This window comes from Embleya sp. NPDC127516 (assembly GCF_044765325.1).
Classification (GTDB): Bacteria; Actinomycetota; Actinomycetes; order Streptomycetales; family Streptomycetaceae; genus Embleya.
Map to the genome: position 1 here is coordinate 57672 of NZ_JBIWJT010000012.1, position 55636 is coordinate 113307.

A 55636-nucleotide genomic window follows, 5' to 3' on the forward strand; every position below is an offset into this window, starting at 1 on the left:
TCACCGGGTGGCCGTTCGCCCGAGGCGCAGATCGGTCGCCGCCTCGACCCGCTCGACGACCCGACGGCAGTGGTCGATCCCGTCGGTGACCGCGGCGGCCAGGGCGGTGTCCTCGGGGCGGGTCGATCCGCCCGCGTTGAGGCGGTGGGCGACCTGGTTGAACAAGGTGCCCGCCCGGACCAGGGCGGTCCGGGTCCGGACGAGTTCGTCGAGGAGGGCGTCGTCTGCGCCGTCGACCCGGAAGCCGGTGGCCCGGGCACGCGCGAGGGCGGCGTCGGCGATGTATCGGGCGAGGGTGTGGTGCTCGGTAGTGGCGGCCTCTTGGAGTTCGGCGCGCTCGGATGGGGACAGGCGCACGCTCACGGGCTTGCGCTGGATCTTCTTGCGCTTGCGGATGCGCGGCTTGGCGGGCGCGGCGGCGGAGGCGTCGACGGGCGCGTGCGGCGGCGTGTCGGCGACGGCGTACGGCAGTTCCCCCTCCCGTCGCGCCCCCCGGTGCTGCGGGCCGTGTGCGCCGTCCCCGCCCTCGGGGATCGGCGTGCTCGCGTGGGACCGGCCGACGGACGGTCCCACGCCTTGCTTGCTCGCCCCGCCGAGGAGGTTCTGCGTTGTCGCGAAGGGGAGTTCGTCGCTCAAGGTTCCGGCTCCTGACTGGGGAAGAGGTCACCCGCCCGGAACGTCCGGGCGGGTGTGGGGCGGTGACGGGCGATCAGGTGCGGGCGGGTGTCTTCGAGGCGGCGTCGGCCTCGTCGCGCAGGGTCCGCATCAGGTCGGTGAGGCGCTCGTTGGAGACACGGTGGCCCTGGTCGCGCAGGGCGTTGGCCACGATCGCCCGGGTGATCCGGCCGCCGTCCGCGACGGCCCGGCGGGCGGCCGGCAGAAGGTCGTCCTCGGCCGTGACGGGGTCCGGCTCGGCGGAGAACACGGTCGCCTCCGGTCCGGTGAGGGCGAGTTCGGGCTGCTCGATATCCCCGGTGACCGTCGCTGTGGGCAGTCGGTCGGTCACCGGGTCGCCGGTCCGGGGCGGGTGTCCGGGCGCGATCCGCCGGTCGGTCGCGGCGGTGGCCGGTTGGCGGGCGATGAGGATGTACAGGTGGACCGCCCCGGCGAGGGCGAGCGGCGCGAGCGTCGACAGGACGCCGACGGTGGTGTTGCCCAACCGCAGCCCGGGGTCGTTGCCCGGGTGGGTCTGCTGGTTGATGCGGACCGCGTGCAGGGCGTTGGCCCAGATGCTCGCGCCGGTCGCCGATCCGAACAGCAGCCACACGTACACCCGGGCGGCCGGCGGCGCGGTCCGCAGGACCAGGAGGGCGCGGATGCCGTAGGCGATGAACCCGTCGATCAGCAGCGGGAACAGGAAACTCAGCGCGCCGCGCACGTGAACGGCCACGGCCATCTGCCGCAGCGCGTCGTACGAGAGGGCGAACCCGGAGAGGCCGAGCAGGGCGATCGCCGCGCGGTCCCAGGGTGTTGCTCGTGCGGAACCGGGGGCGTGGAAGGTGGTGGGCAGAGTCGCCTCCTGCCGAGTGTCGATGGGGTGGGCAAGGGTTTGGGCAAGGCCCGGGCGCGGCGGCGTTGCACTCGTCCGCCTCGATACCGAGGGACGGCGTCTGCGGGCGTCTCCGTGCCGTGACGTTCCGGGCGCCGGGGCAGCCCCCGACGGTGGGTCAGTCCGTCGGTTCGCGTCGTCGGTCGGGTCCGGTGAGGATGACGCGGTCGGTCATCTCGGCGAGGCGGGAGGCGACCCGGTCACCGAGGACGTCGCGGATGCGGGGGATCGGCAGGTTGGTGGTCAACAGGGTCGGCAGCATGTGCTCGTAGCGGTGGTCGACGAGGCGGTAGGTCAGTTCCTCGGTCCACTCCGAGGTCTTGGCGGCACCGAGGTCGTCGAGGATGAGCAGTGGGCAGCGGCTCAGTTCGCGCATCTCGCCTTCCGCGTCGTGGCCCTGACGGGGTCTCATGGCGGCGTACAGCGCGGCGGTGGTGATCTTGTTCCAGCGCAGCCGTACCCCGGCCTGGAGGAGGCCGCGGACGGCTCCGTACGCCTGGTGGGTCTTGCCGGTGCCGGTCGTCCCGGCGATCAGCAGCGAGGGTCCGGTGGCGATGCCGAACGTCCCGCCCGGTCCGTGGCGGGCCTCGTTGACGATCTGCCGCATCCACCCGGTGATGCCGGGGTGGTCGGCGACGGCGGAGCGGTAGCGCGGTGGGATGCGCTGTTCCGCCATGGCCAGGGCGTCGGCGATGCGGTCGCTCTCGTCGTCGGTGTCGAGCGGGCGTGCGGGGTTGAGGCCGCGTTGGGCGAGGATGCGCAGGACGCGCTGCTCGGAACCGGTGCTCACCCGTTGCGGGTCGGCGGGTCGGCGGAGGCCGGTGGTCACAGGTCACCGCCGTAGGCCGCCTCGGGGTCCTCGGGATTGGTCCACGGCCGGTACGTCGCCGGGGCGCCGGGTCGGTCGGCGTTCATGACCTCGTTGACCAGCCCCGGCAGCGCGCTCGGGCTGAGGCCCTTGGCCCGCAGCCGCTCCAGGCCGGCCCGGATGTGCTCGGTGGACATGCCCTCGTTCAGGAGGATCTTGGTCTCCCGGCCGATCCGGCTCAGGACGCTCTCCGGCGGCCGGGTGCGGCAGGCGTTCACGTACTCGGCGACGAGCGCGGGAGTGATGTCGGGCGCGTGGGCGCCCGCGCCCCCCGGAGGGAAGATCCTAGGTCCAGGATCCAAGATCCTAGATCCGGGCGTTGAGCCCTCACCGACATCTTCGTGAGGGTTCACTGAACCCTCACGGAATGCCGTCCGACCTGCGGATTCGCGATTCACGGAGTTATCCGTGAGGGTGCGGTGCACCTTTACCGAGCCCTCACTGAGCCCTCCGTGAGGGCTCGGCGAGTCGTCCCCGAAGGCTCTTCCGGCCGTCTTGCGCGAGGCGTCGTGATCCGGGCAGGCGGGCAGCCGGGAAGCGCTCGGCCGGTTGATCTTCTGGTGCTGGTGCCAGGTCACGATGTGCAGGTACCGCTTGCCGTCCGCGGTCGTGTAGCGGCAGAGGAGTCCGGCCTCGGCGAGCTGCTGGAGGTCGTTCTCGACGTCGAGCGGCGTGTGCTCGGGACGCAGCGGCCACAGCACCCCGGCGATGATCGCCGCGTGGTCCCGGTGGCGTCCGTGGTCGTCCGCCTGGGTGAAGAGGCCGACGAAGGTGCGCTCGGCGGTCACGCTGACCGAGGCCAGACTCTCGGAGCTGAACAGCTCCGGCTTGATCGTGCGGATACGCGCCACGGCTATCGCGCCTCCGTCCGGGTGGGACGGCGCGTGGCGGATGCGCCCCGGAGGGCTGTCGTCGTACGCTTGGTCAAGGCATTTCCTCACTCGGCGGTCCGGGGGGCAACCCGGTTTCGCTGTGGTCGAGCGTTCAGGGATGGGCGGTCGCGAGGTGTGTTGTGGGGCTCCCGGCGTTCGTAGCGCCGGGAGCCTTTTGCGTGCCCCGGTGCTACCCGGGCCGATCCTCCGTTAATCCCTGGAGGATCGTTTGCATTCTATTCTGCATCAGGCTACTCTCCAACGGCGGTCGATGCAACAGGGCTTGGTCGCATTGCAAGGAGGATCGGATGAGCGGATCGGTGCCCGGCCCGCCGGGCGGCCCGCAGTCGATGTGGAGCGAGGACAACGTCGCCGAGCGGGTGCGCCTGGAGCGCGAGGCGCGCAAGTGGAGCACAGCGACGCTGGCCGAGCGCATGTCGGACGCGGGCTTTCCCATCAACCAGTCCGCGATCTGGCGGATCGAGAGCGCCGAGCCCCGGCGGCGGATCAACCTCGACGAGGCCATCGGCTTCGCCCAGGTCTTCGGCATCGACCTCGACAACCTCCTCGGACCGCCGCAACTCGCGATGCACGAGCGGGCCGTCCGGCTGATCGACGACGTCCGCACGTCCTACCGCGCCATCCGCGCGGCCAACGACCAGCTCGCCGCCGCCCAACAGGCCCTTGAGACCTACATCGACGCCCACCCCGAGATCGAGGACGAGGTCGGCGAAGCCGTGAGCCAGGTCATCGCGGAGGAACTGGTCACCCCGGGCCCCTTCTCCGGCCCACCCCTCGTCCACTTCGGCCATCCACCGAACGCGGACGAGGAGGACGGCCCCACCGACCCACCGGGCGAGTAACCGCCCACCCGAAACCCCGCCGCCCCGGTGCTACGAACACCGAGGCAGCGGCCATCACCATGAACCGCCCATCCCTGAACGGAACGACCCGGCGGCCCTTTGCCCAAGGCGCCGCCGAGTAAGGACCTGCCTTGTCCCAGATCCGCCCGAACACCGCCGTGTCCGCCGACCCGACCGGCGACCCCACCCTCGTCGCCCTCACCGTCGAGGAAGCCGCCCGCCGTCTCGGCATCGGCCGCACGACGATGTACGCCCTGATCGCTTCCGGCGACATCCCCTCGGTCACCATCGGCCGCCTGCGCCGCGTCCCGGCCGAAGCCCTGGGCGCCTACGTCGCCGGCCTGCTCGTCGCCGACCTGCCGCTCGCGGCCTGAACGGGGGCGATCGAATGCCCGACAACACCCGGCAGCCCAACGGGGCTTCGTCCATCTTCCAGGGCAACGACGGCCGTTGGCACGGCTATGTCACCGTCGGCGTCAAGGACAACGGCCGACCCGACCGCCGCCACGTCTCTGCCAAGACGCGCACCGAGACCACCAAGAAGGTCCGCGCGCTGGAGCGCGCCCGCGACGCGGGTACCGTCCGGAAGGCCGGCCAGGCGTGGACGCTCACGGCGTGGCTCCGGCACTGGATCGACAACATCGCCCCGCTCGCCGTCACCGAGAACTCCCTCGCCGGTTACGAGGTCGATGTCCGCGTGCATCTCACTCCTGGCCTCGGCGCGCACCGCCTGACCAAGCTGGAGCCCGAGCACCTGGAGCGCTTCTACGCCAAGATGCAGGCTGGCGGCAGCAAGCCCGCCACCGCCCACCACGCGCACCGCACCCTGAGCGTCGCCCTCGGCGAGGCGGTCCGTCGCGGGCACCTCACGGTCAACGTCGCCAAGATCGCCAAGGCCCCGCGCTTGGACGAGGAAGAGGTCGAGCCCTACTCGGTCGAGGAGGTCCAGCGGATCCTCCTCGCCGCCGTGCAACGGCGGAACCAGGCCCGCTGGGTCGTCGCCCTCGCCCTCGGCCTACGACAGGGCGAGGTCCTCGGCCTGAAGTGGTCGGACGTCGACCTCGACTCGGGCTTCATGTGCGTTCGGCGCGGCCGACTGCGTCCCAAGTACGCGCACGGCTGCGGCGACACCTGCGGTCGCAAGGCCGGCTACTGCCCCTCCCGCGAGCAGATCCGCCGCGAGACCAAGGACACCAAGTCCCGAGCGGGCCGCCGCACCATCGGCCTGCCCGACGAGCTGACCAAGATCCTCCGCCGCCACCGCGAACTCCAGGACGCCGAGCGCGCCCAGGCCCGACAGCTCTGGACCGAGACCGGCTACGTGTTCACCTCGGCCACCGGCGCGATCCTCAACCCGAACACCGACTACCACCACTGGAAGGAACTCCTCCAAGAGGCTGGCGTCCGCGACGCCCGCCTCCACGACGCCCGCCACACCGCCGCGACCGTCCTCCTGCTGCTCGGCGTCCCCGAGCGCATCGTCATGGCCATCATGGGCTGGTCCTCGACCACGATGGCCAAGCGCTATCAACACGTCACCGACCCGCTGCTGCGCGACACGGCAGAGAGGGTCAACAACCTTTTGTGGAAGACCGGTACCAGCGAAACCCCGGAGTCCGAGGGGTAAAACCGGCCGTGACGTGACTGTCTGGTCTGGGGGTTCGACCTCGAACGGGCCGAGCCCCCAGACCAGCGGGCGCAGGGGACGCCCCTCGGCACGGACACACGGATCCGGGGCGTGTCCTGGTGCGCCCCACCCGCTCTCGGAGGGCGCGAACGGCGGTTGGTGGGGGCGGTGTCCAGCATCAACCGTCCCAGGGCGCGGTGTACGCGTTCGTGATCTTGATGCCGATGAGGGTTGGCAGGCCCCAGTAGTGCAGGGCGATGGCCTTGAGATGCCTCGGGTCCTGGTCCAGGAGCGTGCCGGACCGCGCGGCGTCTTCGAGCATCCCCAGCAGCACGCGGTCGAAGCCGCAGATGTGGCCAAGTTCGTCGGGAGCTCCGCAGGTTACGAGCAGAATCTCGTTCTCGGGGCGGTCCTTGTCACGTACGAGGTCGCGAAGTGCTTCGACCGCTTCATGGGGGTAGATCGCCCGCGAGGCGGTCGCGATCACCTGGACGCTTCCCGGTTGCCCACCGCGCTCGACCCGCGTGGCCAAGGCGCCGATTAGTGGGTAGTAGCCGGCATGGCCGAGGCTGTTCGGGAAGCCGTTGCTCATGTCGACGCCGTCGAGCCAGCAGCCCCGGTCGGCGGTGAGCGCGTCTGCGATGTCGGTGAGCAGGGTTCGGTCGTCGCGAGGGAGGCTCGCCTCGCCGATGAGGGTCAGCATGACCGTGTTGCCCACAAGGTGGGGATAGCGGGAGAGGTTGTCGGTGAGGAGTGTCTCCAGGCGCCGCCCGAAGGCGCGGATTCGGGCGAGATCGATCCGCACGCGGGGGAGGGTCAGTTCGGCGAGTTCGATGCCCCAAGCGCGCCCCGATGCGCCGGTGAGTCGTCGGTCGGGTGGATCGCTGCCGGGACTGACCGTGAAGGGCGCATCGACCGGCGTGTGGACGGTGAGCGCCATGAGAAAGGAATAGAGCTGGGAATCCTCGCGGCTGGCCTTGCTCAGGTGGCCCAGCGCGGAGATCCGCACATCACGAGCGGCCCCACCGACGGAGTAGGTATTTTGGGCGCCCCTGGCAGAGTTCGTCGCGTTCATGCCTGACGAGGCTCCTCCGTCGCACACCGGGGTCGCAACCACATATCGCTACGAGGCGATCGGATTCGGGCCGCCAACCTGGGACGGTCCTTCCGAAGTAACGACGAGCGACGTGCGCGATGCGGTAGCCGTTAGTCGTGGAGCGGTTGGCGTGATCGACCGGACCATGTCGAGTCGCTCTGAACCGCGCCGAACGGTGATGGACGATTGCCTGCGAGATTGCTTCTGACCTGGGGACTCTTCGGCCCAACTGCAACCAGAACTGCAACCACAACGACGTCAGCCCGGACCATCGGAATGGTCCGGGCTGACGTTTTGCCTGTTCAGGCTGGCGGAGGATACGAGATTCGAACTCGTGAGGGGGTGAACCCAACACGCTTTCCAAGTCTGTTTGCCTGCTGTGGCCTGTCGTTCACGACGGTTCAGCACCGTCCGGGCCTGCCTGTGAGGCGCCCGCGCGGCGGTCTGCGGGACACCGGTGAACTGAGCCGAACGCCGGTGAATGAGACGGAAACTGAGACGGAACCGGTGGCCAGTCCGTCAGGGGAGTCTGCTCATGGCGTGCCCTGGGCTTGGCTCATCTCGCTTCGTTGGGCGTCGGTTGACTGTCCTTTCCGTCCTGGGCCTTCAGGTAGTGGAATTCGGGCTTGGGATGCATCAGGAAGTCGTGATGCGAGATATTCCAGGCGTAGGCACCGGCCATCGAGAAAGCCACGATGTCGCCTACGCGGATCCGTTCGACCGGTACCCGGCTCGCGAATACGTCCTTCGGCGTGCACAGCTGGCCAACCAACGTGACCAGCTCATTGCGTACTTCAGGGCGATTGTCGGCTTGCGTTTCGGTTTCCAGCACGGTGAACGGTTGATTGTGTTGTCGCGTGACTGGTGTGCGGATGTGCATGGTTCCGCCGCGCAAGATCGCGTACCACTCCCCGTGTCCGCGCTTCACGTCGATTACGTCAGTGACATACCAGCCGGAGTAGACGCTCACGGATCGGCCCGGTTCGATCCGGAGGATTTCTCCGGGAGTGCTGAACTCTGAGACTCCTCGGCCGTATGCAGCCCAGTCGTATTGGGCAGCTGGATCTTCGTAGTCGACAGCCATCCCGCCACCGAGGTTGATCTCTGGCCGCACTACACCGGCCTTGGCGAGCCAAGGGCGGGCCCACTCAAGAATCTCGGACGCTTGGCGCAGCATGTCCGGGGCGTTTAGACCTGAAGCGAGATGCGCGTGGATGCCGCGCAGTCGTACCCACGGGGACGTCCCCAAGATGTCACGACAGGCTTCGATGAGATCGGGATCCATGCCGAACGGACCGCTCATCGACAACGCAGCACCATCGCGCTGCCCAGCGAGGTTCAGGCGTAGAAGTACATCGACTTCCTTCCCGATATCCCGGGACAGCGCTGCCAGATTCGCCATTTCATGCGGACTTTCCACGTGAATTCGCTCGACGTTCAGTTCCAGAGCGCGAGTCAGTTCATGGCTCGTCTTCCCCGGCCCACCGAAGGCGATTCGGGCAGTAGGAAGAATCTTCCGCACGTGTTCCAGCTCTCCGCCGGATGCCACTTCGATACCATCCACATACGGATCCAGAGTGCGCAGAATGGCGGCTTCGGGATTCGCTTTGGCGGCATAGAAGATCTCCAGACCAGAGGCTGAGAGAGCTTCCCGTATGGACGCGGCATGCGATGCCAGAGCATCCAGATCGTAGATGTAGGCGGGCAGCCGTCCAGCGAGGTGGGACGACTTCTCTTTGGCTGCTTCGCTGATCATGGGTCTCCTGCTTCTCAGGCGAGCGGGAAAACATGCTCGATAACCAGGTACTGAGCGGGCGCGAGTGTGGTGGTAACTTCGACCACGCGGCCCTCGGCGGTTTCCCCGACATGAAAGATTTCGGTGACGGTGCGTTCTGGACTGATCTTGAGAAGGTGGGCTTCTTCCTCGGTCGGCAGTCGGCTGGGGGTGATGCGTTCCCGCGCCACAGTCTGGGGATATCCAAGCTCAGCCAAGGCGCTCTTGACGCCCCCGCGAATAACCGGCGCGGGCTCCGTCAGAACGGTGTTTTCGGCGATGTCCAGAGGGAACCAGGACGCATTCATGCGAACGGGAATCTCACCGGCGAAGAGCCTGCGTCGCCTGACCAAGCAGTTCACCTCCCCGGTTGCCAATCCGAGTGCTTCCGCAATCTCCACTGGCGGCTGAGCGCGTTCCACGCTGATTTCATGCCGGGGTTCCAGCCCAAGGGCCTTTACCTCGCCGTCGAACGCGCCTCGCGCACCGTTCCGTTCGCGTGCCTCTCGTGAGTAGCGCGCGGCCGAGTGCACCATCGGCGGAAGCCAAGTCACGACAGTGCCGCGTCCCTGCTGCGGGCGAACCGCTCCCTCGGCCGACAGAAGGGTCATCGCCCGGTTGACCAGGCTGCGGGACGCGCCGTACCGCTCGGCCAACTCAGGCTCCGGTGGCAGCAGCGATCCCGTCGGGTACCGGCCGTTCACGATGTCTTCTCGGATGGCTGCGGCGATCTCGCGGAAGCCCAACTTCGGTGAAGCCATGGCATCACTCCCATGTCGTGGCGCCCCCGGATGAGCGCTCACCGATGCTATCAAACGCCAAACGTCTGTCATCTCTTGACAGTCGGCCTCGATGCCGTGCAGGCTGACAACACGTCAAACGTTTGGCGTCTAGCTTCTTCGAGGGCTTAGACCGCCATTCCGCATGACTGCGCTACGTCAGTTCTGCGCGACCTGCCAGGGAAGGCGGCTTCGGCCGTACGCCCGTAAGCGCCGGGACAGCTTGGTCCTTGAGAACTCAACAGTGTGACGAACGAGATCGAAACGAGTGATTTTGGTCCTCGGCGCGCGGCATCACGCGTGCGCTGGGGGTCACGGCCACTCGTCTCTTGAGACGGGGCACACCGTTGTGTGCCGGAGCGACCACCTGTCCTTGGCGGGGTGGTGGCCGCTCCGTGGGTCGTTTCTCCAGTAGAGGGAGTACGACCGTGAGAAGCATTGTCGCTGGTCGCCACGCGGCCACGATCGCCGAGTTCGCCGAGTTGGCGCTCGGTATCGACTGGGCTTTGTTCGACGGGGAGCCCGGGGAGAGCGAGCAGGAGCGCGCGGCGCGGTTGGACGCGGCGCGGGACATCCTCGCCGACCTGTGGGCGACCGATCGCGAACTGGCCCGGCACGTCGAGGACATGTTCGCGTCGTTGTGGGCGGTGGATTCGGGCACTGCGGTGTGCGCCGCGTTGCTGCTCGACTCGGCCGCCGCGCAGGCCTGGGAGACGTTCGACGGGTTCGAGGAGGTGCGGGCGGCATGACGTGCAAGGCGTTGATGTCGTTCCGCGACGGACGTTGGCGGGTGATCGTGGCGATGCCGGGGCGGGTGTCCTTGTGGCCGGAGCACCGTTTCCCCCGGGGCGCGGTGGTGCCGACCGTCGCGCAGCGTTCACGAGTGGTGAACGCGCTCGGTTTCGTGTTCACGGACGGGGCCGAGTGGGAGTGGTCCGAGGACGCCGAGGTGCCCGGCGACGACACGTCGCGGGTGCTGCTGCTCGCCGCGATCCGGGTCCGTCGGGCGGGCGGGGGCGGTCGATGAACACCGCTCAGGTGCGTTCGGCGGAGCAGGCGTTGAGCGTGGGGACGTGGGCGATCGTCGCCGGGGCGATGCTGTATTCGGTGCTGACGGTCACCCCGTTGGCCGCCGCGCACACTCCGCCCGAGTGGGCGTGGACCGCGCCGATCCTGCCGTTGGTGGTCGATGCCGCCGTGGTGATCGTGGTGCGCCTGGACGCCACCTTGGCCCGGCTCGGCGAGGGTGGCGGGGCGTGGCCGATCGTGCTCCGGTGGATGACGGGCGCGATGACCCTCGCCCTGAACGTCGCCGAGAGTGCGTTGCGCAAGGACATGGTGGGGGCTGCGGTTCACGCGGTCGCGCCGCTGCTGCTGATCGTCACCGCCGAGACGGGACTCGCCTACCGGCGCGCGATCACGGCGGCGCAGGTCGCGCTGAACGAGCGTGAACGCGCCGAGTTCGAGCGGCGGGAGCGGGTCGAGGTCGAGCGTCGTGAGACGGCCGAGCGGGCCCGCCGTGAGGAGCGTGAGCATCAGGCTCGGATGGCTCGTGAACAGCGTGAGCACGACGCAGCTGTGGAGCGTGAACGCGCCGAGATCGCCGAGCGCGCGCGTCGTGAGGAACGCGACGCGGAGCGGGCCCGGGAACGGACTGAGGCGGCCGAGCGTGAGCGGCGTGAACGCGAGGATGAACAGCGGCGCGCCGAGCTTGAGCACCGTGAACGGCAGGCCGCCGAGCGGGAGCGGCGGGAGCGGCTGGAGTTGTTGTCCGCCGATCCGGCCGAGGGCAAGTTGCCCGAGGACCGCGCCCGGTTGATCGTGCGGGCCGCGTTCGAGGAAGGCCACCCGGTGCGCTCCGCTGCCGAGTTGTGCGGCTGGTCGGTCGGTTGGGTCTCCACCCGCTATCAGGAGTTTCGTGAGGAGCCTCCCGCCGGGCGGTTGAGTCTGGTGGAGGGTGCGCGGTGACCCGGCCCCCGATCGTCGGCGGCCCCGTGTGGTCGGCGGTGACGGCCCGGGAGGGCGGCACCTGCGGGTGCCGCGGCGAGTGCGGACGGCGCCACAAGGACACCGGCGGCCGATGCACCCGACATGACGGCCTGATCGTGGGACCGCGTGACCTGTCGGTGTCGCTGGCGGTCGCGGTCGCCCTGGACCCGGCCGGGTTGACGACGTGGTGCGAGCGCTGCCACGGCCCGGCGAGAAGCGCGGCGAAGGCAGCCGCGGGGAGTGCCCGCGCGGCCGAGTCCGCGACGGAAGCCCTGTTCTGAATCCTGACCGGTTCCCCTCACGCCCGGCCCGCACGCTGCGGCCGGACGCGAGGGAAGCGGGGTCAGCCCTGCTCGAACCCATTCACACCGCATACGAGGGAGGGGCCAGATGGCCCAGCAGCGGCGCAGGAGGAGCACGGCCCAGGACGTCCTGGGCGACCCGGAGTTCATGACGAACAAGAGCATTCGCGACTACTGCAACGGCGGGCGGCTGTTCTGCCGTGACGGGTCGCTCGAACTGGCCATGGCCGCCGAGGAGTTGTACGCGGTCCTGTCGCAGATCAACCCGGTGGACGCCCGCCTCGCCGGGCGTGCCGGGCGCAAGCGGGCGAAGGACACGTCCAAGCACCTGATCATCGCGGCCGAGGCGCTGAAGTACGCGGCCGGGTCGATGGCCAAGGCATACGCGAGCTTCCAGAAGAACTACGCGGCCGAGTTGCAGGCCGCCGGGGTCAAGTCCAAGCCCGTCAAGCCCACGTTCAAGTTCGAGGCGTGAGGAGACGCATCGTGGCAAGGAAATCCAGGCGTTCGCGGGCGACGGCGGTGGCCACCGCCCCGCTCGACCAGGCCGCCAAGCACCTGACCAGCCGCGCGGCACCCCTGCTGCCGCCGTGGATGGTCGCGGCGGGCCTGACCATCCCGGCGGCGCTGGCGCACGACACCATCGGTACGAACCCGGCCGCGACCGCGCTGATCGGCGCGGCCGGTGCGGGGATCACGGTCGCGGCGTGGTCGGAGGCGTCGAAGCGCTCCCCGCGACTTCGGGCGATGGCCACGGTATCCACCGGCGCGGCCAGTGCCTACCTGACGGCCGCGACCGTGGCCGGGCCGACGTCGCCGAACGTGGCCCTGCTCCAGGCACTCGGCGGTGGGACGCTGGCGCTGTGGTGGAATCTTCGCCACGCCCTGCGCAACAGCGGCGCCGAGAGCGTGAGCGACGGATTGTTCGAGATGGTGGGGCTCGCCCGGACGCAGGTGGTCAAGGGTGAGGTGGTCGGCGGGGAGGTCCGCGCGGACCTTCAACTCCCTCCCGGGGAGCTGACGCCGAAGGACGTGCAGGATCGCATCCCGGTGTTGGCGGGTGCGCTGCGCACGAGCCCGGCGGCGATCCGGGTCACGCCGGACCGCGACGACCATTCGAAGGTGTCGTTGTCGGTGACCCCGGTCGATCAGCTCCGCAAGGCGATTCCGTACCCGGGGCCGCAATTGCCGGGGCAGTCGATCGCGCGGCCGATCCGGTTCGGCGTCTACCAGGACGGCCGCCCCATGCAGGTGTGGCTGCCCGGCAGCGACGACCGCGACGAACCGCGCCCGCTGTCGCACATGGCCGAGACCGGCATGACCGGCGCGGGCAAGTCCGAGTCCATGGTCATCGTGCTGACCGAGGTCATGACGCGTTCCGATGTCGTGGTGTGGGTGGGCGACCCGTCCAAGGGCCGTCAGACGCTCGGCGACATCCGCCACGGCCTGGACTGGTGCGAGACCACCACGACCGGAGTCGGCGCGATGCTCGACGTGCTGGTACCGGTGGTCAAGACCCGCGCCGACCTGCTCGGGCGTCTCGGGTACAAGCAATGGGTCCCCGAGTGCTGGACCAAGCACAAGATTCCACTCCTGCTCGCGCACTTCGAGGAGTCCAGCGACTCCGCGGTCGCCGACCACCCCAACCTCGTCACAGCCGCCAAGCAGGCGCGGTCGGCGGGTGTGGTCCTGTCGGTGTCGTTGCAGCGCGCGTCGTACGCGGGCATCTCCACCGAGGTCCGCTCCCAGTTCGGCACCGCGTTCATCTTCGGCGCGAAGAACGACGAGGACGCGTCGTTCATGATGGACGACCGCGCCAAGGACGCCGGGGCCTCCCCCGAGGTGTGGGCCAACACCCAACCCGGATGCCTCTACCTCCAAGCCCCCGGCGTGCCCGTGGAACGCTGGGCCGTCCCGGGCCGGGTTTTCCGACTGCCCGAGCCGGAAGACCTGCGGCGCCTGGTGACGATGTACGCGCCGGTGCGTCCCCAGGGTGTGGACAAGGCGACGGCCGCCGTCGCCGGACCCCGATACGCGGCCTACAAGGCATCGGCCGCCAAGCGCGCGGCGGGCGAGGAACCGCGCGAGCCGGGCCCGCTGCGGACCGCACTCGCCGAGCAGCCGCAGGCACCCGCGAACCTCCCGGAGGCAGACGGCATGGACGCCGAACCGCTCGATGCCGCAGACGCGTTCGACGGCGCCCCGGGCGCCGAGGAGCGGCCGTACGTGGTCGATCACGAGAGCGACCTCGACGCGGCGGCAAACCCCGACGCGGAACTTGAGGAACCCTCCCGGGTGATGCAGGTGTCCGAGCCGGAGTTCGCAAGCGGTCGCTCCACCGAGGACGCCCTCGCCGAGATGGCGACCATCCTGGACGAGTTGCGGGCCAGGGGCGAGGCGGTGTGCGCACCCAAGGACTTCCCGCAGGCCCGCGTCGGGCGCCACCGAAGCTGGGTTTCCCGGCGCCTGGCCGAACTCGCCGACAGCGGCCGGGAGGTCGCCGAGAACCCCGGCGGACAGCTCGGATCCTGGCTGATCATCCCCCGCGACGACGCGTTCGAGGACTACGCCGCGTAGCCGTGCGGCGGGGTGTGCGCACGCGTGCGGAAGCCGTGCGCACAACTGTTGCCCTCGCGCGCACGCGCGCGCGTTGACCAGCACTTTCGCCCGTGCGCACGCCAGCACGCGTGCGCACATCCACACCCACACACCACTACACACAGTGACCAGAAAGGCAAGGCTGCCATGGCAGACGAGAAGACGACCAAGCACACCTGCAACGGCGGACGCGGCCCCACCTTCGGCCGCAAGACGGCGGGCTGCCCCCGCTGCGACGAACTGATCGCCGGGGCGAAGCCGGTGGTCTGGCGCGAGAGCAACAAGCAGCGCGACGCCCGGATCGCCGCCGACATGCGCACGCGCAGGCACGACTGCCGCGCCTCGGGGTGCTCGATCGTCTGCACCTCCGGCGACTGGTGACCCCACCCCGGGACGACCGCCGGACTTGGCGGAAAGACGGTCGTCCCGGGCCCAACCCGCTCCTTCAGGACCCGGAAGGGACCACCAGCATGACAAACAATCACGGGCGGATCATCCGTGTGCTCGACCTGTACTGCTGCGGCGGGGGCGCCGCCCGCGGCTACCAGCTCGCGGGCTGCCACGTCACCGGCGTGGACATCGCCCCGCAACCGCGTTACCGCGGCGACGTGTTCGTGCGGGCGGACGCGATCGAGTACGTCCTCGAACACGGCCACCGCTTCGACTTCGTGCACGCCTCGCCGCCGTGCCAGAAGCACACGACGCTGAACGCGTACAACCACATCACCACCTATCCGGACCTGATCGCCCCCACCCGCGACGCGCTCACCGCGGTGGGACGTCCGTGGGTGATCGAGAACGTCCCCCAGGCCCCGCTGCTCGACCCGACGATCCTGTGCGGGGCCATGTTCGGACTGCGGCTCTACCGCCACCGCGCGTTCGAGACCGGCCCCGACTGGGCACTCCGCGCGCCCGAACACCCGGCGCACGTCGCCCGGTGCGTGCGCAACGGCTACCTGCCCACCCCGGAACGCCCGTTCATGTCCATCCACGGCGGACGCCACTCCCGGGCGTGGCAGCACGCGGCCTGCGACGCCATGCGCACGCCGTGGCTCAAGGCCACCGGCGACATCCCCCGCGCCATCCGCGAGGTCTCCGAGGCCATCCCACCCGCCTACACCCACTGGATCGCCACACGATTCCTCGCCGCCCACACCCGAGAGGTGATCGCCGCGTGAACCCGCTCGCGACCGACAACGAAGACCTCAACGACGAGATCAACCGTCTGATCGCAGAAGCCCGCGTACACGAGTTCACGGATCGCGACCTGATGTTCGTGCGGCCCGACGACACGGACAAGGCTCTCGCCATCATCCACAGCGACTTCGGCCCGTTCCCGCCCGGCACGGCCTTGACGGAGCGGATCGAACGCGCCGCGCGCAAGTGGGGCGTCTCGTGAGCGAGCGAATGCGCACCGCGCTCGAACTGGCCCACGCCGGACTCCCGGTGCTGCCGCTGCGGGCCGGGAAGGTCCCCTTCGGGAACTGCCCGGCCTGCGCGGGCTCGGCCTGCGGCGGCCGACCCAACATGCTCGCCGCCGGACCCTGCCACTGCCCGCGCCCGTGCCACGCCTGGGCCGCCGCGACCACCGACCCGACCGTCATCACCTCCCCGCCCTGGGCGTGGGCCTGGCGACAGGCCGTCGCGGTCGCCTACCACCCGGCCGGAGCTGGGCTCACCGTCGTGGACCTGGACGACCGCGACGCGATCGAGTGGGCCCGCGCGACCCTGCCGCCCACGCGGGTGGTGGCGACCACGCGCGGCGAGCACTGGATCTACCGGGGAGCCACCCGCTCCGCGAACCACGTCCGCCCCGGCGTCGACATCAAATCCCGCATGGCCTACGCCCGTTGGCTCGGACCCGGCACCGGGCGCACGGTTCCGCTGCCCTCGGCCGTCCACGCGCTGCTCGACCGGGAAAGGCAAGAGACCACCCGCCCCGGTGGAGGGGTGGACTCTTCCTCCCGACCGCAGAACACATGGACGCGCGCGGTCGCCACCGGATGCCGCCACACCGAGGGCTACGTCCAAACCGGCATCAAACGCGGACTCGCCATCGTCCGCAGCCACACCGAGACCGGCGCCGGATCCAGCGCGTACAGCGTCGCACGCTTCCTCGCCAAGCAGCATCGCGCATGTCCCGGCCCGTGCGGGCTCGACGCCCTCGCCGAAGACATCGTCACGGCCGCCGTCGCGGTCGGCGTGCCCGAGCCCTACGCACGCCGCGCCGTCCGCAACGGACTGCACGCAAGCACCTGAACCACCTCACCTGCACACCAGCCACCCGAGGAGGGTCGCTCCGCCATGGCCGAGTTCCACATCGAGTTCAAGGACGCCGCGGGCAACAAGCGCGGCAGCCGCTTCTTCAGCGAACCGACCGACACCCACGCCCTGACCACCGGACGCAACCTGCTCACGTCCGCCCACCGCACCGACAAGCGCATCGTGCTCGGCACCGTGTCCCGCCGCGTGCTGTTCCCCAACCGCGCCAAGGAGATCGCCGACCTGAAGGTCTGACACCACTCCGGGGCGGCCGACGAGCCACCGAACCCGCCGACCGCCCCGGCCGCGTGGCAACGTCTCACGAGCGACAGGAGAACGACCGCATGACCGACACACCGCCCACGATCGACGGCGCCGAACTGCTCAACGACGTGGAACGGTTCCACCGCAGGTTCAACGCCTTCCCCACCCCGGGCGCGTACGTTGCCGTCGCGCTGTGGGACGCGCACGCGCACCTGCTCGACGCGTTCGAGTCCACGCCCCGGCTCGCGTTCCTGTCCCCCGAGCCCGGCAGTGGCAAGAGTCGCGCGCTGGAAATCGTGGAAACGCTGGTTCCCGAGCCGATGGTGGCGGTGAACGCGTCCCCGGCGGCGCTGTTCCGCGCCGTGTCCGCCGGAGAGCGACCGCCCACCGTGTTGTTCGACGAGATCGACACGATTTTCGGGCCCAAGGCGGGCGACAACGAGGAGCTTCGCGGCTGGATGAACGCGGGCCACCGACGCAGCGGGGTGACGTACCGGTGCGTGGGCGACGGCGGCAATCAGACCGTCGTGGAGTTCCCCTCGTACTGCGGTGTGGCCGTGGCCGGGCTCGGCTCTCTGCCCGACACGATCCTGACCCGCTCCGTCATCATCCGCATGCGCCGCCGCGCACCCAACGAACGCGTCGAAGCGTTCCGTCAACGCCTGCACACTGCCGAGGGCAATGCTCTGCGAGAGCGGCTCGCCGCGTGGGCCGACACTGTTCGCGAGCAGATCTCAGGAGCGTGGCCCGAACTTCCCGAGGGCGTCACCGATCGCCCGGCGGACGTGTGGGAACCGCTGCTCGCCATTGCCGACGCGGCCGGGGGCGATTGGCCCGCGCGGGCCCGCGCCGCGTGTGTCGAGCTGGTCGAGGACGCCAAGCGCAACGACAAGGGATCGGTCGGCATCCGGCTCCTGACCGACCTGCGGGACGTCTTCAACGGTGCCGAGCGCGTTCCCACCGGTGCCCTACTGGCCGGGCTGATCGCCCGAGAGGACGCACCGTGGGGAGACATGGGCGGCAAGCCTCTCGACGCACGCGCACTCGCCAAGTGGCTGCGCGAATACGTCACCGCCGACAACAGGCCCATCGTCGCGCGCAACATCCGCACCGCAGCAGGAGTCGTCGTCAAGGGCTACAGCGCCGCCGACCTTGCCGACGCGTGGACCCGGTATTGCCCTCCCCCCTCTCCCACATCCGCTACATCCGCTACACCCGGCGAAAACACCCCCTGACCAGCACAAACCTGTAGCGGATAACCCTCGATCCGCCGCAACGCATCCGCTACATCCGCTACACCACACCCCGCTTGTAGCGGATCCATCCGCTACAAGCGGGCCGATCCGCTACGCACAAAGGCCCTCTGACCTGCGCTGTAGCGGATGTAGCGGATGTAGCGGACCTGGAAGGAGGGGCGCCGCAGCACTGCGACGACTTCGTCATCCCAACGCACCCGCTAGGAGTCGACGTGACCGACCCCGAGGTCATTCCGGTACCCGACCCGACCGTCTTGCTCCTCACGGTCGAGGAGGGCGCCCGCCGTCTTCGCATCGGCCGAACGACCATGTACGCCCTCATCGGATCCGGCGCCATCGAGACCGTGCCCGTGGGCCGTCTCCGCCGGATCCCCGTCGAGGCCATCGCCGAGTACGTCCACCGACTCCGGCAGGCCCACCGTTCCGCAACCGCAGCGTGAGGAGAAGCCGCGTGGCAGAACAGCCCAAGAAGCGCACCCGACAGCCCAACGGCGCATCAACGATCTACCAGGGCAGCGACGGCAAATGGCATGGCCGAGTGACGGTCGGAGTCAAGGACGACGGCAGGCCCGACCGGCGTCACGTGGAACGGAAGACGCACCCGGAAGTCGTCACTGCGGTGCGCGCCCTGGAGAAACAGCGCGACGCCGGAACGGTGCGCAAGCCCGGCAAGCCGTGGACCGTCAAAGCCTGGCTGAACCACTGGGTTGAGAACATCGCCAAGCCGTACGTGAGTGAGAACAGCTACGACGGCTACGAAGTCGCCGTCCGGGTCCACCTCATCCCCGGACTCGGCGCCCACCGACTCGAACGGCTGGAGCCGGAGCACTTGGAGCGCTTCTACCGGAAGATGCAGGACCGGGGGAGCAAGCCCGCGACCGCCCACCAAGCGCACCGCACGATCCGGACCGCGCTCGGCGAAGCGGTCCGCCGTGGCCACCTCGTCAAGAACCCGGCGGAAGTCGCCAAGGCGCCGCGGCTCGAAGACGAGGAGATCGAACCGTACACCGTGGACGAAGTCCAACGGATCCTCCTCACGGCCGCCGAGAGCCGCAACAGCACCCGATGGGTCGTCGCGCTCGCGCTCGGACTTCGGCAGGGGGAAGCGCTCGGCCTTCAATGGACGGACGTAGACCTCGAAGCCGGGTATATCCGAACCCGCTCGAACCGGCTGCGGCCGAAGTACGAGCACGGCTGCGGCGACAAGTGCGGCCGGAAGCCGGGCTACTGCCCCGACCGCAAGCAGACTCGCCGAGAGACAAAGGGCACCAAGTCGCGGGCCGGACGACGCACGATCGGCCTGCCTGACGAGCTGATCGAGCTGTTGCGGCGCCACAAGGAGGAGCAGGACCGGGAGCGCAAGGCGGCCGGTGACACCTGGCAGGACAAGGGCTACGTGTTCGCCAAACCGACCGGCGAACCGATCGTGCCCAACACCGACTACCACCACTGGAAGGCGCTTCTCGTGGCCGCCAAGGTCCGGGAAGGACGCCTTCACGACGCTCGGCACACCGCAGGCACCGTGCTTCTCCTGCTCGGCATCCCCGATCGGATCGTGGACTCGATCATGGGGTGGGAGCCGGGTGGTTCGGCCCGCATGCGGGCGCGGTACATGCACGTCACCGACCCGATGCTGAGGAAGGTCGCCGGGCAGGTCGGCGCCGCGCTCTGGGGTGCACCGGAAGGCGCCGAAGACCCCAAGTGAGACGGAAACTGAGACGGACGACGACGAACGCCCCGACCGCATGGCGATCGGGGCGTTCGTTTTGCCTGTTCAGGCTGGCGGAGGATACGAGATTCGAACTCGTGAGGGTGTGAACCCAACACGCTTTCCAAGCGTGCGCCCTAGGCCACTAGGCGAATCCTCCGTGCGGAAGCTTACAGGAGGTCGGTGGGTGCTCGCGCACCCCTATTCGAAGGGGGCGGAGGGGTGGGGCCAGGGGGGTGGGGGAAACTGTGAACCCCCCGTGCACCCGGTAGAGCCTCCCTATCCTTGCTGCCTTCCGGCCCTGGGGAGGTTCAGGAGGATACCGCCGCACGGGGGGTCCGGGGCCTACAGTACCCGACCGTGGTCGGTGATCGGGCACCCGGTGGGTGATGAGGGTCCGCGTCTGTCGTTCGGCCCGGCTATCGTCGGGGGCGTGTCGCTCGCCCTCTACCGTCGCTACCGCCCCGAGACCTACGCAGAGGTCATCGGGCAGGAGCACGTGACGGAACCCCTCATGCAGGCCCTGCGGAACAACCGCGTCAATCACGCCTACCTGTTCAGTGGGCCGCGAGGGTGTGGCAAGACCACCAGCGCGCGCATTCTCGCCCGGTGTCTCAACTGTGAGCAGGGGCCCACGCCCACGCCGTGCGGCGAGTGTCAGTCGTGTCGGGACCTCGGTCTCGGCGGGCCCGGCAGCATCGACGTGATCGAGATCGATGCCGCGTCGCACGGTGGTGTGGACGACGCGCGCGATCTGCGGGAGAAGGCGCACTTCTCGCCGGTGAGTTCGCGCTACAAGATCTACATCATCGACGAGGCCCACATGGTCACGTCGGCGGGCTTCAACGCGTTGCTCAAGGTGGTCGAGGAGCCGCCGGAGCACCTGAAGTTCATCTTCGCGACGACCGAGCCGGAGAAGGTGATCGGGACCATCCGGTCCCGCACGCACCACTACCCGTTCCGGCTGGTGCCGCCCGGCGTGCTGCGCGACCACCTCGCGTCGGTGTGCGAGACCGAGGGCATCAAGGTCGAGCCGGCCGTGCTGCCGCTGGTCGTACGGGCCGGAGCCGGGTCGGTGCGGGACTCGATGTCGGTGATGGACCAGTTGCTCGCGGGCGCCACCGACGACGGTGTCACCTATGCGATGGCCACCTCGCTGCTCGGGTTCACCGACCGGTCGCTGCTGGACGACGTCGTCGAGGCGTTCGTCGCGCAGGACGGCGCGGCCACCTTCGAGTTGGTCGACCGGGTGATCGAGGGGGGCTACGACCCGCGTCGGTTCGTGGCCGACCTGCTGGAGCGGCTGCGCGACCTGGTGATCCTGGCCGCCGTGCCTGACGCGGCCGACAAGGGCCTGATCGATGTGCCGGCCGATCAGTTGGAGCGCATGGTCCGGCACGCCGCCGAGTTCGGCCGGGCCGGGCTCACCCGCGCCGCGGACATCGTCAACACCGGCCTCACCGAGATGCGTGGCGCCACCGCGCCCCGGCTCCAGTTGGAGCTGATCTGCGCGCGGGTACTGCTGCCCGCCGTCGACTCCGGTGAGCAGGGTTTGCAGACTCGGCTGGAACGGCTGGAGCGCCGGGTGTCCGTCGGCGGCCTCCCCGCCGGGCCCGCCGCACCGGACCACGCCCGCGCCGACGCGCCGCCCCCCGCGGCGACCCGGCCGCAGCAGGCCGCCCCGGCCCAGGTCCAAGCCCCGGTTGCGGCGCCGACTCAGGCTCCCGTACCGCCTCCCACGGCACCGCAGCCGCAGCAACACCGGCAGCCCCAGACCCAGCAGCCCCCCGCGCCGGCCCCCGGTGCCTGGCCCCAGGCCCGCACCGCCGGCTCCGGCCCGCCCCCGTCCGCCGCACCACAACACCAGGCCCAACAGGCCCAACAGCAGCACACCCAGGCAACACCTTCGCCCGCCGCCACCCCCGCCCAAGGCACCGGCGACCTCACCCGCGTGCACGAGATGTGGCCGCAGATCCTGGACGCCGTCCGCGGCCGCAACCGGGTGGCCTGGATGATGCTCCAGACCGTGACCGTGGCCGGATTCGACGGCGCCACGCTGACCCTCGCGTTCGAGCAGGCCGGCGCCCGCGAGGGCTTCCGCAGCAGCGGCCGGGACGAGATCGTGCGCCAGGCCGTCCAGGACGCGTTCGGCTTCGACTGGCGGATCGATTGCGTCGTCGCCGGCGAGGGCGCCGCGGCGCCCTCCCGCCGCCCCGCCACGCCGGCTCCGGTCCCGGTCCCGACCACGACGCCCCAGGCCGGCAGCCCCGTCACGCACCCCACACCCGCCGCCGCCCCGCCCCCCGGCGCGTGGCCCGGCGCTCCGACGCCCCCTGCGGCCACGCCCCCGCCGGCCCCCGCCCAACCCCGCCCCGCCACCGGGGCCCCGCCGCAGGCAGCGCCGCCCGCCCGACCGCAACCGCAGCAGGCACCGCCCCCGCCGCCGCCCGAGCCGGACTACGACATCCCCGAGGACATCGGCCGGTACGACGACGAGGACCTCGCGGACGACGGCGGCCTGTCCACCCACGAACTGCTCGCCCGCGAGCTGGGCGCCACGATCATCGACGAGTCGCCCACCACCTGACCCACCCACCACCCGCCCCACCACCGGACCCGCCGATGCGTGCCGCCGCCGCGCATCGGCCCCGCCCGGAGCCGTAGGCTCGACCGCAGGACGGCCGCCGAGCAGGGCCGCCCCGAGGCGGTGCGAAGCCGCGTCCGAGCGACGAAGGGTGTCCAGGTGTTTCCCGGTGGTGGCCAGCCCGACATGCAGCAGTTGCTGCAGCAGGCGCAGAAGATGCAGCAGGACCTCATGGCGGCGCAGGACGAACTCGCCCGCACCCAGGTGACCGGGAGCGCCGGCGGCGGCCTGGTGACCGCGACCGTCTCCGGTGCCGGCGAACTGCTGGCTCTGGAGATCTCGCCGTCCGCGGTGGATCCTGAGGACACGGAGACCCTCGGCGACCTCATCGTCGCCGCGGTGCGCGACGCCAACCGCGCGGCCTTGGAGATGCAGTCCCGGTTGATGGGCCCGCTGGCCCAGGGCATGGGCGGTGGCGGCCCACTGGGGTTGCCCGGCATGTGAGCCGGGTCCACACGACCGAAAGCCGAGCCCACCCGGAAGCCGACAAGGCCGAAGCCCGAGGCTGAAGCGCAAGGCCCAAGACCCCAGGCCAAGCGCCACCGACAAAGCCCAAGCCCAGCCACGAGCCCACCGACCACCAACCACCAACCACCGACCACCGACCACCGACCACCGACCACCAACCCCACCAATAAGCCCACGAAGAACCAGAGCGAGCAGGGAGACGGTAGGTGTACGAAGGCGTCGTACAGGACCTCATCGACGAGCTGGGCCGACTGCCCGGTGTAGGGCCGAAGAGCGCGCAACGCATCGCCTTCCACCTCCTGGCGGCCGACCCGGCCGACGTCCGGCGCCTCGTGCACGCGCTCACCGAGGTCAAGGACAAGGTGCGCTTCTGCGCCACATGCGGCAACGTGGCGGAGTCGGAGCAGTGCCGCATCTGCCTCGATCCGCGACGCGACGTCGCGGTGATCTGCGTGGTCGAGGAGTCCAAGGATGTCGTGGCGATCGAGAAGACCCGCGAGTTCCGAGGCCGCTACCACGTGCTCGGCGGCGCGATCAGCCCGATCGAGGGCGTGGGACCCGACGACCTGCGGATCCGTGAACTGATGACCCGGCTCGCGGACGGTGTGGTGACCGAGTTGATCCTGGCCACCGATCCGAACCTGGAAGGAGAGGCGACCGCGACGTATCTGGCTCGCCTGTGCAAGCCGATGGGTCTGCGAGTGACCCGGTTGGCCAGCGGGCTGCCGGTGGGGGGCGACCTGGAGTACGCCGACGAGGTCACGCTCGGGCGTGCCTTCGAGGGGAGACGACTGCTCGATGTCTGACGACCTGAACGAATTCACCGGAGAGATCGCCGACCAGATCGACAGCTTCGTCCTGGCCGTCACCGAGGTGGCCAAGGGCGAGGAGCCGGAGCAGGCGGTGTCGATGCTGCTCCTGGAGGTCTCGCAGTTGATGCTCGCGGGCGGCCGGCTCGGCGCGATCGCCGACATCGTGCCCGACGACCGCTTCGAGCCCGACTCGGGCCCCGATCCGGATGTCGACGCGCTGCGTTCGGCGCTGTCCCGGCTGCTGGAGCCGATCGACGTCTACTACGAGGTCTTCGACCCGTACGTGCCCAAGTCCAAGCCGGTCGCCGCGCGGCTGTCGGACGACGTCGCCGACGTGGTCGCCGACCTCGCGCACGGGCTGGCCCACCATCGGGCCGGACGCAGCCGCGAGGCGCTGTGGTGGTGGCAGTTCTCGTACCTGTCCAACTGGGGCGCGACCGCCAGCGCCGTGCTGCGCGCGCTGCAGTCGGTGGTGTCGCACGCCCGCCTGGACGATCCGATCATGGAGAGTCTGGACCCGGCCGGCCAGGCACTGGCCGACGAGTTGGTCGACGAGCTCGCCGAGCAGCTCGACGAGGCCGTGGTACTGGGCGGCCCGCACACCTGAGTCGTCGCCCGATCCCACCGGGATTCGGTATCAACGGAATTCTGGCGAAAGGCGAGCGGGGTACGGACCCGGTACCGCCCCGGTACGGCCCGTCCCGGCGCCGACATGGGCGTTCGGTTCCGACTGCCCGCTTAGTGATACGTACGTCTCACAATGTGAATAAAGCTTTGACCACTGTACGGCCTAGTTAGACTGTGCCGACCGCACAGATATCAAGCGAGGAGCGCACGTGGGCCTTGTCGTGCAGAAGTACGGCGGCTCCTCCGTCGCCGATGCCGAAGGCATCAAGCGCGTGGCCAAGCGAATCGTCGACACCAAGAAGCAGGGCCACGAAGTGGTCGTGGTGGTGTCCGCGATGGGCGACACGACGGACGAGCTGATCGATCTGGCGCAGCAGGTGAGTCCCATCCCTTCCGGGCGCGAGCTCGACATGCTGCTCACCGCGGGTGAGCGGATGTCGATGGCGCTGTTGGCGATGGCGATCAAAAACCTGGGCGTCGACGCACGGTCGTTCACCGGCAGCCAAGCCGGTGTGATCACCGACGCGGTCCACAACAAAGCGCGCATCATCGATGTGACGCCGGGTCGGATCCGCTCCGCGCTCGACGAGGGCGCGATCGCGATCGTGGCCGGTTTCCAGGGTGTGTCCCAGGACACGAAGGACATCACCACGCTCGGCCGCGGCGGCTCGGACACCACCGCCGTCGCGCTGGCCGCCGCGCTCAGCGCCGAGGTCTGCGAGATCTACACGGACGTGGACGGCATCTTCACCGCCGACCCCCGTGTGGTGAAGAAGGCCCGGAAGATCTCCCGGATCAGCTACCAGGAGATGCTGGAGCTGGCCGCGAGCGGATCCAAGGTGCTGCACCTGCGGTGCGTCGAGTACGCCCGCCGCTACGACATGCCCGTGCACGTGCGGTCGTCCTTCTCGGGACTCGTCGGCACTTGGGTGACGGATGAACCCGAAGGGGACGACATGGAGCACGCGATCATCTCCGGGGTCGCCCACGACACCAGCGAAGCGAAGATCACGGTGGTCGGGGTCCCGGACAAGCCGGGCGAGGCGGCCAAGATCTTCCGCCTGGTGGCGGACAACGAGATCAACATCGACATGATCGTGCAGAACGTCTCCGCGGCCTCCACGGGCCGTACCGACATCTCCTTCACGCTGCCGATGTCCGACGGGCAGAGCGCGATGACCGCGCTGACCAAGGCCCAGGCCGAGATCGGCTTCGAGTCGCTGCGCTACGACGACCAGATCGGCAAGATCTCGCTGGTCGGCGCCGGCATGCGCTCGCACCCCGGCGTGACCGCCAAGTTCTTCGAATCCCTCACCGGCGCGGGGGTGAACATCGAGCTGATCTCGACATCCGAGATCCGGATCTCGGTGGTCTGTCGCGCCGACGGCGTTCCGGCCGCCGTACAGGCCGTGCACACCGCGTTCGGCCTGGACGACCAGTCCGGCGAAGCCGTCGTCTACGGAGGTACCGGCCGATGACCCGCAAGGACAAGCCCACCCTGGCCGTGGTCGGCGCCACCGGCGCGGTCGGCACGGTGATGCTCGAACTGCTCTCCACCCGCCAGGACGTGTGGGGCGAGATCCGGCTGATCGCCTCGGCGCGCTCCGCGGGCAAGAAGCTCGTCGTACGCGGCGAGGAGGTCGAGGTCATCGCGCTGAGCGAGGAGTGCTTCGAGGGCGTGGACGTCGCGATGTTCGACGTGCCCGACGAGGTCTCCGCGCACTGGGCGCCGATCGCCGCGAGCAAGGGCGCGATCGCGGTGGACAACTCCGGCGCGTTCCGGATGGACCCCGAGGTCCCGCTCGTGGTGCCCGAGGTCAACGCCGCCGCGGCGCGGGTGCGTCCGCGCGGCATCATCGCCAACCCCAACTGCACGACGCTGACCATGGTCGTCGCGCTGGGCGCGCTGCACGCCGAGCTCGGGCTCAAGGAACTCGTCGTCGCGTCGTACCAGGCCGCCTCCGGTGCCGGTCAGCCCGGCGTCGACGCGCTGCGCGAGCAGATCGGCAAGGTCGCGGGCAGCCAGACACTGGGTACCCAGCCCGGCGACGTGCGCCGCGCGGTGGGCGACTTCGGGCCGTTCCCGGCCCCGCTGGCGCTCAACGTGGTGCCGTGGGCCGGCTCGCTCAAGGACGACGGCTGGTCGTCCGAGGAGCTCAAGGTTCGCAACGAGTCCCGCAAGATCCTCGGACTGCCGGACCTGAAGGTGCACACGACCTGTGTGCGCGTCCCGGTGATCACCACGCACTCGCTCGCGGTGCACGCCGTGTTCGAGAACGAGGTCTCGGTCGCCCGGGCACACGAGATCCTCGACGGTGCCCCCGGCGTCGTGCTGTGCGACGATCCGGAGAACGGCGAGTTCCCGACGCCGGCCGACGTGGTCGGCACCGACCCGACCTGGGTCGGCCGGGTGCGCCGCTCGATCGACGACCCGTTCGCGCTCGACATGTTCATGTGCGGGGACAACCTGCGCAAGGGCGCGGCGCTGAACACGGCCCAGATCGCCGAAGTCGTCGCCGCCGAGCTGACCGAGCGCGACTAGGCCCCGACCGGCCCGCCCGGCCGCCCCGGACAGGGTCCGGACCCGGGCCGCGAACCGTCGCGGCAGCCGGTGTTCCCCAGGTGGGGACACCGGCTGCCGCGCGTGCGCGGCCGTTTCCCGGCCCCGAGTGGCTGACTGCACGTCACCCTGCCCACTACGGTGGGCGCACGTGTGTCTGAGCCGACGACCGTCCCCGGATCGCAGGCGTATACAACCTTCCCGGGGGGTCGGGTGTCCAACAGTCGTGGCAGAAATGGTCGTGAGGGCGGAACCGGCGCTGCGCCCGGTCCGAATGCCCGTGGTCGGCGCGCTGGATCTGGGCGTTTCGGGAGTTTCCGTGTCCTCTGACGCGGGCGTCTCCATCGACGTCCTCACCGAGACCTACCGCGCGCACTATGGTTCGTTGTTGCGCTTGGCTTCCCTGTTGCTCGACGACACCGATTCGTGTGAGGACGTGGTGCAGGAGTCGTTCGTACGGGTGCACACCGCCCGGCACCGATTGCGCGAGGCCGACAAGACCCTCGCCTACCTGCGGCAGACCGTGGTCAACCTGTCCCGGTCGACACTGCGCCGTCGGATCATGGGCATGCGACTACTGTCGAAACCCGAGCCGGAATCGACGAGTACCGAGGACGGTTCGCGCCACGTGGCGGAACGCGACGTGTTGGTAAGGGCGTTGCGCGAATTGCAACGGCGGCAGCGAGAAGTGATCGTGCTGCGCTATTACGCTGATCTGACAGAGGCTCAGGTGGCCGATCTGCTCGGACTGTCGGTCGGCTCGGTGAAGGCGTACGCCTCACGCGGACTGGAAGCCCTCCGGGCCCGGATGGAGACGCCGTGACGAACACCCCGGGGACTCTCGGTCCCGACCCCGACGACCTCGAGGCAGAGGTGCGCCGGCGGCTGCACGCGGCGGTCGCCGACGTGCTGCCCGCGTCGGACGCGCTGGATCGGCTGCGCGTCGCCGTGCCGGCCCGGCGCCGGCAGCGGCGGGTGGCCACACTCGGAGCCGCCGGGCTGGCGGCCGCGCTGCTGATCGGCACACCGGTGCTGCGCACCGTGGTGGACGGCGGCGACGGCTCGAAGTCGAACGTCGGCGGCATCCGGTCCTCGTCCTCAGCGGTCAACGCCACCGAGCCGTTGCCGGGGCCGAGCGAGGGGATGAGCGCCGGTATCCCGGGCGGGGCCGGCCAGTCGCACCCGGCGACCCGCGGCGGCACGCCCACCAGTGGGTCCGGCGCCTCGATCGCGCCCACCAGCGGGCAGAGCGCGGGCGTGGGCCAGACCGTGCCGCCCGCCACCAGCGCGCCGCCGAGCGGGAGCACGCCACCGGCCAAGCCGACGCCGGCGTGCGCGACCACCGACCTGTCCGGGGAGGACGCCCGTCTGGGACCGATCGGCGCCGACGGCCTGGCGTACGGCGTGCTCCAGGTGCGCAGCAACGCGGCCAAGGACTGCCAGGTGACCGGGCCCGGCGTGGTCTCGGTGGTCTCGCCGCCGGGGAACCCGATCGTGCAGGTGACCGTGCTCCAGCACAAGGCCGGCGACGACGCGGCCGCGCTGCCGGTACTGCCCGAGACCTCGGGCACGGTCGTCGTGCTCCGGCCGGGCCAGGAGTACGAGTTCCAGTTCGCGTGGAAGCCGCAGGCGCCGGGCGCGGACGGCACCTGCGCCGCCGACTCGCCCAAGGCGCCGGTGCCCGCACTCGGTTACGCGCTGATCGCCAACGACTTCAACGTGGCCAAGGTGACCCTGACGCCCACGTGCGGCGGCACGGTGTACCGCACCGACATCTATCGGACGGGGGCGTACCCGCGGGTGGGGTGACACCCGCGCTCGGGCGCCGTCGGTCGACGGTTACCGTTGGGGGGTGTACCGGTTCCTGCTCCAGCCGCGCTGGCTGGTCTTCCACATGATCGTGCTCGTCGCGGTCCCGGTGTGCGCGGCGCTGGGGTTGTGGCAGTTCCATCGCTACGGCGAGCACAAGGGAGGCGGGAGCAGCGGGGAGAAGGTGTCCTCGGCTCCCGCGGTGCCGATCGGTGAACTCGTGCCGCTCGGCGGCCGGGTGGAGGGATCCGACCGCGGCCGCTCGGTCACCGTCAGCGGCAGCTATGACGCGGCGCGGCAACTGATGGTGCCCGGGCGCCGACTCGACGGACGCACAGGGTCGTACGTGGTCACCCCGCTACTGGTCGACGGCGCCCCGGCGGTCGTGGTCAACCGGGGCTGGGTCGAGGGCACGAGCGTGCCCGCGCCGCCCGCCGGGCCGGTCACCGTCACCGGTCGGCTGGAGTGGTCGGAGGCCGAGCACACCTCGAACGCGGACCGGGCCACCGACCTGCGAGCCGGGCAACTCTCGATGATCAGCACACCCGAACTCGTCAACCTGCTGCCCTATCCGCTCACCGACGGTTTCGTCGCGCTGACCGCGCAGACCCCGGCCGCCGACTCGGCCGCGCTCGCGCCGATGCCGCCGAGCAAGGAGTCCGCGAGCGGCGGCATTTCCGGGCGCGCGTGGCAGAACCTGGGCTACACCGCACAGTGGTTCGTCTTCGCGGGCGCCGCGGTGTTCGTGTGGTGGCGGGTGGTCCGCCGGGAGGCGGACGACCGGGCCGAGGAACGGGAAGCGGAGTTGCTGGCGGAGTTGGGCGTCAAGACCTGAGGCCGGCGGGGCGGGGGGGGCGGGCCCGGCGCTCGCGGAGCCGGGCGTCGAGGATCCGACGCCCGGGCCCCGCGCTCCGGTACGCCGGCCCCGTCCTCCACTACGCCGGGTTCGGGATCGGCAGGCCGATCACGCTGTCCACGAACGCGAACTCCTTGCGCATCTGCCGGATGCGCTCCTCGACGACCAGCGAGCCGTGGCCCGCGTCGTAGCGGTAGACCTCGTGCGGCTTGCCGAGCTGCGCCAGGCGCTCGACGTAGTTCTCGATCTGCTTGATCGGGCAGCGCGGGTCGTTCTCGCCGGCGCTGATGTACACCGGCACCCGCACCTGTTCGACATAGGTCAGCGGCGAGGAGGCGGCCCAGCGCTCGGGTACCTCCTCGGGCGTACCGCCCAGCAGCGTGCGGTCCATCGCCTTGAGCACGTCCATCTCGTCGTGGTACGCCGTGACGTAGTCCGCGACCGGCACCGCGGCCAGCCCCAGCGCCCACGCGTCGGGCTGCACGCCCAGGCCGAGCAGGGTCAGGTAGCCGCCCCACGAGCCGCCGGAGAGCACGAGCCGCTCGGGGTCGGCCAGGCCCGACTCGACGGCCCACTCGCGTACCGCGCCGATGTCCTCCAACTCGATCAGGCCGATCCGCACCCGCAGCGCGTCGGTCCAGTCCTTGCCGTAGCCGGTCGAGCCCCGGTAGTTGACCCGGACCACCGCGAAGCCGTGGTCGACCCAGGCCGCGACGTCCGCCGCGAAGTGGTCGCCGTCGTGCGCGGTGGGCCCGCCGTGGATGTTGAACACGGTCGGGAACGGACCCTCGCCGGCGGGCTTGGACACCAGCGCGTGCACCTTGCCACCCGGCCCCTCGACCCACGCGTCGGAGACCGGGACCGAGCCGGGCGGCCGCTCGCCGGGCGGGGTGAGCAGCACGTCGCCGGCGGTCGAGCGCAGTTCGGCCGGGGTCGCGCCGTTGGACCAGTGGTACTCGACGCTGCCGTCGGGCCGCGCACCGGCGGCGCCGATGGTGCCGGGCGGGGTGTCGATCCGGGTGAGCTCCTTGCTCGCCAGGTCGTAGCGGTAGAGCTCGGAGCGCCCGTGCTGCTCGTGGTCGATCAGCAGCGCCCGGCCGTCCGGATACCAGTCGGCGGACAGGTCGCCGGGCAGGCCGAGGTCGAGTTCGGTCTCGACGCCGGTCAGCGGTTCCCACAGCAGTGGCTCGTCCCGGCCGCGGCGCTGGTGGATGACCAGCATGCGCTGGTCGCCGGCGACCGGGGAGAAGCCCATCGCGGACAGGTCGGAGTCCGGTTGGCCGCCCTCGGGGCCGTCGTGCAGGTCGGCCACCGGTGTGCCGTCCAGGCGCAGGACGCGCAAGGACGAGTGCATCGCGTCGCCGTGCTCGTTGTGCGCGATGGCCAGGTAGGTGCCGTCCTCGGACAGCGCGGACAACCACGCCGACTCGGTGTGGCGGTACACGGTCACCGGCTCGGCGCCCGGGCGCGCGACGTGGATCGTGGAGCCCTCGTCGTCGGTCATCCGGCCGACCACCACGGTGCCGTCGTTCGCCAGGCCGAGGCCGCCGGGGTAGGACGGTTCGAGGCCGGGAACCGCGACCTCGTCCGGGCCGCCGTCGAACGGCTGGCGCATCCACACGCCCAGCTCGTCGCCGTCGGTGTCCGCGAACCACCAGATCCAGCGCCCGTCCGGGCTGATCCGGGAGGACGCGGTGCCGTTGGGCCGATCGGTCACCTGGCGTTGTGCGCCGCTGACCCGGTCCCACGCGTACACCTCGAAGGTGCCGGAGGCATTGGAGACGAAGACGGACTTGGCCGGCGCGTGGTCGGCCCAGCGCGGCAGGCCGATCCGAGCCGCCCGATAGCGGCGTTCCCACGCCGGGACAGCGGGCGGGGGCGAGCCGGCCGGGGATGGGTCCCCGGTGGTCGCGGCGGTGTCCAGGGCGGCGTTGCGGGTCGGATCCGGGGCGGCGTTCGGGGTGCTGTTCTCGCGAGCGGGCATGTCGCAATTCAACTACGGGAGGGGCTGCTTCTGTTCCGTCCTCGGACGGCACCGCTTGATTCCGAACAGACGTGCGTATCGCGGGCGGGCGGCGAATTGCGCGTACGACCAGATCGCGGGCCGGCCGATCTCCCGGCACAGGTGCAGGACCCGATCCGGGCCCAGATGTACCCCGATGTGCGCCGCGTAGCCCGGATCCCGGTCCGGGCGCGGTCCGGCGTCGAACAGGAGCAGGTCCAGCGGCTCGGGTTCGCCCACCACCCGGACGGTCGCGGTGTCGTCGGCCCACAGGTCGGACGAGTGCAACGGCGGCACGCGCAGGCCGTGGTGGGCGAGGAAGGCGTAGGCGTAGAGCTGACAGTTGGCCCCCGCGGCCAGGTTGCCGGGCGCGACGGCCTGCGGGTGTCGGGCGTAGACGTACGGGACGTCCCGAAAGCGTGCGGGCAGGACGGACAGTGACGGGTCGTCGCGAGCGTCGGTCGTCGCCGGCGAGTCGTCGGTGGGGTGGGTTCGCGGTGACAGCGCGTCAGGGGTGTCGGGCATGCTTGGGATTCAATCCGAGGCAGACCACGAGTTCCACCAGCGTCATCGCGAACAGCACGCCGAACACCGCCGTGTACTCGCCGGTCGCGTCGTGGATCGTGCCGAAGACGATCTGCAACGCGGCGGCGATCGGGTAGCCGATCAGGAACGTCATCGCGGACAGCCGACCGGCCGCCGCCGGGCTCGGCGCGAAGCGCACGAGCATCACCAGCATCAACGGGAACGCGCCGCCGAGGGTGAGGCCGAGCAGCGCGATGGTGGGCCACGGCGCCAGATCCGGCGCGAACGCGAGCAGCCCCATGCCGGCCACCGCACCCGCGACGGTGACCGCGAACAGCGGCCTGGGGTCGGTGAAGCGGTCCGCGAGCAGCGGGATCACCAGACCGGAGACGATGCCGGTGAGGCCGAACACGGACAGCAACAGGCCCGCGCGCTCGGCACTCCAGCCCTGCTCCTCGTAGGCGGCGGGGACCCAGCCGACCACGCCGTAGTAGGCGGTCGTCTGCATGACGAGGAAGACGGCGAGGATCCAGGCGACGGGGCGACGCCACGGCGAGGCGTCCGCGACCGGTCGGGTGGCGGGTCCACCACTCGGGGCGACCGCCACCGGCTTCGCGTCGCCCCGCGGGTCCGCCGCGGGCGCCTTCCTCACCGACGCGGTCCGCCGGATCACCGGGTACCACGCGAGCAGCCCGAGCACCGCCGGGATCGCGACCACGCCGAGGGAGAGCCGCCAGGACCCGAACGCCTCCGACAGCGGTACGGCCAGCGCGCTCGCACCCGCCGCGCCGACCCCGACCGCCGCGCTGTACAGCCCGGTGACCGCCCCCGCGCGCTCGGCGAAGTGCGTCTTGACCACACCCGGCAGCGCCGCGCCCAGGACCGCGATCCCGGCACCGGCCACCAACGTGCCCAGGAAGAGCAACACGACGGAGGCCCCACCCAGCCGGATCAGCACCCCCACGAGCAGCACGACCACCGACGCGGCCACGGTGCGCTCGTACCCGTACCGAGCGGCCCCACGGTGCGCGAGCGGCGCGAACACCCCCATCGACACCACCGGGATAGCCGTCAACACCCCGGCCGCGGCCCCCGACAGTCCGAGGTCCTCCCGAATCGAGGTAAGCAGCGGCGGCACATCCGTGATCGCCCCACGCAGATTGATCGCCACCAGGAACAGCGCGACCAACGTCAGGACGGCCCCGGGCGCCCGCTCGGCTCGCCCACTCGGCACAGACTCGGCGACAAGATCACGACGCACCTGCGCACGGGCTGACGGCATGGCTGTACTACCTCGTTCGTAAAGACGACAACGGCTGCGCTCGCCGACACCCGGCGGAGCGAACCGAAGCGGACCAACCGACCAACCATAGACATGGGCCGCTTGATTCCCGCCGGCCGGAGCCCGTGCACGGCTCGGACCTCGACCGCGGCTGCACCGGGCGTTACACGGCGTGCGCCAACCGTGCCCACCTACGCAGATGCGCCATCGCCTAACGCCGTACGTTGAAGAACGTCAAGCCCTGCTGATCCGAGTCCTGCGCCTGGCCGCTCGCCGCCACGATCGCGAGTTGGACGCCGACTTTCCTGATCCAATCGTCGTCCGGGATGACGACCTTTCCGGAGAACGAGCCATCCGCGGCCGCGCGGAACTCGCCGAGCTGCGGATTCATCGGATCCTGGCAGATCACCTGAACGATTTTGCCCGGCTGGAACCCGGTGCCCGAGATCCGGATGGGCGTCCCCGGAGGACCCGAACTCGGCTCGATGGTGATCTCGGTATTGGCAGAGGTCGCGGCCGGCGTTTTGCCGTTGTCCTCGGTCACGCGCCCGACGAGCCACGCCACGGCGACGATCGCGGCCACGGCGACCGTGACCAGCATGACCAGCGTGAGGGGCCCCAACTGCTTGACGATGCTCTTGTTGTTTTGGGTGCGTGAACTGTTGTCCACGGTCATGTCGTGGCCGGCCTGGTACGCCGAGGCGTGGTCGTTCACCGAAGAGTGCATGTCCGACCGACTGGGGTGCTCGCCCGGGGACGGCGGCGGTGGCTGCGTCATGACGAGGTCTTCTTGACCGTCATGTCGCGACCGGCCAGATAGGCCTCTCCGTGGCCGGAGACGTTGGCGCTCATCCGGATGTTGGTGATGCCGGCGCGAGCGGCGTCGGGCAGCAACGGAGTCAGCTCTTCATCGAGGACGCGCTGCAACTCGGCGCGCAGCGAAGGGTCCTCGGACAGGAGCCGCCTGAGCTTGCGCTGCCAGTCGCCGATCAGGGCCTCTTCGACGGAACCGTCTCCGACCGCCCGTGCCTCGGTTACCTCGGTGCGGCAGTGCGCCAGTTCCGCCTCGATGGCCGGGACCTCCTCGGCCCGGCGTTGCCGCCAGAACGCCACCACGGCCTGGCGTGCCTGGTCCCAGGTCTGCGTCGCCATAGCCCCCACCACTGCGGATGCCGCAGCAAGTGTCAACGGATCCACGCGATTTCCCCCTCGCGTCCGAAATGCCACCCTCAACGGTAGCCGGCAGAGAGGCACTCCGCGCGTGTTCGCGACTATTCCGCGCCAGGAGTTCGGTTTGTTGACGAATCGCTCGACCTATCGCGGTCGCGGAGGAATCGGCGTCGTGGGATCGTCCGCCGCGCGAGCTTCGCGAGACAACGGGCATCGGGCGCGGAGCCGTTGCGCCCGGCGGCCTCGCCTCGACGGTGGCCGACTGCCTGGCCACCGTCGCGGTACTCAGCCCCGGTTGCCTGCCGTGTGCGCGGTGAAGCGGGACCACGCGGTGGGCGAGACGACGAGGGCCTGGGTGCGTACGTCCTTGGAGTCTCGGACATGGATCATCTCGGGGAGCACGGCGACCTCGACGCAGTTGTCGCCGGAGCTGCCGCTGTAGCTGCTTTTGGACCATGTCGACTCTGGGGTACTCATAGCGCTCCTCGCATCTCCTCCAACAGGCTCACCGTGGCATCGTGGCCGAGGGCCTGCGAGCGCAGCCTGCCATAGCGTTGGAGCATTGCGCTTACGTCTTTCGGACTTGTGATCAGAACGCTGGATTGTTGGCCCTCGGAGTATCCGACCCAGTTGTGCTCGGTGGTCTCGGCCAGATAAATGAGACCATCAATGCCCGCGTGGTCCTCCTTACGCAAAGGCATGACCTGAATCTCCACGTTGCGCAGCTTGGTGTGTGCAAGGAGGTGGTCCAGCAGGGCACGAGTGACTCCCGTGCCTCCCAAGCGCCTTTCAAGCAGGGCTTGTTCGATGATGAAGCTGAATGCCGTGTTCGGTCGTTCGATCAGTAGGCGCTGTCGTTCGAGTCGAGCGACCACCTGCTGTTCGATTTGGTCTTCGGACAGCGGAGGCAGCCTACGCTCGAAGATGGTTCGGACATACGTCTCTGGTTGCAGTAGTCCGGGAACCGCCCGGCACTCGTATGTGCACAGCGATACCGCGTCCTCCTCGATCCCCGCCCACTGCCGGAACCACGACGCCAATCCCGCCTTGCGCGACAAGCTCTGCGCCGCCGCCTTCAGCACGCGCCCCGCGGTCGGGCCGAGCGCCGCTTCGGAGCGTGTCACCAGGTCCTTGGGCGGGAAGCGTTTGCCCTGTTCGATCTTGGCGACGTAGTGCCCCGAGTAGCCCACGAGTGGCGCGAACTCTTCTTGCGTCAGCCCGGCTTCGTCTCGAAGAGCCTTGAGCACCACGCCGAACGTCTTGAGACTGTCCGACAACTCGGGCTCACCGCACCTGCCAACATTCTCCGCCGTCATCCCTGCCACCCTCCGTTCCCGAGCCCCGGCAACGTGGTTCATTGTCACGGTGGGTTACTCACCCAGTCCATATGGTCAACCAGTACAGATCCGGTTGTACTGGCACAATCCCTGTTCTCGACCCCGTCGAGCTGCGAACTCTGGGGGATGACCTTTCCACTGATGCAAGTCGGCGCCACCGCACGCGTGTTCACCCGGTGCTTCGCGGCGACCGGGAGCGGTGCGCGCCAGGCACGTCGTTTCGCCACGTACCAGCTGGCGACCTGGGGCATCCCGTACGGCAGCAGGGCATCCGAAACGGTGGCCCTGGTGGTCGGAGAACTCGCCGCGAATGCCGTGCTGCACGGACGTGTTCCGGACACCGACTTCGTGCTACGACTCGCCTACGACAGCGCGACCGGCGTTGTGCGAGTCGAGGTCGCCGACGCCCACCCCGCCCGACCCGTGTGTGCGCCTGCCACGCTCGGAGACGCCGAAAGCGGTCGCGGCCTGCTCATCATCCACTCCGTCGCGACCTGTTGGGGAGTAGCCGAGCAACCAGGACCGGGCAAGATCGTCTTCGCGGAAATGAACACTCACGAAGCGGAAGCCCCCGGGCCCGGATGAGTCGACGGCCCGGCGACCTCGCAAGCGGTCGTCAGCCCGGGTTGCCGCCGACTTCGCTGCAAGCCGATCCCCTCGGTCATGGTGAAGGCGTCCCATGCGCCCGACCTCACCGTCGGCGCCGGGATCCGACCTTGGTCGCGGACCTGCGCAGCCGCTTGGCCAGCGCCTTGTCCCGAGTCCTCAGGTGTCGCCCCGCCGCATCCAGGACGGCGCCGGTGGCCGGGTGGTCGCAGCGCCACAGGTCGTCGGCGATCTCATCGAGGAGGGGCAGCAGCGAGTCCCCCTCCTGGTCCAGGAATGTGGCCAGTGCCTCGTCGGCGACGCCGAGTGGACCCCACAGATGGTCCACGAGCCACCAGAGTTGGAGTTCCGTGCCGTGTCCTTCGGGAAGCTCGCCGCGACCGGCCAGCGTGATCGCCGCGATCTGGGCGCAGCCGGGGACCTGGGAGGCCGCGGCTTTGCGTAGGACCCTGAGCGCTGTGGGCTCGTCGAGCTGCGCAAGCACCGCTGTCGCGCTCAGCCGGCGCAGGGCCGCGTCGGCGTCCAGTCCGGCGCAGGAGTCGATGAGTTGGACCGCGGCCGGGCCCTGACCCCGGTGGCTGATCCAGCCGGCGATCTCGGCGCGCGCGGCGTCCTCGTCGTAGTCGAGCAGGCCGTCCAACAGGGTCGGGGCGTCCGCGGTGGCCAGTTCGCCGATCAGCGGAGCGGGGACTCCCTCGGTGAGCAGGTACTCGCGCAGGCCGTGGCGTCCCAGCGGGGTCAGCCTGAGCCGGATCCCGGGCAGGGCGAGGTCGATGCCGCCGGCGGTGACTCCTTGGAGGCCGGGCACGTGCAAGCGGATGTGATCGAGCTCCCCATCCGTCTTCTCCTCCACCTCTGCCGCCCGGTACTCGGCGAGGACCACGGCCGCTTGGTCGAGGATCCGCCGGAGGAGCAGTTCGACCAATCCGGCTTCCTGTTCGGAGAGGCCGTCGTCAAGAGCGCTGTCGCGAAGAGCCTCGGCGAGCAGCGCGGTGTCCAGCCATTCGCCGTCGGAAACCTCGTACAGCGCCCGCAGCACCACGGCCGCCAGGCCGGAGCCGTAGCCGTCCTTGTCCTCGTGCTCCAGGCCGAGCGCGACCGACAACATCGGGGGCAGGCCGAGGCTTTCGAGGTCGTCGAGGATGTCGAGTTCGCCGTCGAGCGACCGGCTCCAGAACTCCACGACTCCTTCGTCCTCCGCCGTGGCGGCCAGATCGGGGCCGGGACGTGCGGTGCCTGCGCCGATCCGCAGCAGACCCGTGTACAGGGCAAGCTGCCAGGGGTCGTCCAGGCAGGGCAGGTCGCCGGAGCTGCGCAGGCGCCCGAGCCGCTTGTCGCGCTCCGCCGGCTGGAGTGCGCCCAGTTCGTCGTCCAGTGACCACAGTTCGAGTTCCTGGACGGCCCGGCGGCCGAGTGCGGGTTTGAGCACGTCCCGGGACGTGACGGCTCGTCCGCCCTCGCACCAGTGGGCAAGGCGGAGCGCGGCGTCGATCAGCGGCACCTGCCGTGCGGCGTCGGCGAGGTCCGCGAGCGGCGCCAGGGAGACCGGGCGCACCGGGGCGAACTCCACGTCGAGGTCCTCGTCGTCGTGGATCTCTCCGCAGGAGCAGCGCCGCCCGTCGGGGGTGTCCTCGGCCGACCCGGATGCCGGGGTGGCCTTGGGCCGCCTCGGCTCCAGGGCGGCCAGTTGCCGGTCCAGGGCCGTGCGGTCGAAGGCAGCGGGGTCGAATCCCTCCTCGCGCAGGGATTCGACCCGGTCCGTCCACGGCTCGGGAGTCGGTGCCGGGCGGTTCTCGACGGCGTCGAGTACGCCCTGTAGCGCCCAGGCGCCGCCGGTGTCCTCGGCGGAGGGCATGGCGCGGCGTCCACCGGTGCAGTGGACGCGCCGGCTGCCGGAGGACGCGGGGAGGATCTTCTCCAGGGTGATCAGGTGCCGCCAGTTGTCACCGAAGTCGTAGGTGTACTCCAACCGCCTGCCCACGAAGGGCAGGAGTTCGGCCACGGACGCGGATTCCTCGTCGAAGTCGCGGCTCGGGTCGCGGTCCAACGGTGCGTCGAAGTCGACGAAACCGACGTCGGAGTCGGGTTCGGCGAAGCAGTGCAGGTGGGAGTCGTCCCAGCCGAAGCAGACCTGGACGATGTCGTGCAGGGAGCCGAGCGAGGTGTCGGCGGGCAAGGTGATCCGGCGCCAGATCGGCGGACTGGTGTTTCGCAGTGCGATCTTGAGCTGGTAGGTGGGCACGGGCTCGGCGGTCACGGCGAAGGTTCCCTCGAAGCGGAGGCGGAGGCGGATTCCGGCACCGGAGTGGGGGCTGCGTCGAAAATACACAGCAGCCGCAAGGCGATGCTGACGGCGTCATCTTCTCGCATTGCGCCGAGTGGGCGTAGTCGCATTTGACACATGCTGTCCACCTGTGTGGATAGCCTTGACCTGCCGAGGGTTCGCGCGGGTTCCGCGCCTAGCTGTGGAGTGGGTGTGGTGGCGAAGATCTACCCGTCGGCGGAGTCCGCGAGCGTACGCACGGCCGAGTCCGGAGGGTCGGCCGCGTCCGGGGCGGCCCCTGCGGACCGGGAGCGACTGCTCGCTCTGCTGTCCGAACTCGCCGCGGGCGAGGCGGTGTTTCTTCCCGCGGACCCGCCCCGGTCGGGCCGGGTGGCCTTCTGGACATCCGGCGGCCGGCCGCCGGATCTCGGGGTGGAAGCCGAGCAACTCACCGTGGTGCGCCCGCGCGGCTCGTCCGTGAGCCGAGCCCGGGTGGGCGCCGTGCTGCTGCCGGTGGAGCAGGCGCTGCCGCTGCTGACCCGCTGCCGGGCGCTCGGTGTGGACGGCGGCGGGCGGGTGTCGGCCGGCACCGCGTTCTGGGGCACGGCGGCCCTGCACGGTCTGGACCTGGTGGCCCGGGGCCGGGTGCTGCCCGGGGTGTCACCGGAGGGCTTCGACGCGTGGCGGGTCGGCCCGCTGGACGTCGACGACCACGAGCGGCTGGGTGCCCTGGCCGCGGCCATGCCTCCCGAGGCCCGCGCGGTCGCGGTCCCCGGGCTTTCCCCGCTTGCCCTGCCGCCCGCCGAGCCGCTGCTACGGGCCTTCCTGGATGCGGTGGCCGATTCCCTCACGCGGCCTCCCGCTGCCCGCCAGGTGGCCGGCGGAACGGCGTTCGCGGTTCGAGCGCCGCAGTCCGTACCCGGGCAGCGCGCTTGGGCGGCGGAGGTCGCCGCCGGCCGCGACGCCGGTCTGGCGGTGTCGTTGCGGCTGGAACTGGGCCGTGCGGACTCCTTCCGAGCCGTGGTCCAACTACGCAGCCTGAGCGATCCCACCGTGCTCGCCGACGCCGCGGACCTGTGGTCCGGCCGGGCCTTCGCCCCCGAACTGTTCGGCCCACGGGCTCGGGTGGACACCTTGCTGACGCTGCGCCGGGCCGCTCGCGCCTGGCCCCCGGCCGCGCGGCTGCTGGAGGCGGCCGCCCCGACCGGCCTGGAGCTGTCCGACGAGGAGGCCAGGGCCTTGCTCAGTGACGCGGCCGAGAGCCTTGCCGCGGCCGGGGTCGCCGTGCACTGGCCCAAGGAGCTGGTCCGCGAGTTGACCGCCGCCGGGGTCCTGGAACCCGCTCGCCGCAAGGGGACACGGTCCTCGGCCGAGTCTTTCCTGTCCTCCGGCGGGCTGTCGGAGTTCCGCTGGCGGGTGGCGCTCGGCGACCGGGAACTCACCGAGGAGGAGCTGGAACGGCTGGTCCAGGCACACCGGCCGATCGTGCGGCTGCGCGACCAGTGGGTGGTCGTGGACCCGGAGTTGGTCCGCCGCCTGCGCCGGGCCGCGCAGTCCGGGGCACCGTCGCTGACCGCGATCGACGCGCTGGGCGCCGCGCTGACCGGCGACGTCGAGGTGGACGGCGAACGGGTGGCGGTCACCGCGAGCGGTGCGCTGGAGGAGCTGCGGTCCCGGATCGCCGACCCCGAGGCCCGCGCCGCGCGCGAGCCTCAAGGGCCCCCGAAGGCTCTGCTCGCGACCCTGCGTGACTACCAACTGCGCGGCCTGAACTGGCTGCACCGGATGACCTCACTCGGGCTCGGCGGCTGCCTCGCCGACGACATGGGCCTGGGCAAGACCGTCACCCTCATCGCACTCCACCTGCGGCGCCAGGAACGAAAGGCCACCGCAGGCCCCACCCTCGTGGTGTGTCCCGCCTCCCTGCTCGGCAACTGGGAGCGCGAGATCCTCCGCTTCGCACCGGCCACCCCGGTACGCCGCTTCCACGGCCCCGGCCGCGACCTGGACGGGCTTGAGAGGGGAGCCGAGGGCGGCTTCGTCCTGACCACCTACGGCACCATGCGCCGCGACGCCGAACGCCTCGCGGACCACCCCTGGGGTCTGCTCGTCGCCGACGAGGCCCAGCATGTCAAGAACCCGTACGCGCACACCGCTCGGGCGCTGCGCGAGATCCCCTCGCGGGGTCGGGTCGCGCTGACCGGCACCCCGGTGGAGAACAACCTGTCCGAGCTGTGGGCACTGCTCGACTGGGCCACCCCCGGCCTGCTCGGCACGCTCACCTCCTTCCGCGAGCGCTATGCCAAGGCCGTCGAGGGCGACCGCGACGAGCAGGCCGCCCGGCGGCTGGCCGCGCTCGTTCGCCCCTTCCTGCTGCGCCGGCGCAAAGCCGACCCGGGCATCGCGCCCGAACTACCACCCAAGACCGAGACCGATCAGCCGGTGTCGCTGACGAAGGAACAGGTCTCGCTGTACGAGGCACTGGTACGCGAGCTCATGGCCGAGATCGAGGGGAAACAGGGCATCACCCGACGCGGTCTGGTGCTGAAACTGCTCACCGGCCTCAAGCAGGTCTGCAACCACCCGGCGCAGTTCCTGAAGGAGCCGGCCGGCGCGAAGCTGCCGGGCCGCTCCGGGAAACTGGAACTCCTGGACGAACTCCTGGACACCGTCCTGGCGGAGGAGGGATCGGCCCTGGTTTTCACCCAGTACGTGGCCATGGGCAGGCTGATCGAGCGTCACCTGGCCGAGCGCGGTGTGGACACGCTCTTCCTGCACGGAGGCACCACGGTCAAGCGCCGTGAGGAGATGGTCGACGCCTTTCAGGCCGGCGAGAAAAAGGTGTTCCTGCTGTCCCTCAAAGCCGCCGGGACCGGCCTGAACCTGACTCGGGCCGGACACGTCATCCACTACGACCGCTGGTGGAACCCGGCGGTGGAGGACCAAGCCACCGACCGCGCCTATCGGATCGGACAGACCCAGCCGGTGCAGGTGCACAAACTGATCGCCGAGGGGACCGTGGAGGACCGGGTCGCGGAGATGCTGCGGCAGAAGCGCGAACTGGCCGACTCGGTGCTGGACTCGGGCGAGGCGGCCTTCAGCGAACTCGGCGACGACGAACTGGCCGAACTGGTCGCGCTGCGAAGGACGGGACGATGACCAGGCGTGCCGGGTCGGACCGGGGAACCAAGCCCGTGACGCCGCGAAGGACGGGACGATGACCAGGCGCACCCCGTCGGACCAGGAAGCCGTCCGCACCTTCGAGGCGTTCCCGTCCACCAAGGGCAGTCGAGCGCCGTTCGCCGAGTCCTGGTGGGGCCGCGAATGGCTGCGCGCGCTGGAGGAGTCCTCCCTGGACTCCGGGCGCCTCCAGCGCGGCCGGACCTATGCGCGCGGCGGTGCGGTGGGCCGGGTCACCATCAGCCGCGGTACGGCCGCCGCCCCGGTGCACGGTAGCCGCCGCACCCCGTATCGCTCCACGATCCGGGTCGAGCGGCTGACGGACCGACAGTGGGACCGACTGCTCGACATGATCGCCGACCGGGCCGCCAACATCGCCGCTCTCCTCGACGGCGAGATGCCCGCCGGACTCGCCGACGACGCCGTGGCCGCCGGCGTCCCGCTGCTGCCCGGTCCCCGCGACCTCGACCCAGAGTGCAGTTGCCCCGACTGGGGTTACCCCTGCAAACACGCCGCCGCGCTGTGCTACCAGGTCGCCCGACTGCTGGACCGCGACCCCTTCGTGCTGCTGCTCCTGCGGGGGCGCGGCGAGCGGGAACTGATGGACGAACTCGGCCGTCGCAACACCGCGCGAGCGGCGGCCGAAGCCGCGGCGGACGCGGTGGGCGCGGGCCCGGCCGTACCTCCGGCCCGGGCCGGCGACCCGGCCGGTCTCGCCTTCGCCGCCCGAACCGAACTGCCGCCCCTGCCCGCGCCGCCTGCATTGCCCGAACGGCCCGGTCGAGGCCCCGCACTGGTGGACTCGGCGGTCCCGGAGCCCGGTGTGGACCCCGCCGCGCTCGAACTGCTCGCCGCCGACGCCGCGACGCGCGCCCATCACCTGCTGGCCGCAGCCCTCGGCGAGCGGCACGCCGACACGGCCCCACCCCTCCCGCTCACCGAATGGCAGGACGCCGTCCGCCTGGCGGCCGCCCACCCGACGCCGGAGGTCCTCACCCGGATCTCCTCGAACTGCGGCCGTACCCCCGGCGAACTCGCCCTCGCCACCCGCGCGTGGCGGCACGGCGGCACGGCATCCCTGGAAGTGCTGGAAAACCACTGGACGCCACCCGCCACCCGCCTGGAACGCGACCGCGAGGCGCTGCGGGCGAACTGGCCCGACGGCAAACCACCCCGACTCCGCTCCTGGCGCAACCGCTGGACCGTCGAGGGCCGAGCCGCCCAACTCCGCCTGGGCCGGGACGGCCTGTGGTACCCGTACACCAAGGACCGAGGCACCTGGTGCCCCGCCGGCCCACCCGACGCCGACCCCGCCATCGTCCTGACCACCCTCCTCGACCCCTGACGCCGCCCTCGGGCCGCTCAGGGGTCCTGGTCACGGCGGAGTTGCCCGGCGTGCGCGGTCATGCGTCCGGGGCGCCCGGCCGAGGGTGTCGCCCGGAGACTTGCCGCCCCACCAAAGGCGACGTACAGTTTCTTGTACTTAAGGAGGGTGGGCCATGAAGACCATGACGTACTCCGAGTCTCGCGCGCGCTATGCCGAGGTGCTCAACTCCGTCAACGACGACCGCGAAGAGGTTGTCATCACCCGAGCCGGACACGACCCGGTCGTGATCGTCTCCCTGGAGGACTACGAGTCCTTGAAGGAGACCGCCTACCTGTTGCGAAGCCCTGCGAACGCCCGGCGTCTGCTCGCCTCCATCGACGAGTTGGAAAACGGCGGCGGCACCGTACGCGAACTGACGGCCGACGAGTGAGGGTCGGCGGCGTATGAAGATCACGTTCTCTTCCCGCGCCTGGGAGGACTACCTGTGGTGGCAGCTTCAGGACCGGAAGGTCCTGAAGCGCATCAATACGCTCATCGCGGATATCTCCCGAACGGGCAACGAGGGGATCGGCAAACCCGAACCGCTCAAGCACGGGTTCCAGGGCTACTGGTCGCGCCGCATCAACGACGAGCACCGACTGATCTACAAGGCCACCGAGGACACGGTTCTGATCGCGCAGTGCCGCTACCACTACGAGAGCTGACCCGACCCGAGCGGATCAAGCTCATGGACGGCGTACGCGTCCAGGGGTCGTTGCTCGGTGACGACTCGGGGCGAGCTGTTTCGTGTGGTGGGTACGTGCGCGGCCCCGCACTTGGTGTGCGGGGCCGCGGGGGAGTCGGAGGGGCGGGTCAGCGGGCGTCCGGGATCCAGGAGCCGTGGATCATCGCGGGGACCCGGCGGGGGAGGTGGACGGTGGCGACCGGGGGCGCGGTCAGGTCGCGGGCATCGAGGACCAGGAGCCGGGAGCTGTCGGTGTTGAGGTCGCCGACGACGCTGAGGAGGTATCCGTGGTCCTCGGCGGCGGCGTGCGCGGCGGGGACGAAGACGGCCTCGCTGGGGAGTTGGCCGACGCCGATGGGGCGCAGCTGCCGGGCGCCGGTGGCGCGGTCGTACTTGACGAAGGTGTGGTTGCCGACGCCGTCGTCGTCCGGGAAGGCCAGTGCGTACTGGTAGCGGTGCGGGCGGCCGAGCAGGGTCTCGTTGATGGTCGGGAACTCGACGATCAGGTCGTCGGTCTGCTCCTCGCGTGCCACGCCCGCGGCCAGGTCGATCGTCCACCGGCGGCTACGGGAACCGGAGGTGGGCTCGGCACCACGACCCGGTGCGCCGACCCACCAGTTCCAGGAGCGCTGCCAGCCGGTGCGGTCCACGGTCGCGCCCTCGACGATGATGCGGCCCAGTGCGTCCTGGTACGCGTTGGCGAAGTGCATACCGAACCCGGCGCCGACGTCGAACCAGCGGATGTTCGCCGCGCCGCCGGGACCCATCGGCATGACGCCGACGCGGCAGGGCTGCGCGTCGCTCCAGCTGTACGGGATGCCGGAGGCCTCGGTGTGGTCGAAGGTGACCGATCCTTCGAGGAACACGACATGGTGCTCGGTGATCGCGAAATCGTGCTTGAGCGCGGCGGATGCGCCGGGGACGTCCTGGCTGAGCGTCAGGTCGCCCTGCGGGGAGACCACGTAGTGGGTGAGGAACGGCGGGAACGGCGACGATGCGAAGAAGTGCAGTTCGCCGGTGGCCGGGTCCTCCTTGGGGTGCGCGGTCATGAAGGACTTCAGCTTGCCGCCGAAGTCGTAGGCGCCGACGGTGTCCAGCTCGGGGGTGAGCTCGTACGGCAGCGCCGACTCGCACAGGGCGAGCAGCCGGCCGCCGTGCTCGATGACGTGGGTTCCGGCGGTGCTGACGGTGAAGTCCGGGCCGTGCTCGGTCATGTACGGCGCGCCGTCCAGGGCCGGCGTGCGCACCCAGCGGTTGCGGTACCACTCGGCGCGGCCGTCGCGGAGCCGAATGCCGTGGACCATGCCGCTGCCCTTGAACCAGTGGCTGGGGATGACGCCGGGCTTGGGGTTGTGGCCGGCGCGGAGCAGGCTGCCGGTGAGTTCGGGCGGGAGGGTGCCTTCGACGGTCAGGTCGGTGGCGGTGATCTCGTCGGCGACGGGGGCGTAGTGGCCGGTGAGGTAGGGCTTGCGGGCGGCGGGCCGGCCTGCGGCGGTGGTGTTCATGTCGGGTTCCTTCCGGTCTGCGGCTCTCGGGTTTGGGGCTCTCGGCTCTGCGGTTCTCGGGTCTGCGGGTCGGGCGAGGTGCGGGGGCGTGCTTCGGTTGCGGCGGAGTTCAGGGGGTCGGCGTGGTTCGCCGGGTGAGCAGGGGAGTCAGCAGGGCGCCGACGGCGGCGATGCCCGCGGAGACCAGGAAGGCGGTGCGGTAGCCGTCGGTGAGCGCGACCTCGTGGGGGACCGCCGATCCGGCGGCATCGGTGCGCGCGGTGGCGAGGGTGCCGAGTACGGCCAGCCCCAGCGCACCGCCGATCTGCCGTGTGGTGTTGACCAGTCCGCCGGCCGACCCCGCGTCGGCGGTCGGGACTCCGGCGACGGCCGCGCCGGTGAGTTGGACGAAGGCGGCGCCGAGGCCGAGGCCGACGACGACGGTCGGGCCGAGGAGGTCGCCGAGGAAGCCGCCGTCCGCCGATATCCGGGAGAGCCACAGGAAGCCGCCGGCGATGGTGGCCATACCGGCCGCGAGCACGGAGCCCGCTCCGAACCGCCGGGCGAGCCGTGGTGCGACGGCCGCGCCGAGCATGTTGGCCACGGCAAGCGGGAGTTGTGTGAGCCCGGCCCGCAAGGCGGTGTATCCCAGGGCTTGTTGCTGGTAGAGCGGCAGGAAGAAGAACAGGCCCACCCACACGCCGCCCAGCAGCGTCATCACGAGGTTCGCCGGAGCGACCGCGCCGGACCTGAGCAGGCGCGGCGGCAACAGCGGTGCGCTGTGGCGCCGTTCCAGCACCGCGAACAGGCCGAGCAGGGGTACGGCGACGGAGATCGCGGTCAGGACCCGGGGGTCGGTCCAGCCGTTGCGGCCCGCGGTGGTCAGGCCGTAGGCGAGGGCGACCAGTCCGAGTGTCACCGTCGCGGTGCCGCCGAGGTCGAAGGAGCGGGTACCGTGGTCCCCGGCCGGCCGTGTGCCCGGCAGCAGCCGGGAGGAGGCGGCCAGCACGGCGCCGCCGAGCACCGCGACCGCCACGAACACCGCACGCCAGCCGAAGGCTTCGGTGAGCACGCCGCCCAAGAGGACGCCCGCTGCGCCGCCCGCCCCCGATACCGCGCCCCACACGCCGAGCGCCTTGCCGCGCGCCGGTCCCGGTGCGAAGGTCCGCATGACGAGCGCCAGCGCGGCCGGTGCGATCGCGGCGGCGCCCAGCCCTTGGGTGGCCCGGGCCGCGATCAGCAACCACGGTGCGGTGGACGATGCCGCCGCGACCGACGCGGCGGTGAAGACGGCGAGTCCCGCGAGCAGGACTCGGCGCTGTCCCAGCAGATCGGCGAGCCGCCCGCCGGGCAACAGCAGCGCGCCGAAGGCGAGGCCGTACGCGTTGACCACCCACGCCATCCCGTCACCCGACAGGCCGATCCCGTCGCGGACCTGCGGCAGGGCGACGTTCACGATCGACGTGCTCAGCACCACCGCGAACTGCGCTGCCGCGAGGACGGCCAGCACCCGACCGGCCGGGCCGGCGGCCGGGTCCGCTGCGGTGGAGGGCGGGTCCGCCGGTTGGGCGAGGGGTGCCGAGGACATGGGGGACTCCTGTTCCGGGGTCGTCTCGATGTGGCTTAGTGTGTGATTGATCAATCATTCTTTGCCGCAAAAAAGAACGCCCCGGCTGGCCGCGCACGAGCGCGCGTCAGTCGCAGCGTTCCGCGCGTTGCTTGAGGTTGTTCAGCCAATGGCCGAGCGAGCCGTCGAGCGCCTGCTGCAGGAACTCCTTGTTCGCCTCGACGGGTTCGCCGGTCCAGGACTCCTCGGTGTGGACGCGCACACCTTCCTTGGTCTTGGTGAACGTCCACACGTGGACCGCCGTGATGCCCTGGGCCGGCCCGCCCCACACGATGCGCCGCTTCGGGTCGACCTGCTTGACCGTGGACGTGATGTCCTCCAGGCCCTCGGTCGACCAGACCCACGACGATCCCGGACGCAGCGGCCCCGGCGTCTGCTTGACCACCGAGCTCACGCCGGGCTGCCAGGCGGGCCATGTCTCGACGTCGGTCTGGATCCGCCACACCCGGTCCAGTGGCGCGTGGATGGTGATGTCGTCGCGGGTGATGACCGGGGCGTTTTCGTCGATGCCGATCGAGCCGTGTCCGCCGGGCGAGAAGGCGAGCGGGAGGGCGGTGGCGATGGCGATGGCGGCGGCCAACATGGGGGACTCCTCGGGGGTGGGGTGGATTGAGGTGCGGCGAGGTCGTAACTTGAATGAGTGATCAACCACTCACTGCAAGGTCCGGCCAAAGGCGCTCCCGGGCGGTGGTGTGGTGCGACGTGGGGATGTGGCTCGGACGGGTCAGTAGTGCCGGATGCCGGCCGCGAGTGTGCGCGTCCACGGCGCGTCCACCTCGGCGGCGCCGATCGCCGACACCAGGTGGCACAACATCCCGCGGGCGAAGAACTGCTGGACCTGCGCGTCGTCGCCCCCGGAGGCGCCGCGCACGTACTCGACGAGCCGGGCGTACCCGGTGCGCACCACATCGCGCACGGCGGGCTCGGAAGCCGCCGCGGCCTGGGCGTGGATCTGCACCAGGAGCAGGTCGTTGTCGGTGATCAGGCGGGCGTACGCCTCACCCATGGCGGACAGCACCGCCTCGGGCGAACTGCCCTCGGCCGCCGCCGCGCCGCGCTCCAGGCTCTCCCGGACGCGGAGGAAGCAGTACTCGACCACGGCGACGAACAGGCTCTCCTTGTTCGGGAAGAGCCGGAACACGTAGGCCTGCGAGATGCCCGCGGCCTTGCCCACCTCGGTGGTCGTCGTGCCGTAGTACCCCTTCGCCGCGAACGCCCCGATGGCGGTGCGCAGCACCGTCTCGCGGCGTTCGTCGGCGGTGGAGAGTGTTCGGCGTGGTTCCGTCTTCATGTGAGTACTCAATCACTCACACCCTGCGGCGTCAACCCCGGCGTGCTGGTTCAGTCGATGACAGCGATCGCCTCGACCTCGACCAGGTGCTCGGGGACGTCCAGCGCCGCGACGCCCAGCAGAGTGCCCGGCGCTACCGGCGTGACGCCCAGCTTCCCGGCCGCCCGCGACAGCCCGTCCAGGAACAGGGGCATCTTGTCGGGCGTCCAGTCGACGACGTAGACGGTCAGCTTCGCCACGTCGTCGAAGGACGCGCCCGCCCCGGCCAGGGCGGTGGCGACGTTGAGGTAGCACTGTTCGACCTGCGCGGCGAGATCGCCCGGGGCGGCCGTGACGCCGTCGGCGTCCCAGGCGACCTGCCCGGCAACGAAGACCAGCTTCGACCCGGTCGCGATCGACACCTGCCGGTACACGTCGATCTCCGGCAGTCCGCCGGGGTTCACCAGGGTGATGGCCATGCTGTTCGCCTCCTCGTCCTGCGGGCCGCAGCCCGTTCCCACCGAATCGAGGCGATCGCTCTCTTTCGGTTACTCGGAAACCGTAGGAGAGTCTGCACTGACGTGGAAGAACGCACTTTTCGGTGAGAGGGGAACCAGATGGTGACCATGCAGTTCACGGCCCATCGACGAGCCGGATCCGATGTCGCCAACAAATGGGCTCTCCGCTATTGCCACAAAGGAGTACCCGGCGGCCGAACCGACCTGGGTCGGGTCCGCGACCCCGGGCGCGAAGAGCAGGAAGTCCGGTTTCTCGAAGAAGAACAGAAAGCCCCGCGATCGCGTCGGCAAGGCGGCGGCCTACTCGGGCCTCGGCGTGCTGGTCCTGGTGGAGCCGTGGCCGCCGCTACGCAAAAAAGAGACCCTTCCGGAAATTCCGGAAGGGTCTCCAATCCGAGTCGGGGTGGCGGGATTTGAACCCACGGCCTCTTCGTCCCGAACGAAGCGCGCTACCAAGCTGCGCCACACCCCGATGCTGCGCGTTCAGCTTAGCGGGTCGGGGGCCTGAGGCGAAATCCGGTTTAGCGGGGGGCCGGGGGGAGGGAGCCGGCGGTGGATTGACGGGGTGTCAGGGTGAGGAGGGTGGCCTCGGGGGGGCAGGCGAAGCGGAAGCGGGCGTAGCGGGAGGTGCCGCAGCCGGCGGAGACGTGGAGGTAGGCCTCGCGGTCGGCGGAGGTGTGTTTGGACAGGCCCTTGGCGCGCTTGCGGTCGAGGTCGCAGTTCGTGGTGAGCGCGCCGTAGAAGGGGACGCAGACCTGGCCGCCGTGGGTGTGGCCGGCGATCACGAGGGGGTAGCCCTCGGCGGTGAAGGCGTCCAGGGCGCGCAGGTACGGGGCGTGCACGACGGCGAGCGAGATGTCCGCTGCCGGGTCGGGGCCGCCGGCCACCTGTTCGTAGCGGTCCCGGTCTATGTGCGGGTCGTCCAGGCCGACCAACTCGATCTCCAGGCCGTCCACCTTGACGCGGCCGCGCGCGTTGTTGAGGTTCTCCCAGCCCGCCGCGTCGAAGCCGTCGCGCAGGTCGGTCCACGGGTTTTCGCGGCCGAGCCGGCGGGTGCCGTCGTCGCGGCGCAGGTAGCCGGTGGGGTCCTTGGGGCGCGGGCCGTAGTAGTCGTTGGAGCCGAATACGTACGCTCCCGGCCGGCCGAGCAGCGGGCCGAGCGCGTCGAGCGTCTCGGGCACCGCGTCCGGGTCGGACAGGTTGTCGCCGGTGTTCAGCACGAAGTCGGGGTGCAGCGCGTCGAGCCGGCGCAGCCACTCCTGCTTGCGGCGCTGGCCGGAGACCATGTGGATGTCGGACACCTGCAGGATCCGTACCGGCCGCGCCCCGCGTGGCAACACCGGCACCTCGACCCGGCGCAGACGGAACGAACGGGCCTCGTAGGCCGCCGCATAGGTGAGGCAGGCGGCCCCGGTGACGGCAACGGCTAGGGGGAAGGCTGAACGCGGTCGCATCCCTCCATGCTGGCAGAGCCGGCCGGTCGTCGGCAGTCTCGATGGCGTTGTGCCGCTCCGCCGACCACAACGCGGCAGGTCGGCACGACGCCCTCGACAGGTCCGCCTCGGGCCGCACCCGGGTAATTGGGTGGGGCACCCACGCCCACGGCTGCGACACTTGACCCCATGAGCCCCTTCAAGAGCCGTTTGCAGAGCGACCTCACCGAGGCCATCCGGTCCCGTGACGAACTGGTCTCCTCGACGCTGCGCCTCACCCTGACCGCGATCACCAACGAGGAGGTCGCGGGCAAGACGGCCCGCGAGCTGTCCGACGACGAGGTCCTCAAGGTCATCGTGCGCGAGGCGAAGAAGCGTCGCGAGGCCGCCGAGGCCTTCGAGAACGGTGGCCGGACCGAGTCCGCCGCCCGCGAGCGCGCCGAGGGCGAGGTCCTCGCGGCCTACCTGCCGGCGCAACTGTCCGACGACGAGCTCAAGGTGATCGTCGCCGACGCCATCGCGGAGACCGGGGCGAGTGGTCCGCAGGCGATGGGTCAGGTCATGAAGGTGGTCCGTCCCAAGGTCGGCGACAAGGCCGAGGGCGGCCGGATCGCCGCCGAGATCAAGAGCCAGCTCGGCACCACCTGACCCGACGCGGCCCCGGCCCACACCGGCCCACCCGGGCCCGATTCCGGCCGACCGCACCCGACACGACGACGATGGCGGTGCCCCCCAGAAACAGGGGAGCACCGCCATCGTCGTTCACGCGGAGCCGACGGAGCCGAGGGAGCCGAGGGAGCCGAGGGAGCCGAGAGAGCCGACGTGGCCGCGGAGCCCACGGGCCCGCAGAGCCCCGGAGTCACGAACCCGCAGAGTCACGAACCCGCAGAGTCACGAACCCACGGGCCCCGCCCGACACCGGATTCACCAAGGAGCCCGGCCGACACCGGCCCCCTCGGTCGTCACCCGTCGGCGCCCCTCACCCGTCGTCACCAAACCCGCCACCCCCGGGCCCGCCCCCGATCGGCGGCCACGAGTGCCCCGGCGGTCGCGTCGACTCCGGCGGCTTGGTGTTGCCGCCTCCGCCACCACTGTTGCCCCCGTTACCCCCGCCGGGCGGCGTGGTGTTGGTCGGCGTGGTCGGCGGAGTCCACGGCGGCCGCGTGTTCGTACCGCCCGTCGGCGGCCGGTTCTGATCCCGCGGCTTGCCGTCGGTCGGCTTCTTGTTCGGGTCCGGCTTCGCCGGGATCGTCCCCGAGGGGGGATCGACGAAGCCGGGCGCTTCCACGCCCTTGAGCGCACCGGACATCGCGGACTTCCAGATCGGTCCGGGGACCTGTCCGCCGTAGACCTTGTCGTGGCGGACGCCGGCGATGGTGATGTCGACCATCTCGACGTCGTCCTTGGCGCCACCGATCCAGACCGCGGTGGACAGGTTCGGCGTGTAGCCGACGAACCAGGCCGCCTTGCGCTCGTTGGTGGTACCGGTCTTGCCCGCGTTGTCCCGGTCCTTCAGGCCGGCCTGGGTGCCGGTGCCGTCCTCGACCACGCCCTTGAGCAGCGCGTTGATCGTGTCCGCCGTCGACTGCTTCATCACCTGCTTGCAACCCGCCTGGGGGACGGGCAGCTTGGTGCCGTCGAGCTTGGCCACCTCGGTGACCGCGATCGGCGAGCAGTAGACCCCACGGCTGGCGAACGCGGCGTACGCGGCGGCCATGTTCATCGGCGCGACCGTGTTGGCGCCCAGCGTCATGCTCGGCACCTGCTCCAGCGCCTTGCCGTTGCCCTGGTGCACACCGAGCTGGTCGGAGAGCGTCGCGATCGGACACAGCCCCACGTCCTTGGACAACAGGACGAAGTACGTGTTGATCGACTTCTCCAGCGCGGTCTGCATGTTCCAGGTGCCGGTCTCGCTGCGGCTCTCGTTCTGCGGCTGGTACTGCGGGTCCCGGGCCGCGTCACCGCAGGTGCGGAACTTCTCTTTCCGCATGTCGATGTCGTAGCCCGTGGAGTACTCCTGGTCGACCTTCATCCCGCTCTCCAGCGCCGCCGCGGCGGTGATCGGCTTGAACGTCGAGCCGGTCTGGAAGCCGTACGTCGAGCCGCCCATGGAGTGGTCGACCGAGTAGTTGAGCGTGGTCTCGTAGTCGCCGAACCCGTACGGCCGACTCTGCGCCATCGCCTTGATTTTGCCGCTGCCCGGCTCGACCATGACGACCGCGTCGGCGACCGGGTCCTTTTGGAGTACGCCCTTGGTTGCGGCGGTGTAGGCCGACTTCTGGGCCTTTCGGTCCAACGTGGTGGTGATCCGCAGACCGCCCTCGCGCCACAACCGGTCGCGGTCTCCCTTGTTCGCGCCGAACGCCGGGTCGTTCTTGACCACCCGTTCGACGTAGTCGCAGAAGAACGCGGCACCGTCGATCTGGTCGGCGGTGATGCAGCCGTTGGGCAGCGGCTGGGTCTTCAGGTTCAGTTCGGTGGCCTTGGCCGCGTCGGCCTCGACCTGCGAGATGACCTTCACCTCGGCCATGCGCTGCAACACTATGTTGCGTCGTTCCCGGGCGGCGTTCGGGTAGCCGATCGGGTCGTACGCCGAGGGCGCCTGCACCACGCCGGCCAGGGTGGCCGCCTCGGTCAGGGTCAGGTCCTTGGCGTGCTTGCTGAAGTAGCGCTGCGACGCGGCCTCGACGCCGTACGCCTGGCGGCCGAAGAAGGTGATGTTGAGATACCTGGTGAGGATCTCGTCCTTGGACAGCCGTTGTTCCAGGCCGATCGCGTACTTCAGTTCCTTGACCTTGCGGGAGACCTCCTGGGCCTGGGCCTTGGCCACCTTGGCCGGGTCGTTGCCGGCCTCCTCCACGAAGATGTTCTTCACGTACTGCTGGGTGAGACTGGAACCGCCCTGCTTGGATCCCGTGCCACCCGACTGCTGATTGCGCATCAGGGCGCGCAGGGTGCCCTTGAGGTCGATCGGACCGTGCTCGTAGAAGCGCGAGTCCTCGATCGCCACGATCGCCTGACGCATGATCGGTGAGATCTGGTCGAAGTTCACCAGGATGCGATACCGGTCGTAGACCATCGCGAGCTGGTTGCCCTCGGAGTCGAGGATGTACGACGGCTGCGACAGGAACGGTTGATCCAGATCACTGGGCAGATCGTCGAAGTTTTCCGACGCCGCCTTCGCGGTCAGGCCGAAGCCTCCCACGAAGGGCAGCGCGATTCCCGCGACCAGGGCGCCGGCGAGGATGCTCGCACCCACGAAGGCGGCGAACCGTCCCACGAAGCCCAACGGGGATCGTGAGCGGGACGAGCCGCGTTTCGGGCGGGCCGAGCCGGAGGAAGTTCGGGCCATGGGCGACAGCCTACGTGCCGAAACACCCTACGCGGTGAAGGGACTTCGCCTAAGCTGGCGGAGCAGCCGGGGGATCCGTGTCAGTAGCCATTTCACTCTTTAGAGTGAATGCGGCCGGATGTCGGATCTCGCTGCCGTGCTCTGTGCCGCGGACGTGCCTCCTTCTGAGTGAAGCCGTGACCGGAAACGCAAGAGCATTCACCCGGACGGGTGGGTCCATATTTGCGCATAGTCCTTCCGGGCCATCGATGACTGCCCGCACAGGGGCTGTTGCGCGTGCCCAGGGTTTCGTACCGTCCTGCTTGGCGTCGGGAATTCCCTTCGCCGCCGTTGGGGGAGCCTCGAAAATCGGGAGAGGACGGCACCAGCATGAGCTGGGTTACCGACTGGAGCACGCAGGCCGCCTGCCGGAGTACCGATCCGGATGAGCTGTTCGTGCAGGGGGCGGCGCAGAACCGCGCCAAGGCAGTGTGCACCGGGTGTCCGGTCCGCACCGAGTGCCTGGCGGACGCGCTGGACAATCGAGTGGAGTTCGGCGTCTGGGGTGGCATGACCGAGCGGGAGCGGCGCGCGCTGCTGCGCCGCCGGCCGATGATCACCTCGTGGCGTCGGCTGCTGGAGACCGCGCGCGAGGAGTACGAGCGCGACATCCACGGAGACGAGGAGTTTCGGGTCGCCGGCTGAGCACGTGTCGACGGCCGAACGCCACCTCGTTCGCACGTGAGAACCCGCCGGGGCCGGGAGTCAGGCCCGGGTCCCGGCGGGTACGGACGAACCCCGTGGCACGGCGGGTCGATACGGAGGACAGCCGCGGCGCGGCGCGCGTGGGTGCGGATGAAACCGGGTGAAACCGATCGAAAGCGATCGTGCGTCGCCGAGCGGATTCGGGCTGCCGGCGGACCCCGGGCTCAGCCCGTGCCCAGGCTCTCGCCGATCACCCGCAGCCCGTCCAGGTCGTGCACGTCACCGGGCAGCGCCGGAACCTCGGCCACCCGCACCTCGGGGTGGATCGAGGTGAAGCGCGTGCGCATGCGCTCCTCCCGGTCGATCACCCGCAACCGCTCGGCGTGCAGCGTCAGCAGTCCCGCGACCAGGCGCAGGTCGGCGGGCCGCGACGGGTGCTCACCGTCGAGCGGTTCGACCTCCTCGACCTCCTCGGCCGGCGCGAGCTGTTCGGCCTGCTCCGCCTGCTCGGTCAGCGCCTCGGCCGCGGCCACGCTGCGTTCCGCGGACAGCCGACCGGCGCGCGTGGCGTGCACGCGGTTGAGCACGAGGCCGGCCAGCGGCATGCGCTCGGTGCCCAGCCGGTCGACGAAGTACGCGGCCTCGCGCAGCGCGTCCTTCTCCGGCGCGGCGACCACCAGGAACGAGGTGCCGCGCGCCTGGAGCAGCTTGTAGGTCGCGTCGGCCCGCTTGCGGAAGCCGCCGAAGGTGGTGTCCAGCGCGGCCACGAAGGTCTGGATGTCGGTCAGCAGGTGGGTGCCGACCACCTTGCTGAGCGCGCCGGTCATCAGGCCCATGCCCGCGGACAGGAACTTGAGCGCGCCGCGCCCGCCGACCTTGGCGGGAGCGGAGAGTATCCGGATCAGCCGGCCGTCCAGGAACGAGCCCAGGCGCTGGGGGGCGTCGAGGAAGTCGAGCGCGGACCGGCTCGGCGGGGTGTCCACCACGATCAGGTCCCACTCGCCGGTCGCGTGCAACTGGCCCAGCTTCTCCATCGCCATGTACTCCTGCGTACCGGCGAAGCTGGAGGACAACGATTGGTAGAACGGGTTGTCCAGGATCTGCTGCGCGCGCTCGGGGTCGGCGTGTTGTTCGACGATCTCGTCGAACGTGCGCTTCATGTCGAGCATCATCGCGTGCAGGCTGCCGCCCTTGGTCTCGTCGACGTCGACGACCCGGCGCGGCGTGTTGTCCAACTCGGTCAGGCCCATCGACTGGGCGAGCCGGCGT

General features: G+C 70.3%; 56 protein-coding genes, 2 tRNA genes, 1 other RNA gene and 1 pseudogene (2 of these 60 only partly in view). 33 read left to right on the top strand and 27 right to left on the bottom strand.

Annotated elements, in window-relative coordinates:
- Positions 1-4: the start of a mobilization protein gene (locus ACIRL2_RS23680; protein ID WP_402234373.1), read on the bottom strand. The gene continues 1721 nt to the left of window position 1, outside the view; only the first 4 of its 1725 coding nucleotides appear in the window; it begins with the start codon at positions 2-4; its stop codon lies beyond the left edge, outside the window.
- Positions 1-636: a plasmid mobilization protein gene (locus ACIRL2_RS23685; protein WP_402234375.1), complete on the bottom strand. Its 636-nt coding sequence runs from the start codon at positions 634-636 to the stop codon at positions 1-3. Before ACIRL2_RS23685 ends, ACIRL2_RS23680 begins: the two co-directional genes overlap by 4 nt.
- 73 nt (positions 637-709) lie before the next feature.
- Positions 710-1510, bottom strand: a complete 801-nt coding sequence (locus tag ACIRL2_RS23690; RefSeq protein ID WP_402234611.1) for a DUF2637 domain-containing protein — start codon at positions 1508-1510, stop codon at positions 710-712.
- A 157-nt stretch (positions 1511-1667) separates the two neighbouring features.
- On the bottom strand, positions 1668-2378 hold the full coding sequence (locus ACIRL2_RS23695; protein ID WP_402234377.1) for an ATP-binding protein: 711 nt from the start codon (positions 2376-2378) through the stop codon (positions 1668-1670).
- Entirely contained in the window at positions 2375-3268 is an 894-nt protein-coding gene (locus ACIRL2_RS23700; protein WP_402234378.1) for a hypothetical protein, read from the bottom strand. The genes ACIRL2_RS23695 and ACIRL2_RS23700 overlap by 4 nt, the downstream gene beginning before the upstream one ends.
- 329 nt (positions 3269-3597) lie before the next feature.
- Here ACIRL2_RS23700 and ACIRL2_RS23705 point away from each other — a divergent pair, with 329 nt between their 5' ends.
- From ACIRL2_RS23705 to ACIRL2_RS23715, 3 genes are all read left to right on the top strand, one after another.
- Positions 3598-4152 (top strand): helix-turn-helix domain-containing protein, encoded by a 555-nt coding sequence (locus ACIRL2_RS23705; RefSeq protein ID WP_402234380.1) that lies wholly within the window; start codon positions 3598-3600, stop codon positions 4150-4152.
- Between the two features lie 131 nt (positions 4153-4283).
- Entirely contained in the window at positions 4284-4526 is a 243-nt protein-coding gene (locus ACIRL2_RS23710) for a helix-turn-helix domain-containing protein (protein ID WP_402234382.1), read from the top strand.
- Between the two features lie 14 nt (positions 4527-4540).
- On the top strand, positions 4541-5779 hold the full coding sequence (locus ACIRL2_RS23715; RefSeq protein ID WP_402234384.1) for a tyrosine-type recombinase/integrase: 1239 nt from the start codon (positions 4541-4543) through the stop codon (positions 5777-5779).
- Between the two features lie 178 nt (positions 5780-5957).
- Here ACIRL2_RS23715 and ACIRL2_RS23720 read toward each other — a convergent pair whose 3' ends face one another.
- The 3 genes from ACIRL2_RS23720 to ACIRL2_RS23730 all read right to left on the bottom strand — a co-directional run bounded on the left by ACIRL2_RS23720 (position 5958) and on the right by ACIRL2_RS23730 (position 9410).
- Positions 5958-6854 carry a hypothetical protein gene (locus tag ACIRL2_RS23720; RefSeq protein ID WP_402234385.1) on the bottom strand — a complete coding sequence of 299 codons (897 nt, stop codon included), beginning with the start codon at positions 6852-6854 and terminating at the stop codon, positions 5958-5960.
- A 577-nt stretch (positions 6855-7431) separates the two neighbouring features.
- A complete protein-coding gene (locus ACIRL2_RS23725) occupies positions 7432-8631 on the bottom strand; it encodes a type III PLP-dependent enzyme (RefSeq protein WP_402234387.1) in 1200 nt (399 codons plus the stop codon).
- 14 nt (positions 8632-8645) lie between these two features.
- Positions 8646-9410: a GntR family transcriptional regulator gene (locus ACIRL2_RS23730; RefSeq protein WP_402234389.1), complete on the bottom strand. Its 765-nt coding sequence runs from the start codon at positions 9408-9410 to the stop codon at positions 8646-8648.
- A gap of 446 nt (positions 9411-9856) precedes the next feature.
- On the opposite strand from ACIRL2_RS23730, the gene ACIRL2_RS23735 reads away from it, so the two are divergent.
- From ACIRL2_RS23735 to ACIRL2_RS23800, 14 genes and pseudogenes are all read left to right on the top strand, one after another.
- Complete coding sequence (locus tag ACIRL2_RS23735; RefSeq protein ID WP_402234391.1) at positions 9857-10177, top strand: hypothetical protein; 321 nt, start codon at positions 9857-9859, stop codon at positions 10175-10177.
- Positions 10174-10455 carry a DUF6303 family protein gene (locus ACIRL2_RS23740; protein WP_402234392.1) on the top strand — a complete coding sequence of 94 codons (282 nt, stop codon included), beginning with the start codon at positions 10174-10176 and terminating at the stop codon, positions 10453-10455. Before ACIRL2_RS23735 ends, ACIRL2_RS23740 begins: the two co-directional genes overlap by 4 nt.
- Positions 10452-11396 (top strand): DUF2637 domain-containing protein, encoded by a 945-nt coding sequence (locus ACIRL2_RS23745; protein ID WP_402234394.1) that lies wholly within the window; start codon positions 10452-10454, stop codon positions 11394-11396. The genes ACIRL2_RS23740 and ACIRL2_RS23745 overlap by 4 nt, the downstream gene beginning before the upstream one ends.
- On the top strand, positions 11393-11698 hold the full coding sequence (locus tag ACIRL2_RS23750) for a hypothetical protein (protein WP_402234396.1): 306 nt from the start codon (positions 11393-11395) through the stop codon (positions 11696-11698). The genes ACIRL2_RS23745 and ACIRL2_RS23750 overlap by 4 nt, the downstream gene beginning before the upstream one ends.
- Positions 11699-11777: 79 nt before the next feature.
- Positions 11778-12194, top strand: a pseudogene (gene traA, locus ACIRL2_RS23755) (plasmid transfer protein TraA); the annotation flags it as partial.
- Between the two features lie 11 nt (positions 12195-12205).
- Positions 12206-14296 carry a hypothetical protein gene (locus ACIRL2_RS23760; protein ID WP_402234398.1) on the top strand — a complete coding sequence of 697 codons (2091 nt, stop codon included), beginning with the start codon at positions 12206-12208 and terminating at the stop codon, positions 14294-14296.
- Between the two features lie 168 nt (positions 14297-14464).
- Positions 14465-14698 (top strand): hypothetical protein, encoded by a 234-nt coding sequence (locus ACIRL2_RS23765; protein WP_402234400.1) that lies wholly within the window; start codon positions 14465-14467, stop codon positions 14696-14698.
- A gap of 89 nt (positions 14699-14787) precedes the next feature.
- Positions 14788-15495, top strand: coding sequence for a class I SAM-dependent methyltransferase (locus tag ACIRL2_RS23770; protein WP_402234402.1), 708 nt, complete (start codon positions 14788-14790; stop codon positions 15493-15495).
- A complete protein-coding gene (locus ACIRL2_RS23775; RefSeq protein ID WP_402234403.1) occupies positions 15492-15716 on the top strand; it encodes a hypothetical protein in 225 nt (74 codons plus the stop codon). Before ACIRL2_RS23770 ends, ACIRL2_RS23775 begins: the two co-directional genes overlap by 4 nt.
- 8 nt (positions 15717-15724) lie before the next feature.
- The gene (locus ACIRL2_RS23780) at positions 15725-16576 is read left to right on the top strand and encodes a bifunctional DNA primase/polymerase (protein WP_402234612.1); all 852 of its coding nucleotides are present in this window, start codon (positions 15725-15727) and stop codon (positions 16574-16576) included.
- Between the two features lie 45 nt (positions 16577-16621).
- Positions 16622-16834, top strand: coding sequence for a hypothetical protein (locus ACIRL2_RS23785; RefSeq protein WP_402234404.1), 213 nt, complete (start codon positions 16622-16624; stop codon positions 16832-16834).
- A gap of 89 nt (positions 16835-16923) precedes the next feature.
- Entirely contained in the window at positions 16924-18078 is a 1155-nt protein-coding gene (locus ACIRL2_RS23790) for a DUF3631 domain-containing protein (RefSeq protein WP_402234405.1), read from the top strand.
- Between the two features lie 233 nt (positions 18079-18311).
- Positions 18312-18539, top strand: coding sequence for a helix-turn-helix domain-containing protein (locus ACIRL2_RS23795; protein WP_402234406.1), 228 nt, complete (start codon positions 18312-18314; stop codon positions 18537-18539).
- 11 nt (positions 18540-18550) lie between these two features.
- Positions 18551-19804: a tyrosine-type recombinase/integrase gene (locus tag ACIRL2_RS23800; RefSeq protein WP_402234408.1), complete on the top strand. Its 1254-nt coding sequence runs from the start codon at positions 18551-18553 to the stop codon at positions 19802-19804.
- A 75-nt stretch (positions 19805-19879) separates the two neighbouring features.
- On the opposite strand, the gene ACIRL2_RS23805 is transcribed toward ACIRL2_RS23800, so the two are convergent.
- Together ACIRL2_RS23805 and ffs are read right to left on the bottom strand one after the other, a co-directional pair.
- A tRNA-Ser gene (locus tag ACIRL2_RS23805) sits at positions 19880-19967 on the bottom strand.
- 84 nt (positions 19968-20051) lie between these two features.
- Positions 20052-20150: signal recognition particle sRNA small type (gene ffs, locus ACIRL2_RS23810), an RNA gene on the bottom strand.
- Positions 20151-20240: 90 nt separating this feature from the next.
- On the opposite strand from ffs, the gene ACIRL2_RS23815 reads away from it, so the two are divergent.
- From ACIRL2_RS23815 to ACIRL2_RS23855, 9 genes are all read left to right on the top strand, one after another.
- Positions 20241-22394, top strand: coding sequence for a DNA polymerase III subunit gamma and tau (locus tag ACIRL2_RS23815; RefSeq protein ID WP_402234410.1), 2154 nt, complete (start codon positions 20241-20243; stop codon positions 22392-22394).
- 156 nt (positions 22395-22550) lie between these two features.
- Positions 22551-22895, top strand: coding sequence for a YbaB/EbfC family nucleoid-associated protein (locus tag ACIRL2_RS23820; protein ID WP_395866596.1), 345 nt, complete (start codon positions 22551-22553; stop codon positions 22893-22895).
- 230 nt (positions 22896-23125) lie between these two features.
- Positions 23126-23725: a recombination mediator RecR gene (recR, locus tag ACIRL2_RS23825; protein ID WP_391586320.1), complete on the top strand. Its 600-nt coding sequence runs from the start codon at positions 23126-23128 to the stop codon at positions 23723-23725.
- Entirely contained in the window at positions 23718-24338 is a 621-nt protein-coding gene (locus ACIRL2_RS23830) for a DUF5063 domain-containing protein (protein WP_395866598.1), read from the top strand. Before recR ends, ACIRL2_RS23830 begins: the two co-directional genes overlap by 8 nt.
- A gap of 229 nt (positions 24339-24567) precedes the next feature.
- Positions 24568-25836, top strand: coding sequence for an aspartate kinase (locus ACIRL2_RS23835; protein WP_355530902.1), 1269 nt, complete (start codon positions 24568-24570; stop codon positions 25834-25836).
- Positions 25833-26900 (top strand): aspartate-semialdehyde dehydrogenase, encoded by a 1068-nt coding sequence (locus ACIRL2_RS23840; protein ID WP_395866600.1) that lies wholly within the window; start codon positions 25833-25835, stop codon positions 26898-26900. The genes ACIRL2_RS23835 and ACIRL2_RS23840 overlap by 4 nt, the downstream gene beginning before the upstream one ends.
- A 253-nt stretch (positions 26901-27153) precedes the next feature.
- Complete coding sequence (locus tag ACIRL2_RS23845) at positions 27154-27741, top strand: SigE family RNA polymerase sigma factor (RefSeq protein WP_395867026.1); 588 nt, start codon at positions 27154-27156, stop codon at positions 27739-27741.
- Positions 27738-28727: a DUF4232 domain-containing protein gene (locus ACIRL2_RS23850; RefSeq protein ID WP_402234413.1), complete on the top strand. Its 990-nt coding sequence runs from the start codon at positions 27738-27740 to the stop codon at positions 28725-28727. The genes ACIRL2_RS23845 and ACIRL2_RS23850 overlap by 4 nt, the downstream gene beginning before the upstream one ends.
- A 43-nt stretch (positions 28728-28770) precedes the next feature.
- The gene (locus tag ACIRL2_RS23855; protein WP_402234415.1) at positions 28771-29562 is read left to right on the top strand and encodes an SURF1 family protein; all 792 of its coding nucleotides are present in this window, start codon (positions 28771-28773) and stop codon (positions 29560-29562) included.
- A gap of 100 nt (positions 29563-29662) precedes the next feature.
- On the opposite strand, the gene ACIRL2_RS23860 is transcribed toward ACIRL2_RS23855, so the two are convergent.
- From ACIRL2_RS23860 to ACIRL2_RS23890, 7 genes are all read right to left on the bottom strand, one after another.
- A complete protein-coding gene (locus ACIRL2_RS23860; protein ID WP_402234416.1) occupies positions 29663-31567 on the bottom strand; it encodes a prolyl oligopeptidase family serine peptidase in 1905 nt (634 codons plus the stop codon).
- A gap of 12 nt (positions 31568-31579) precedes the next feature.
- Positions 31580-32110, bottom strand: a complete 531-nt coding sequence (locus tag ACIRL2_RS23865) for a cell wall hydrolase (protein ID WP_402234418.1) — start codon at positions 32108-32110, stop codon at positions 31580-31582.
- Positions 32094-33392 carry a CynX/NimT family MFS transporter gene (locus ACIRL2_RS23870; protein WP_402234420.1) on the bottom strand — a complete coding sequence of 433 codons (1299 nt, stop codon included), beginning with the start codon at positions 33390-33392 and terminating at the stop codon, positions 32094-32096. The genes ACIRL2_RS23865 and ACIRL2_RS23870 overlap by 17 nt, the downstream gene beginning before the upstream one ends.
- Before the next feature lie 211 nt (positions 33393-33603).
- Complete coding sequence (locus tag ACIRL2_RS23875) at positions 33604-34107, bottom strand: hypothetical protein (protein WP_395866612.1); 504 nt, start codon at positions 34105-34107, stop codon at positions 33604-33606.
- A 59-nt stretch (positions 34108-34166) separates the two neighbouring features.
- Positions 34167-34544 carry a hypothetical protein gene (locus tag ACIRL2_RS23880; RefSeq protein ID WP_402234421.1) on the bottom strand — a complete coding sequence of 126 codons (378 nt, stop codon included), beginning with the start codon at positions 34542-34544 and terminating at the stop codon, positions 34167-34169.
- 303 nt (positions 34545-34847) lie between these two features.
- The gene (locus ACIRL2_RS23885) at positions 34848-35039 is read right to left on the bottom strand and encodes a DUF397 domain-containing protein (protein WP_395866616.1); all 192 of its coding nucleotides are present in this window, start codon (positions 35037-35039) and stop codon (positions 34848-34850) included.
- On the bottom strand, positions 35036-35878 hold the full coding sequence (locus tag ACIRL2_RS23890) for a helix-turn-helix domain-containing protein (protein WP_395866618.1): 843 nt from the start codon (positions 35876-35878) through the stop codon (positions 35036-35038). The genes ACIRL2_RS23885 and ACIRL2_RS23890 overlap by 4 nt, the downstream gene beginning before the upstream one ends.
- A 147-nt stretch (positions 35879-36025) precedes the next feature.
- Between ACIRL2_RS23890 and ACIRL2_RS23895 the strand changes: the two genes are divergently transcribed.
- Positions 36026-36484, top strand: a complete 459-nt coding sequence (locus ACIRL2_RS23895; protein ID WP_395866620.1) for an ATP-binding protein — start codon at positions 36026-36028, stop codon at positions 36482-36484.
- A 106-nt stretch (positions 36485-36590) separates the two neighbouring features.
- Here the strand turns inward: ACIRL2_RS23895 and ACIRL2_RS23900 are convergent, their stop codons facing one another.
- Positions 36591-38762 carry a plasmid pRiA4b ORF-3 family protein gene (locus ACIRL2_RS23900; RefSeq protein WP_402234424.1) on the bottom strand — a complete coding sequence of 724 codons (2172 nt, stop codon included), beginning with the start codon at positions 38760-38762 and terminating at the stop codon, positions 36591-36593.
- 213 nt (positions 38763-38975) lie between these two features.
- Here ACIRL2_RS23900 and ACIRL2_RS23905 point away from each other — a divergent pair, with 213 nt between their 5' ends.
- The 4 genes from ACIRL2_RS23905 (at position 38976) to ACIRL2_RS23920 (ending at position 43979) form a co-directional block, all read left to right on the top strand.
- A complete protein-coding gene (locus ACIRL2_RS23905) occupies positions 38976-41927 on the top strand; it encodes a DEAD/DEAH box helicase (protein WP_402234425.1) in 2952 nt (983 codons plus the stop codon).
- Positions 41928-41985: 58 nt separating this feature from the next.
- Positions 41986-43293 carry an SWIM zinc finger family protein gene (locus ACIRL2_RS23910; RefSeq protein WP_402234427.1) on the top strand — a complete coding sequence of 436 codons (1308 nt, stop codon included), beginning with the start codon at positions 41986-41988 and terminating at the stop codon, positions 43291-43293.
- Between the two features lie 154 nt (positions 43294-43447).
- Positions 43448-43705, top strand: coding sequence for a type II toxin-antitoxin system Phd/YefM family antitoxin (locus ACIRL2_RS23915; protein WP_395866628.1), 258 nt, complete (start codon positions 43448-43450; stop codon positions 43703-43705).
- 13 nt (positions 43706-43718) lie between these two features.
- Positions 43719-43979: a Txe/YoeB family addiction module toxin gene (locus ACIRL2_RS23920; protein WP_395866630.1), complete on the top strand. Its 261-nt coding sequence runs from the start codon at positions 43719-43721 to the stop codon at positions 43977-43979.
- 148 nt (positions 43980-44127) lie between these two features.
- Here the strand turns inward: ACIRL2_RS23920 and ACIRL2_RS23925 are convergent, their stop codons facing one another.
- The 7 genes from ACIRL2_RS23925 to ACIRL2_RS23955 form a co-directional block, all read right to left on the bottom strand.
- Positions 44128-45504 (bottom strand): carotenoid oxygenase family protein, encoded by a 1377-nt coding sequence (locus ACIRL2_RS23925; protein WP_395866632.1) that lies wholly within the window; start codon positions 45502-45504, stop codon positions 44128-44130.
- A gap of 109 nt (positions 45505-45613) precedes the next feature.
- Entirely contained in the window at positions 45614-47071 is a 1458-nt protein-coding gene (locus tag ACIRL2_RS23930) for an MFS transporter (protein WP_402234430.1), read from the bottom strand.
- 106 nt (positions 47072-47177) lie between these two features.
- Positions 47178-47693 carry an SRPBCC family protein gene (locus tag ACIRL2_RS23935; protein WP_402234432.1) on the bottom strand — a complete coding sequence of 172 codons (516 nt, stop codon included), beginning with the start codon at positions 47691-47693 and terminating at the stop codon, positions 47178-47180.
- Positions 47694-47834: 141 nt separating this feature from the next.
- Positions 47835-48401, bottom strand: a complete 567-nt coding sequence (locus tag ACIRL2_RS23940) for a TetR/AcrR family transcriptional regulator (protein ID WP_402234434.1) — start codon at positions 48399-48401, stop codon at positions 47835-47837.
- A gap of 50 nt (positions 48402-48451) precedes the next feature.
- Positions 48452-48859, bottom strand: coding sequence for a RidA family protein (locus ACIRL2_RS23945; RefSeq protein WP_395866639.1), 408 nt, complete (start codon positions 48857-48859; stop codon positions 48452-48454).
- Positions 48860-49296: 437 nt separating this feature from the next.
- Positions 49297-49370 (bottom strand) — tRNA-Pro (locus tag ACIRL2_RS23950).
- A gap of 49 nt (positions 49371-49419) precedes the next feature.
- Positions 49420-50352 carry a metallophosphoesterase gene (locus tag ACIRL2_RS23955; RefSeq protein WP_395866641.1) on the bottom strand — a complete coding sequence of 311 codons (933 nt, stop codon included), beginning with the start codon at positions 50350-50352 and terminating at the stop codon, positions 49420-49422.
- Between the two features lie 168 nt (positions 50353-50520).
- On the opposite strand from ACIRL2_RS23955, the gene ACIRL2_RS23960 reads away from it, so the two are divergent.
- Complete coding sequence (locus ACIRL2_RS23960; RefSeq protein WP_395866643.1) at positions 50521-50979, top strand: GatB/YqeY domain-containing protein; 459 nt, start codon at positions 50521-50523, stop codon at positions 50977-50979.
- 331 nt (positions 50980-51310) lie between these two features.
- Here ACIRL2_RS23960 and ACIRL2_RS23965 read toward each other — a convergent pair whose 3' ends face one another.
- On the bottom strand, positions 51311-53683 hold the full coding sequence (locus ACIRL2_RS23965; RefSeq protein WP_395866645.1) for a transglycosylase domain-containing protein: 2373 nt from the start codon (positions 53681-53683) through the stop codon (positions 51311-51313).
- A gap of 369 nt (positions 53684-54052) precedes the next feature.
- On the opposite strand from ACIRL2_RS23965, the gene ACIRL2_RS23970 reads away from it, so the two are divergent.
- Entirely contained in the window at positions 54053-54367 is a 315-nt protein-coding gene (locus ACIRL2_RS23970) for a WhiB family transcriptional regulator (RefSeq protein WP_020554910.1), read from the top strand.
- 224 nt (positions 54368-54591) lie between these two features.
- On the opposite strand, the gene ACIRL2_RS23975 is transcribed toward ACIRL2_RS23970, so the two are convergent.
- Positions 54592-55636, bottom strand: the 3' portion of a protein-coding gene (locus ACIRL2_RS23975) for an ArsA family ATPase (RefSeq protein WP_402234437.1). 161 nt of this gene lie beyond the right edge of the window; only the last 1045 of its 1206 coding nucleotides appear in the window; its start codon lies beyond the right edge, outside the window; its stop codon occupies positions 54592-54594.

What these genes read in the sequence shown, in the direction of transcription:
- ACIRL2_RS23705 (WP_402234380.1), top strand. Translation starts at nt 3,598, where the DNA reads ATGAGCGGATCGGTGCCCGGCCCGCCGGGCGGCCCGCAGTCGATGTGG.
- ACIRL2_RS23715 (WP_402234384.1), top strand. Translation starts at nt 4,541, where the DNA reads ATGCCCGACAACACCCGGCAGCCCAACGGGGCTTCGTCCATCTTCCAG.
- ACIRL2_RS23720 (WP_402234385.1), bottom strand. Translation starts at nt 6,854, where the DNA reads ATGAACGCGACGAACTCTGCCAGGGGCGCCCAAAATACCTACTCCGTC.
- ACIRL2_RS23725 (WP_402234387.1), bottom strand. Translation starts at nt 8,631, where the DNA reads ATGATCAGCGAAGCAGCCAAAGAGAAGTCGTCCCACCTCGCTGGACGG.
- ACIRL2_RS23730 (WP_402234389.1), bottom strand. Translation starts at nt 9,410, where the DNA reads ATGGCTTCACCGAAGTTGGGCTTCCGCGAGATCGCCGCAGCCATCCGA.
- ACIRL2_RS23740 (WP_402234392.1), top strand. Translation starts at nt 10,174, where the DNA reads ATGACGTGCAAGGCGTTGATGTCGTTCCGCGACGGACGTTGGCGGGTG.
- ACIRL2_RS23745 (WP_402234394.1), top strand. Translation starts at nt 10,452, where the DNA reads ATGAACACCGCTCAGGTGCGTTCGGCGGAGCAGGCGTTGAGCGTGGGG.
- ACIRL2_RS23765 (WP_402234400.1), top strand. Translation starts at nt 14,465, where the DNA reads ATGGCAGACGAGAAGACGACCAAGCACACCTGCAACGGCGGACGCGGC.
- ACIRL2_RS23770 (WP_402234402.1), top strand. Translation starts at nt 14,788, where the DNA reads ATGACAAACAATCACGGGCGGATCATCCGTGTGCTCGACCTGTACTGC.
- ACIRL2_RS23780 (WP_402234612.1), top strand. Translation starts at nt 15,725, where the DNA reads ATGCGCACCGCGCTCGAACTGGCCCACGCCGGACTCCCGGTGCTGCCG.
- ACIRL2_RS23785 (WP_402234404.1), top strand. Translation starts at nt 16,622, where the DNA reads ATGGCCGAGTTCCACATCGAGTTCAAGGACGCCGCGGGCAACAAGCGC.
- ACIRL2_RS23790 (WP_402234405.1), top strand. Translation starts at nt 16,924, where the DNA reads ATGACCGACACACCGCCCACGATCGACGGCGCCGAACTGCTCAACGAC.
- ACIRL2_RS23830 (WP_395866598.1), top strand. Translation starts at nt 23,718, where the DNA reads ATGTCTGACGACCTGAACGAATTCACCGGAGAGATCGCCGACCAGATC.
- ACIRL2_RS23840 (WP_395866600.1), top strand. Translation starts at nt 25,833, where the DNA reads ATGACCCGCAAGGACAAGCCCACCCTGGCCGTGGTCGGCGCCACCGGC.
- ACIRL2_RS23845 (WP_395867026.1), top strand. Translation starts at nt 27,154, where the DNA reads ATGGTCGTGAGGGCGGAACCGGCGCTGCGCCCGGTCCGAATGCCCGTG.
- ACIRL2_RS23860 (WP_402234416.1), bottom strand. Translation starts at nt 31,567, where the DNA reads ATGCCCGCTCGCGAGAACAGCACCCCGAACGCCGCCCCGGATCCGACC.
- ACIRL2_RS23865 (WP_402234418.1), bottom strand. Translation starts at nt 32,110, where the DNA reads ATGCCCGACACCCCTGACGCGCTGTCACCGCGAACCCACCCCACCGAC.
- ACIRL2_RS23870 (WP_402234420.1), bottom strand. Translation starts at nt 33,392, where the DNA reads ATGCCGTCAGCCCGTGCGCAGGTGCGTCGTGATCTTGTCGCCGAGTCT.
- ACIRL2_RS23880 (WP_402234421.1), bottom strand. Translation starts at nt 34,544, where the DNA reads ATGGCGACGCAGACCTGGGACCAGGCACGCCAGGCCGTGGTGGCGTTC.
- ACIRL2_RS23885 (WP_395866616.1), bottom strand. Translation starts at nt 35,039, where the DNA reads ATGAGTACCCCAGAGTCGACATGGTCCAAAAGCAGCTACAGCGGCAGC.
- ACIRL2_RS23890 (WP_395866618.1), bottom strand. Translation starts at nt 35,878, where the DNA reads ATGACGGCGGAGAATGTTGGCAGGTGCGGTGAGCCCGAGTTGTCGGAC.
- ACIRL2_RS23895 (WP_395866620.1), top strand. Translation starts at nt 36,026, where the DNA reads ATGACCTTTCCACTGATGCAAGTCGGCGCCACCGCACGCGTGTTCACC.
- ACIRL2_RS23910 (WP_402234427.1), top strand. Translation starts at nt 41,986, where the DNA reads ATGACCAGGCGCACCCCGTCGGACCAGGAAGCCGTCCGCACCTTCGAG.
- ACIRL2_RS23915 (WP_395866628.1), top strand. Translation starts at nt 43,448, where the DNA reads ATGAAGACCATGACGTACTCCGAGTCTCGCGCGCGCTATGCCGAGGTG.
- ACIRL2_RS23920 (WP_395866630.1), top strand. Translation starts at nt 43,719, where the DNA reads ATGAAGATCACGTTCTCTTCCCGCGCCTGGGAGGACTACCTGTGGTGG.
- ACIRL2_RS23925 (WP_395866632.1), bottom strand. Translation starts at nt 45,504, where the DNA reads ATGAACACCACCGCCGCAGGCCGGCCCGCCGCCCGCAAGCCCTACCTC.
- ACIRL2_RS23930 (WP_402234430.1), bottom strand. Translation starts at nt 47,071, where the DNA reads ATGTCCTCGGCACCCCTCGCCCAACCGGCGGACCCGCCCTCCACCGCA.
- ACIRL2_RS23935 (WP_402234432.1), bottom strand. Translation starts at nt 47,693, where the DNA reads ATGTTGGCCGCCGCCATCGCCATCGCCACCGCCCTCCCGCTCGCCTTC.
- ACIRL2_RS23940 (WP_402234434.1), bottom strand. Translation starts at nt 48,401, where the DNA reads ATGAAGACGGAACCACGCCGAACACTCTCCACCGCCGACGAACGCCGC.
- ACIRL2_RS23945 (WP_395866639.1), bottom strand. Translation starts at nt 48,859, where the DNA reads ATGGCCATCACCCTGGTGAACCCCGGCGGACTGCCGGAGATCGACGTG.
- ACIRL2_RS23955 (WP_395866641.1), bottom strand. Translation starts at nt 50,352, where the DNA reads ATGCGACCGCGTTCAGCCTTCCCCCTAGCCGTTGCCGTCACCGGGGCC.
- ACIRL2_RS23960 (WP_395866643.1), top strand. Translation starts at nt 50,521, where the DNA reads ATGAGCCCCTTCAAGAGCCGTTTGCAGAGCGACCTCACCGAGGCCATC.
- ACIRL2_RS23965 (WP_395866645.1), bottom strand. Translation starts at nt 53,683, where the DNA reads ATGGCCCGAACTTCCTCCGGCTCGGCCCGCCCGAAACGCGGCTCGTCC.
- ACIRL2_RS23970 (WP_020554910.1), top strand. Translation starts at nt 54,053, where the DNA reads ATGAGCTGGGTTACCGACTGGAGCACGCAGGCCGCCTGCCGGAGTACC.